Genomic DNA, 57,671 nt, shown 5'->3' on the forward strand with positions numbered 1-57,671 from the left:
ACCCAGGTGGGTATCACCGTTGGTCGCCAGAACTTCAAAGGTTTTTTCGCCATCAACTTCGTCGATTTCGATAACGGAAATATCGAAGGTACCACCACCGAGGTCGTATACCGCGATAGTACGGTTGCCGACTTCTTTATCCAGACCGTAAGCCAGCGCAGCAGCGGTTGGTTCGTTGATGATACGTTTGACTTCCAGACCTGCGATACGGCCAGCATCTTTGGTTGCCTGACGCTGAGCATCGTTGAAGTATGCAGGTACGGTGATAACAGCTTCAGTTACCGGCTCACCCAGGTAATCTTCAGCGGTTTTCTTCATTTTCTTCAGCACTTCAGCAGAGATCTGCGGTGGTGCAGTTTTGGTGCCTTTCACATCAAGCCATGCGTCGCCATTATCTGCGGCAACAATTTTGTAAGGCATGATAGAAACGTCACGCTGAACTTCTTCGTCCTGGAAGCGGCGGCCAATCAGGCGTTTAATCGCAAACAGGGTGTTTTGCGGGTTTGTCACTGCCTGACGTTTAGCCGGCTGACCAACCAGAGTTTCACCATCCTGGGTATAAGCAATGATAGAAGGCGTGGTGCGGTCGCCTTCGGCGTTCTCCAGAACGCGAGCGGTAGTGCCATCCATAATCGCTACACAAGAGTTGGTAGTACCCAGGTCGATACCAATAATTTTACCCATCTAAACGTCTCCACTAAAAATTCAGTCAACATGTGGTTGTGAATCTGTAATAAGGGCGAAACCTGCGGTTTCAACTGCCCTGAATCGTTTTTTTTCAGACTCACTCACTGCGGTTGACTACAAGATGGGGTCGCAACGTCATCCATCAAGGGGCAGCCGTAAAATTTTTTCATTCAGTGCGGTTTCATTGCGGCCAAAACGAGGTTCACCCGGCAAGACTCATTCACATTGAATATATAAAAACATCAATATATTCAGTTAATTATTGTCATAAGTTGAAATGATTGAGCGCTGAAAGCCATATCGGAGAGGGATAAAATCCGCCGCTGTATTTGAGGTTGTTAAAAGGTCTATCCGGTAAGGAATAAAATGAAAACAGTATTAAACGTCTCTGCCAGCCTGGCTTTCGGCCTGATGCTGGCCTCTTCCGCCTACGCGAACGATCACAAAACCCTGGGCGTCATCGCTTTGCCTCGTAATGAAACCAACGATCTGACGCTAAAGCTGCCGGTTTGCCGCATCGTCAAACGTATCAAGTTGACCGTCGACCGCGGTGACGCTGAACTTAGCGGCGCCTCCGTTTATTTCAAAGCCGCCCGCAGCAGCAGCCAGAGCCTGAACGTACCGCCGTCGCTGAAAGAGGGTGTGACCACCGATTGGATCAATATCAACAGCGATAACGACAACAAACGCTGCGTCTCAAAAATCACCTTCTCAGGGCATACCGTGAACTCTTCCGATATGGCCTCTTTAAAAATCATCGGCGACGACTAAGCGAATTCCTGAGAAGCGACCCCCTAATGAAAGTTTCCTATCTGAATGATGAAGACCTCGTTTTTCTCCAGCACTGTAGCGAAGAGCAGCTGGCCAACTTTGCACAGCTACTGACGCACAACGAAAAAGGCAAACGCCGTCTGTCCAGCGCCCTGCTGCATAACGAACTCTATATGTCGATGGACGGACACCCGGAGCAGCATCGCCGTAACTGGCAATTGATTGCTGGTGAATTTCAGCATTTTGGTGGCGACAGCATCGCCAACCAGATTCGCGGCCACGGCAAGCTGTATCGCGAAATTCTGCGCGATGTGGCAAAGCGCCTGGGGCTCAAAACCGACAAGACGATGCCGACGCCAGCCATCGAAAAACTGCTGCTGGAGCAGTTTGTTCGCAACGCCTGGAAGCGCATGAGTGATGAGCAGAAAGTCCGTTTTCATACGGCCGTTGAGCTGAAGGTGATGGAGCTGGAAGCCTTGCTGCCGCACTTAATTGACCACCATCGCCTGGACTACGGTATTGAGCATCTGCTGGGCGATCAACTGAGCCATATTCTGCACAAGCATGCTGCCGTTAGCGTCATTGGTCACGGTCTGATGCGCGGCGCTGGCCTGGGCGGCCCGGTGGGTGCTGCGGTAAACGGGGTGAAGGCCGTCAGCGGCAGCGCCTATCGCGTCACCATTCCGGCAGTGCTGCGCATTGCCTGTTTGCGTCGAATTATTGCCAGAGCCGCACTGCAACGCGCCGGTTAATCGCCCTATCGGGGAGAAAATATTTCATTTTCACCCGTTCAGATCATAGACAGCGGGTTTACCCATGATTATGATGCCGCGCCCCCGAATTTGGGGAGAGAACTTCACCATTCAATGATGATTTGAGGAATTATGGGCAACACTAAGTTGGCTAACCCGGCACCGCTGGGCCTGATGGGCTTCGGCATGACCACCATTCTGTTGAACCTGCATAACGCGGGTTTCTTTGCTTTCGACGGTATTATTCTCGCAATGGGTATTTTTTACGGCGGTATCGCGCAGATTTTCGCGGGCCTGCTGGAATACAAAAAAGGGAATACTTTCGGTCTGACCGCATTCACTTCTTACGGTTCTTTCTGGCTGACGCTGGTCGCTATTCTGCTGCTGCCGAAGATGGGTCTGTCCGACGCACCTAACGCACAGTTCCTCGGCGCCTACCTGGGTCTGTGGGGCGTGTTCACGCTGTTCATGTTCTTCGGTACGCTGAAAGCGGCACGTATGCTGCAGTTCGTGTTCCTGAGCCTGACCGTACTGTTCGCCCTGCTGGCGATTGGCAACATCAACGGCAACGAAGCGATTATCCATGTCGCTGGCTGGATTGGCCTGATCTGCGGCGCAAGTGCCGTTTACCTGGCAATGGGTGAAGTACTGAACGAGCAGTTCGGTCGCACCGTGCTGCCGATTGGTGAAAAGCACTAATCCTCGTCTCATTCTAAAACGCCGGCCTGTCCGGCGTTTTTTTTACCTGAAAACTACTGTTCCTGGGATTATTAATTCCTCACCATATGCGCGATTCCCCGTCACTCCTATACCCCGGCGTCGGCTTACGCCTCGGCCGGGCTACGGTTTTCTGCGGGTAGCTCTTTACGCAGCCAGACGCCTAAACCGAGACCTATCAACGACAGCGCCAGTACATACCAGGCTGGCGCCATCGGCGATACGCCCATCAGCATGGTGACAGCAATTGGCGTCAGGCCGCCGAAGATGGCGTAGGAGACGTTGTAAGAGAAGGAAATTCCGGTAAAACGCACTTCCGCCGGGAAAGCGCGCACCATGACGTACGGTACCGCGCCCACCACGCCAACGCACAGCCCCACTAACCCGTAGAGCAAGAACAGCTGTTCAGGATGCGTTCCTGCGAGATGGTAGAAGAACCAGCTTGAGCAGGCGAGCAGGACGCTGCCAACCATAAAGGTTTTACTGGCCCCGACGCGGTCAATAATTAACCCTGCCAGCAGGCAACCCACGCAGAGCATAATCGTCGCCACGCTGTTGGCTTGTAAGGTCAGCGCCGGGGCAAAGCCGTACTGCTTTTGCAGCCAGACCGGCGACATCAGGATAACCACCACAATGCCCGCCGACAGCAGCCAGGTCAGCAGCATCGAAACCACCACCGCTTGTTTGTGCTTGAGGACAACAGATTTAATCGGCAGCTCTTGCGCCAGCGCTTTTCGCTGCTGCATTTCCAGGAAAATAGGCGTTTCCTGCAACCAGCGGCGCAGATACATCGCCACCAGGCCGAAGATACCCCCCAGCAGGAACGGGATACGCCAGCCGCCGTCATGAATCGCCTGCGCGGAGAGCTGGGTATTAATCAGCGTCGCCACCACAGAGCCCAGCAGGATCCCCACCGTCAGCCCCGCGGTCAGCGTACCGCAGGCAATGCCGATACGGCGTGCGGGCACATGTTCAGCCACAAACACCCAGGCCCCCGGCACTTCCCCGCCGATTGCCGCCCCCTGCAAAATACGCATCAGCAACAGCAGCAGCGGTGCGACCAGCCCTGCAGTAGCAAAGGTCGGCAGCAGGCCAATCGCCAGCGTTGGCACCGCCATCAGCAGAATGCTAAGGGTGAACATCTTTTTGCGCCCGACCAGATCGCCGAAGTGCGCCATGATAATGCCGCCCAGCGGACGAGCAAGGTAGCCTGCGGCAAAGATGCCAAAGGTCTGCACCTGGCGCAGCCACTCGGGGATATCAGACGGGAAGAAGAGTTCTCCGACGACAGCGGCGAAGAAGACGAAAATGATGAAGTCATAAAACTCCAGCGCGCCGCCTAATGCCGCCAGCGTCAGTGTTTTATAATCTTGTCGATTCAGAGGTCGGGTGTAATGTGACATAACAAACCATTCGCAAAGTCGAGCTGTTGATATAAGTTTACGATTTGTGTAAAGCAAAAATGACTATACCGTAAACCCTATCGCACTCCAGAGGAATGATAGGTTATGTCAGAAAAGCATCACATTCAGGATAAAGTCTCGCGACGCGCGCTCTTAGGGCGAAAAGCTGCTACCACATCGCTGTTCGTCTCAATGTATGGCCCTTCCAGCAACTGTACACAATACGGTACACTCGCAAAGATACCGTTCACCAGTACCTTACCGTCAGCGTCTTTCACCCCTTCCAGCGTCTCCTGAATCGCCTTTGGCTGACCCGGCAGGTTGAGGATCAGCGCCTGCTTGCGGATAACGCCCACCTGACGGGAAAGAATGGCTGTCGGGACAAAGTGCAGGCTCACCTGACGCATCTGCTCGCCAAAGCCCGGCATCACGCGGTCGGCAATCGCCAGCGTCGCATCCGGAGTCACATCGCGCCGCGCCGGACCAGTACCGCCGGTAGTCAGCACCAGGTGGCAGCTCATCTCATCCACCAGCTCACACAGGGTTTGCTCAATAATGGTTTGCTCATCAGGGATCAGGCGGGTTTCCACCTTAAAAGGGGTCGTCAGCGCCGATGCCAGCCACTCTTCCAGTGCCGGAATGCCTTTGTCCTGATAAACGCCGCTGGAAGCGCGGTCAGAGATAGAAACTAAGCCAATGCGTAAAGTGTTCATGATTATTCCGTTAAAACCGTAGCGTTAAGCAGAATAATACACGCGAATGGGCGGCAATACTAAGACCCCAAACAGGTTATCCGTCGGGTTTCCCGAGGCGCGCCGCAAAATGAAAAAGCCAAATAACGATTCGCTATCGTATCGAGAGTGATGGTGGCAGACTCCGGCCAAATGCTTCCACGGAAGGTTGGATATGTGAAAAAACAGGACGCCTACGCCTCACGACCTCACACGGTTTCTCGACAAACTCGCCGGATTACTAACCCGGAACCACATCAGCGGACAACCGGTCATCGCGCTGGTAAACTACATGCTTCAGGCGGGAGAAGCGCAGGATGCCCGCACATTGCTGTACGAAATGGCGCAGCGCGCACCACTGTTGGAGACGAACTCATGACATTAGCAGAGCAGCTAAAGCAGGAAGGACGCATCGAAGGAATACAACAAGGTATGCAGCAAGGTCTACAGCAGGGTATCCAAACCGGGGAACGCGAAACGTCGCGTAAGATTGTACGGGCGATGCTCGAAAAAGGTATCCCAGCGGCCGATATCATCGAAATGACCGGCGTGAGCGCAGAAGAACTTCCCTCCCTCCAGCATTAATAAAAAAACAGCCCGCTCTCTTTAGAGAAGCGGGCTGTTGTCATGCTACCTGGCTGAATTACAGCAGGTCGCCGATCATTTTTTCCAGTTTTTCCTGGTCGATGGCAAACTTACGGATACCTTCCGCCAGTTTATCAACCGCCATTGGATCCTGGTTGTGCTGCCACAGGAACTCGGATTCGGTGATGCGGTCTGGACGCGCTTTCACTTCGCCGGTATAGGTCAGTTTACGTTCCAGAGCGCCTTCGCTTTCTGCCAGCTCTTTGAGCAGCGCAGGGGCGATGGTCAGGCGGTCACAGCCAGCCAGCTCCAGGATTTCACCGATGTTACGGAAGCTTGCGCCCATAACGACAGTCTCGTAACCGTGCTGCTTGTAGTACTGGTAGATTTCGCTAACCGAAACCACGCCTGGATCTTCCGCTGGTGCGTACTCTTTCTTATCAGTATTGGCTTTGTACCAATCCAGAATACGGCCCACGAACGGGGAGATCAGGAACACGCCAGCTTCAGCACAAGCACGCGCCTGAGCGAAGGAGAACAGCAGCGTCAGGTTACAGTTGATACCTTCTTTTTCCAGCTGCTCCGCTGCGCGGATACCCTGCCAGGTAGAAGCCAGTTTGATCAGGATACGATCGTTGCTGATGCCAGCATCGTTGTACATTTTGATCAGACGTTTCGCTTTAGCGATAGACGCGTTGGTGTCGTAGGACAGACGTGCGTCGACTTCGGTAGAGATACGGCCAGGGACCAGCTTCAGAATTTCCAGGCCGATATTGACGGCCAGTTTATCAGTGGCATCCACAACCTGCTGAGCACGGTCGCTGCTCTGGCTACGCGCCCACTCAATCGCATCATCAATCAGTTTGCGATATTCAGGGATCTGCGCGGCGCCCAGAATCAGGGAAGGGTTGGTTGTCGCATCCTGAGGCTGATACAGCTTCATTGCTGCGATGTCTCCGGTGTCAGCCACTACGGTTGTGTACTGACGCAGAGATGTCAATTTATCCGTCATGATAGTGTTTCTCTTTAAACAGCTGTTAGGGGGATGTAACCGGTCTGCCCCGATAATATCACGCCCCTTCCTCAGCGCAACCGCCGACATCGCCAGACCGCAGAGTATGATAAACTGAAGCATCAAACTTTGAGGGGTGAGATTCTCTACCCTTATTGTGGTAACGCTTACATTGGCTGAATTGAATCGTGCGAAGGAACGTGACCTTCCCGGGAGCAGCCGCCAGTTTCGGCATAGACAAGAGGACGTTTAATGCCTGATTTCCTGTCTTTTATTAGCGAGATACTGTGGGGTTCGGTAATGATTTACCTGCTCCTCGGGTGCGGCATCTGGTTCACCTGGAGAACCGGCTACATCCAGTTTCGCTACATCCGTCAGTTTAGCAAAAGTCTGAAAAGAAGCCTGGCTCCACGTGAAGGTGGGCTGACCTCATTTCAGGTTCTGTGTATTAGTCTCGCCGCGCGCGTAGGCAGCGGCAATCTGGCCGGGGTCGCGCTGGCGATCACCATCGGCGGCCCTGGTGCCGTGTTCTGGATGTGGGTAGCGGCGATTATCGGCATGGCAAGTAGCTTCGCAGAGTGCTCACTTGCCCAGCTCTACAAAGAGCGCGACGCCAAAGGACAGTTTCGCGGCGGCCCGGCGTGGTATATGTCTCGCGGGCTGGGAATGCGCTGGATGGGCGTGATCTTCTCACTGTTCCTGCTCGTGGCCTACGGGTTAATCTTTAATACCGTGCAGGCCAACTCCACGGCGCACGCTTTGCAATATGCCTTTAACGTCCCCGGCGGGGTGACCGGCGTGGTCATGGCCTTTATCGCTCTGCTGGTCATTGTGCGCGGGCTGAAAGGGGCCGCGCGGCTTAGTCAGTGGCTGGTGCCGTGCATGGCGCTGCTGTGGGTGGTCGCGTGTCTGCTGATTACGCTGTGGCACATTGTCGAGCTCCCTTCCATCATCAATCTGATTATCCGCAGCGCCTTTGGCTGGCAGGAAGCGGCGGCCGGGGCAGCGGGCTACACCGTGAGCCAGGCCATCACCAGCGGTTTTCAGCGCAGCATGTTCTCCAACGAAGCCGGTATGGGCTCAACGCCCAATGCCGCTGCCGCTGCCGCATCGTTCCCTCCGCACCCAGCGGCACAGGGGATTGTGCAGATGATTGGCGTGCTGATTGATACCATCGTTATCTGTAGTGCCAGCGCCATGGTGGTTCTGCTGGCTGGCCATGGCACGAAAACCACCAGCTATGACGGTATTCAGCTCATCCAGCACGCCATGAGCGTGTTAGTCGGAGAATGGGGTGCCAGCTTTGTGGCCATCGTCATGATACTGTTCGCCTTCACCTCCATTGTGGCGAACTACATTTACGCTGAGAACAACCTGATCTTTTTACGCTGGGATAAGCCGTGGGCAATCTGGCTGCTGCGCATCGCAACGCTGTCGATGGTGGTGCTGGGGAGTCTGCTGAGTCTGCCGGTGGTCTGGCAGATGGCGGATGTGATTATGGCGCTGATGGCCATCACCAACCTGACGGCCATTCTGCTGCTCTCGCCGGTGGTGCGTATTATTGCGCTGGACTATCTGCGCCAGCGTAAGCTCGGCGTAACGCCGGTGTTTGACCCTGATTATTATCCGGAAATCGCCCAGCAGCTGGCGCCGGAGAGTTGGGATCAACCGCCGCGCCAATGACAGCAATCGATCACTTTGCGCCGTTTTTTTGTTAAAGTTGCGTGAAATTTTCTGCAAGGACTGGATATGCTGATTCTGATCTCCCCGGCCAAAACGCTCGATTATCAAAGCGAGCTTGCCACCAAACGCTTTACCCAGCCCGCGCTGCTGGAGCACTCCCAGCAGCTTATCCGCGAAGCGCGTAAGCTCTCCGCACCGCAGATAAAGGCGCTGATGGGCATTAGCGACAAACTCGCTGACCTCAACGCCACCCGCTTCCACGACTGGCACCCGGATTTCACGCCTGATAACGCACGTCAGGCGATTCTGGCGTTTAAAGGCGATGTCTATACCGGGCTCCAGGCGGAGACCTTCAGCGAGGCGGACTTCGATTTTGCTCAGCAGCACCTGCGGATGCTCTCAGGCCTGTACGGCGTACTGCGCCCGCTGGATCTGATGCAGCCTTATCGTCTGGAAATGGGCATTCGTCTTGAGAACCCACGCGGCAAAGATCTCTACCAGTTCTGGGGCGATGAGATAACCAAAACGCTAAACGCTGCGCTAGAAGCACAGGGCGACGATGTGGTGATTAATCTGGCCTCGGACGAATACTTCCGCTCGGTGAAACCGAAAGCGCTTGAAGGCCGTATTATCAAACCGGTATTCCTCGACGAGAAGAACGGCAAATTCAAGGTGATCAGCTTCTACGCCAAAAAAGCGCGCGGACTGATGAGCCGATACATCATTGAAAATCGTCTGAGCAAGCCGGAGCAATTGACCGGGTTTGATAGCGAAGGGTATTTCTTCGATGCGGAAAGCTCGAGCGCTGAAGAACTCGTCTTCAAGCGCCACGAGCAGTAATAAAGTAGCCCGGCCGAGCAAAGCGACGCCGGGCTACAGGTTAGTGATGGTCATTTGGCGGCGGGCGATGATCGTTGCCATGGCCACGATCGTTGTGATCCCAACCGTCATGGCGATCGCCATGATGATCGTCGTGCCAGCGGTTATCATAGTGTGGCGGCGGTGGCGTATGAGCATGCCAGCGGTTGTCGCGCCATTCATAGTGATCCTTCCACCAGCTATGGTCACGCCAGTGTCCGCCATCCCAATAGTTGCCGTGATTATCCTGATCGCCAATGTGCAGCGTCACTGCCGGCAGCAGAGTAATCTCTGCGGCCTGTGTCATAACCGGAGCCGCCAATAGCATTGCCAGTGCTAACATCGCAGGTTTTAACATAGGTAACTCCTTTGTTCATCATTCGCCAATATGGCCGATAAACAAAGCTTACTGCGGTGAAACTCAGCTTGTTATTGTCCGCAATCCTATATTCTGAGGCCCCGCATTTATTGGGAATTCCTCCTTTTTCCCTGCCGAATCCCTGCATAATTTCTCCCTATTTCCCCCTTCGCTTAGAAAGGGGGAAACGGAGAAATTACGCTTTGCTCATCATCAGCTTACGCAGCTCAGCATAATCAGCCGGCAGGTTGTGTGATAACAGCGGCAGGTCGGCGCGGTCTGCCAGCGCTTTTGGCAGCGGCAGCGTTTCGCCCAGAATCTCTTCGACGCTCTCTTTAAACTTCGCCGGGTGCGCGGTGCCGAGGAACAGACCGTACTCGCCTGGCTGCAGTTGGTCACGCAGCGCACGATAGGCAATCGCCGCGTGTGGCTCAGAAGTGTAGCCAAGTCCTTGCAGTTCGCGCATGGTCGCTTTGGTGGTTTCGTCATCCACCGCCGCATAGCCCAGCTCGTTCAGACGCCAGATTTTACGACGGAACAGCTCTTCAACGCGCGGCCAGTTGTTAGGCTGGCTGACGTCCATAGCGTTCGACAGCGTAGCCTGAGTCGCCTTTGGCGCCCATTTGCCGTCCTGCAGGAAGCGCGGCACGGTGTCGTTGGCGTTGGTGGCTGCAATAAAGCGTTTCACCGGCAGGCCCAGGGACTTAGCCAGCAGGCCTGCGGTCAGGTCGCCAAAGTTACCGCTTGGTACGGAAACCACCAGCTGATTGCGTGCTTCCTGCGGTAGCTGCGCCACCGCTTCAAAGTAGTAGCAAATCTGCGCCAGCAGACGGCTGATGTTGATGGAGTTAGCGGAGTTAAGGCCCAGCGCGACCTTCAGCTCTTCATCGTCGAAGGCCTGTTTGACCAGCGCCTGGCAGGCATCGAAGTCACCGTCAATCGCCACGGTTTCAATGTTACCGCCCAGGGTACAGAACAGTTTTTCCTGCAGCGGGCTGATTTTGCCGCGTGGATACAGAATCACCACTTTAACGTTCGGCAAGCCGTAGAAAGCATGCGCCACGGCTGCACCGGTATCGCCTGAGGTCGCGGTCAGAATCGTCACCGGCTTGTCGCCTGCGATAAGAGTCAGCATCTGCGCCATAAAACGGCCGCCGAAGTCTTTGAACGCCAGGGTTGGGCCGTGGAACAGCTCCAGACAGCCGACGTCTTCCTGCACCTTGTTAACCGGTGCCGGGAAGGTGAACGCCTTGCCGATACGCGCGGCTAGCTCAGCCTGCGGGATTTCATCACCGATAAACGCAGAAAGGATCTTCGCGCTGCGGGTGACGAAGTTCTGGGTCAACAGGTCATCAATGTCGGTCAGGTTGAATTCCGGCAGGTCGTGCGGGAAGAACAGCCCCTGGTGTTTGCCAAGCCCTTGAGTCACAGCCTGCGCAAAGCTGACCTGCTCATTGTGATCTTTTAAGTTATAGAGTTTCATCGGTTATCCCACTACTCGTGCGCCCGCTGTGTCCAGCCGGCAAATATGAACGAAGCCTTCTTGATTCTGCAGATAATGCTGGCCGAGCCAGTCCGCCACGCGCTGCGCCGTTTCCGTTTTATCACACAGGGCAAACAGCGTTGGCCCGGAACCGGAGATACCGCAGGAAATAGCGCCAATACCGGCAACCGCCTGACGCGCTTCGTTAAAGCCCGGCAGCAGTTTGGTACGGTAAGGCTCAGCAATCACGTCTTTCATCAGTTTCGCCGCCAGCTGAGGCTGACGGGAGTAGCAGGCATGAATAAAACCTGCCAGGTGGCGACCGTGAGCAATACAGTCCTGACGGCGGTACTGCGCTGGCAGAATGGCCCGCGCCTCCGCCGTCGACACTTTAATGCCTGGATAGGCCAGCACCCAAAGCCAATCATCGAAGCACGGCACCTGCTGGCTGATGATATCGTTCTCTTCAATCATCAACTGCATACCACCCAGATAGCACGGTGCGACGTTATCGTAATGCACGCTGCCGGAGATACGCCCTTCCAGCTCGCCCATCAAGGCCAGCATGCGGGTTTCATCCAGCGGCTTACCGCAGAATTCGTTCATCGCCACCAGCGCGGCGACCACGGAACAGGCGCTGGAACCCAGACCTGAACCGATCGGCATATTTTTTTCCAGCGTCATCGCCACCGGCACGTTCTTGCCAATCTCCTGGCAGTAGCGCTCCCAGCATTGATAAACGATGTTTTCATGCGGGTCGCTCGGCAGCTTGTCCGCAAAGCGCCCCAGATTTTGCAGGCTGAAGCGGTCAGCCGCCTCAACCGATACGTTATCGCCCAGCAGACTGCCGTCAATCGGCGTCACGGCCGCACCCAGTACATCAAACCCGACGCTCATATTGGCACTGGAAGCCGGGGCATAAACCTTAACCATGTTAAACTCCTAACTTCCATGACAGCGTGCGAAGAAGGTCGGCAAATACCCCTGCCGCCGTCACATCGTTACCGGCGCCATAGCCGCGCAGTACCAGCGGAAGCGGTTGATAATAGCGGCTGTAGAACGCCAGCGCGTTCTCGCCATTTTTGATTTTATACAGCGGGTCGTTGCCATCGACGGCGGCCACTTTCACCCGGCACACGCCGTCCTCTTCGATGTTGCCAACATAGCGCAGCACTTTGCCTTCATCACGCGCTTTCGCCACGCGAGCGGAAAATTCATCGTCCAGCTGCGGCAGACGCGCCATAAAGCTTTCGGTATCACCCGAGTCATCGAAGCTGTCCGGCAGCACGGACTCGACCACAATATCACTCAGCTCGAGGTTGCGCCCGGTTTCACGTGCCAGAATCAGCAGCTTACGCGCGACGTCCATCCCGGAGAGGTCGTCACGTGGGTCCGGTTCGGTATAGCCCATTCCGCGCGCCATCGCCGTGGCTTCGGAGAGGCTCATCCCCTCGTCCAGCTTACCGAAAATAAACGACAGCGAGCCGGAAAGAATCCCGGAGAAGTGCTGCAGTTCGTCACCCGCATTGAGCAGGTTTTGCAGGTTTTCAATCACCGGCAGCCCCGCGCCAACGTTGGTGTCGTAGAGGAACTTACGGCGCGACAGCCCGGCAGCATGGCGCAGTTGATGGTAGTAATCCATCGACGAGGTGTTGGCCTTTTTGTTCGGCGTCACCACGTGGAAACCTTCACGCAGGAAGTCGGCGTACTGATCGGCCACCGCCTGGCTTGAGGTGCAGTCAACAATCACCGGGTTCAGCAGGTGATACTCTTTCACCAGGCGAATCAGACGGCCCAGGTTGAACGGCTCTTTGGCTTCCGCCAGCTCAGCTTCCCAGTTTTCAAGATTCAGGCCATGGACACTGGTCAGCAGCGCACGGGAGTTCGCTACGCCACACACGCGCAGGTCGATATGTTTTTTCTTCAACCACGCCTGCTGGCGTTTGATCTGCTCCAGCAACGCGCCACCAACACCGCCAACACCCACCAGGAACACTTCAATCACCTGATCGGTGTTAAACAGCATCTGATGGGTCACACGCACGCCGGTCGTCGCGTCGTCGTTGTTCACCACCACGGAGATAGAGCGCTCTGAAGAACCCTGAGCAATCGCCACGATATTGATATTGGCGCGGGCCAGCGCGGCAAAGAACTTCGCCGAGATGCCGCGCAGCGTACGCATACCGTCGCCAACCACGGAGATAATCGCCAGACGCTCCATGATGGCCAGCGGCTCCAGCAACTCTTCTTTCAGCTCCAGATAGAACTCGTCTTCCATCGCCTTCTTCGCCCGCGCGCAGTCGCTTTGCGGCACGCAGAAGCTGATGCTGTATTCGGAGGATGATTGGGTAATCAGCACCACCGAGATACCGGCGCGAGACATGGTCGCAAACACGCGCGCTGCCATGCCCACCATGCCTTTCATGCCAGGGCCAGAGACGTTAAACATCGCCATATTGTTGAGGTTAGAGATCCCTTTCACCGGAAGAGAATCATCATCGCTGCTGGCGCCGATAAGCGTACCGGGTGCTTGAGGATTACCGGTGTTTTTAATCAGGCAAGGGATCTGGAACTGGGCGATGGGGGCAATTGTGCGAGGGTGGAGAACTTTGGCGCCGAAGTAGGAGAGCTCCATCGCTTCCTGATACGACATGCTCTTCAGCAGGCGCGCATCCGGTACCTGGCGCGGGTCGCAGGTGTAGACCCCGTCAACATCGGTCCAGATTTCACAACAGTCGGCGCGTAAACAGGCGGCCAGCACGGCAGCAGAGTAGTCGGAGCCATTACGCCCCAGCACCACCAGCTCGCCCTTCTCGTTACCGGCGGTAAAGCCCGCCATCAGCACCATGTGGTCTGATGGAATCTGGCTTGCCACGATGCGGCGGGTGGATTCAGCAATATCGACAGTAGATTCAAGGTAGTGGCCAACGGCCAGCAGTTTTTCAACCGGGTTAATCACGGTGACTTTGTGGCCGCGTGCGCTCAGCAGGCCAGCCATGATGGCAATCGACAGCTTCTCGCCGCGGCAGATAAGCCCTGCGTTGACGCTGTCCGGGCACTGACCCAGCAGGCTGATACCGTGCAGGATGTGCTTAATCTGGGAGAATTCCAGCTCGACGGCGGCTTTCAGGTCGGCGAGCGGAAAACCGGGCTGGGCGTTAGCGAGTCCCTGAAGCAGTTCAGCAAAAATGCGTTCGGCATCGGCGATATTGGTCAGCGCATCCTGGCCACCAATGGTTTTTTCAATCATCGCCACGAGGTGGTTAGTGATTTTTGCCGGGGCAGAGAGCACGGTTGCTACCTGCCCCTGCCTGGCGTTGCTTTCCAGGATATCGGCAACACGCAGAAACCGTTCCGCATTTGCCACTGATGTACCGCCGAACTTCAAGACTCGCATGGTTTTTACCCCTTGATCACTAGTCGAAAAAAAAGCCCGCACTGTTTAGGTGCGGGCTTTTTTTTGTGTTTCCTGTACGCGTCAGCCCGCACCGTTACCTGTGGTAATAGTGGTGGTGGTAATGGTCATAATGCTGCTGATGCGAATCATGGATGTTGTGTGCTCTGTTATTTCTCTGTCTGTATGCCTATATTGGTTAAAGTATCTGTCCATCTAAGTCAATGAATTTTTAACTTCGTCACGTTCCGCAATCAGTTCACATCAGCCCAAACAACCACCGATAAACCACCACAACAGCCATAAGTTAAGCAAAATGTTGGGGCATAACACCATACGTAAACATGATGACAGAGTTTTACTCTGGCATATTTTTTTCAATATCATGCAGCAAACGATGCAACATTGCCGTATCTCGATGCGTGAGTAAGCCAATACGTTGTTGCAGCCAGTCAGCCATTTTTACATCTCCGGCGACATCCAGGCGCGCCAGCAAAGCAGTGATACGTGCCCTTAACGCAATCAGCTGATTCTCGTCACCTTCCGTTGCCGTCGGGTTCGCGGTTTGTAACAGCGAGGAGAGCTGATAACAATAAACCATCACCGCCTGCCCCAGGTTCAGCGAGGGATAATCAGCGACCATTGGCACGCCGGTCAGCACATCGGCCAGCGCCAGTTCTTCGTTGGTTAACCCCGAGTCTTCGCGGCCAAAGACCAGCGCGGCGTGCCCCATCCACTGCGCTTTTTCCTCCAGCATCGGCAGCAGCTCCTGCGGCGTAGCGTAGTAGTGAAAACGGGCACGGCTGCGGGCGGTGGTGGCAACGGTAAAGTCCACGTCGTGCAGCGCTTCCGCAAGTGTTGGGTAGCAGGTGATGCCATCAATGATATCGGTCGAACCGTGAGCTACCCAGCGGGTTGCTGGCTCGAGGTGCGCAACGCTATCCACGATACGCAAATCGTGGAATCCCATGGTCTTCATTGCTCGGGCGGCAGCGCCGATATTTTCAGCTCTTGCTGGAGAAACCAGCACAATAGATAAGCGCATTTAAAGTTCTCTTAATTTCCTGTCAGCAGCAATAATGTGATGTACTTCAACATATTGCGCAGCGCGAATTTACAAAAATGCAACAAAAATCAATGAAATGATGTTTCATAACATATAAAAGAAGCTAAACTATTCAGGGCGAAATTATCAATTAGTTATGTTAACAGAAGTGATATATCTCTATGTTTATACGAACTATTTTCATTACCATAGAACAATAACAATTGGATTCACCACATTTATCAGTTAACCTGTGCAACTACTTGAGTTGTGGAAAAAATGTGATAGGCGTTATCATTCCAGAGTGATGATTTCACCAAACTGTTAACGTGCTACAATTGAACTTGATATATGTCAACGAAGCGTAGGTTTATTGGCGGTCTGGTGCCTCTTTACCTGTTATGTTGCTGTTAAAATGGTTAGGATGACAACCGTTTTTGACACTGTCGGGTCCAGAGGGAAGAGTACCCACGACCAAGCTAATGATGTTGTTGACGTTGATGGAAAGTGCATCAAGAACGCAATTACGTACTTTAGTCATGTTACGCCGATCATGTTAATTTTCGACATGCATCAGGCAGGTCAGGGACTATTGGTACTTCCTGTTTCGATTTAGTTGGCAATTTAGGTAGCAAACATGCAGACCCCGCACATTCTTATCGTTGAAGACGAGTTGGTAACACGCAACACGTTAAAAAGTATTTTCGAAGCAGAAGGCTACGATGTGTTCGAAGCGACCGATGGCGCGGAAATGCATCAGATCCTGTCTGAAAATGACATCAACCTGGTGATCATGGATATCAACCTGCCAGGTAAAAACGGCCTTCTGCTGGCGCGCGAACTGCGTGAACAAGCGAACGTCGCTCTGATGTTCCTGACCGGCCGCGACAATGAAGTCGACAAGATCCTCGGTCTGGAAATTGGTGCAGATGATTACATCACCAAACCGTTTAACCCACGCGAACTGACTATCCGTGCGCGTAACCTGCTGTCCCGTACCATGAACCTGGGTACCGTCAGCGAAGAACGTCGTAGCGTAGAAAGCTACAAGTTCAACGGTTGGGAACTGGATATCAACAGCCGCTCTCTGGTGAGCCCGAACGGTGAGCAGTACAAGCTGCCGCGTAGCGAATTCCGCGCGATGCTGCACTTCTGCGAAAACCCAGGCAAAATTCAGTCTCGTGCTGAACTGCTGAAGAAAATGACCGGCCGTGAGCTTAAGCCACACGACCGTACGGTTGACGTGACCATTCGTCGCATCCGTAAGCATTTCGAGTCTACGCCGGATACCCCGGAAATCATCGCCACAATCCACGGCGAAGGTTACCGCTTCTGCGGCGAGCTGCAGGAATAAGAGAACAAAACGGCGCATTCAGCGCCGTTTTTTTTGTCTCTATTTTACCTCGGAAGGCGCGGCAGCCCACGGTATGATAGGGACTGCGCTAATGGCATTTTTCGGCGACCCGTCAACCACCTTGTCGGAATAGGCAAGGTAGGCCAATGAGTTACGTTTCGCATCGTAGAAACGAACGACCTGCAGTGATTTAAACACCAGCGATGTACGCTTCTTAAAGACCACATCACCCTGCGCTTTGCCGTTCTTAATTTTATCGCTCAGCTCCACCGGCCCAACCTGCTGGCAGGAGATAGCGGCATCGGAAGTATCTTCCGCCAGCCCCAACCCACCTTTGATGCCACCGGTCTTGGCACGGCTCACATAGCAGGTCACGTTTTTGACGTCCGGATCGTCAAAAGCTTCCACCACGATTTTATGATCGGGGCCAAACATTTTGAAAACCGTATCAACAGAACCAATCTGCTCAGCGTGAGCGCCCAGGCTAGAGAGACTTAATAACAGACCAGCCATTAATTTCTTGTATTTCATATTGTTACCATTTTCGTCGATTGCATTGAAGAATTATTCAACATCAGCCAGGAAAGTATTTAAAGATCACAGCTTTACAAAAATCAGCCTGATTTTTCATGTAAAAACGCACTTATGCATAAAAAAAACACTGAATGCTAAAACAGCAAAAGATGCTATTATCCGCTACTTTGGTAACAGGCACCTACGAAATTAAGGATGAGGGCATTTTATGGATCAGGCTGGAATTATTCGCGATCTCCTCGTTTGGCTGGAAGGGCATTTAGATCAGCCTTTATCGCTGGATAATGTGGCGGCAAAAGCGGGTTATTCCAAGTGGCACCTGCAACGTATGTTCAAGGACGTTACCGGCCATGCTATCGGCGCTTATATCCGCGCTCGCCGTCTGTCTAAATCTGCCGTTGCGCTGCGTTTAACCGCGCGCCCTATCCTGGATATTGCCCTGCAATACCGTTTTGACTCCCAGCAAACCTTTACCCGCGCGTTTAAGAAACAGTTTGCGTTAACGCCAGCACTATACCGCCGTTCTCCGGACTGGAGCTCGTTCGGTATGCGTCCGCCGCTGCGCCTGGGTGAGTTTGCGATGCCGCAATACGAGTTCATCACGCTGCCAACCACCCATCTGGTGGGGATCACCCAAAGCTACACCTGCAAACTGGAAGAGATTTCCGATTTCCGTCAGCAGATGCGCGTTCAATTCTGGACCGACTTCCTCGGCAACTCGCCGTCTATTCCGCCAATTCTGTACGGCCTGCATGAGCCGCGCCCGAGCCTGGAAAAAGATGATGAGCAAGAGGTGTTCTACACCACGGCGCTGTCGCCAGAGCTGGCAAACGGCCATATCAACAATGCGCATCCGGTGACCCTTGAGGGCGGCGAATACGTGATGTTTACCTATGAAGGGCTGGGAACGGGTCTGCAGGAGTTTATCCTGACCCTGTACGGCACATGCATGCCGATGCTGAATCTGACACGTCGTAAGGGCCAGGATATCGAGCGCTTCTTCCCGCAGGATGAAGCCCGGAATCAGGAACCGCCTATTCAGCTGCGCTGCGAGTACCTGATCCCGATTCGTCGTTAACGCTGTAGCTCATCCAACGCAGGGGTGTCCAGATGCGAGACGTCCCCTGCCGTTTCTACCACCCATCCCGGCGCCAGCCACAGGCTTTCCTGATAATCCACCCTTGAGATAGAGCAGTTACGCAGACGTAAGCGGCGTTCCGCATGGGCCGGCAGCCCCAGAATCGTACCGACCAGGCAGCCAAGCGCAATACCGTGGCTCACCAGCAGCGGCCGGCTACCCGCAGGCAGATCGAGGCAAGCGTCCAACGCAGCGCGCATGCGTACGCTCAACTCCTGCATCGACTCACCTTCAGGGATGCGTCCGTCCGGCGTACCGTTGACCACCAGCCGACGCCACGCTTCTTCTTCCGCGCTTAGCGAATCGAGATGGCGCTGCTCCAGCACGCCCATATCAAGCTCGCGCAGACGCGCATCGAACGTCACACCACAGCCGCAGGCATCCGCAATGATCTCGGCGGTACGGCGCGTACGGCCCAGATCGCTGGCAATGACGTGCGTAATGCCGTAGGTGCGTACGCGGTCGCCGACCTGTACAGCTTGCTGTTCTCCTTTAGCCGTCAGCGGGCTATCGGACTGGCCTTGAATACGCCGTTCGGCGTTCCACTGCGTTTCGCCATGGCGAACAAGATATACCTGTAACATGTTTTTTATCCGTTATACTGCGATGACATTTTATTAGCTGAGTTGTGTAGATTATGCATCAAGTTGTCGCTGCTACCACCAATCCTGCCAAAATTCAGGCGATTCTTGCCGCATTTGACCAGATTTTTGGTGAAGGATCCTGCCAAATCACTCCTGTTTCCGTCGATACCGGTGTACCCGAGCAGCCGTTCGGTAGCAGTGAGACACGTGCCGGTGCACGCAACCGCGTCGCCAACGCGCGCGAAGCCCATCCGCACGCGGATTTTTGGGTCGCCATTGAGGCAGGGATCGATGAAGGCGCCACCTTTAGCTGGGTAGTCATTGAGGATGGCAAACAGCGTGGGGAAGCCCGCTCCGCCACCCTACCGCTGCCAGAAGCTATTCTTGAGCAGGTTCGCGCCGGGGAAGCGCTGGGGCCGGTGATGTCGAAGTACACCGGCATTGATAAGATTGGCAATAAAGAAGGCGCTATCGGCGTATTTACCGCGGGCGTACTGACGCGCAGCAGCGTCTATCACCAGGCGGTGGTGCTGGCACTTAGCCCCTTCCATAACGACCTGTATCGTCGGTAACCTGCCGGAGAGCTGATTAGGTTTTTGGCAGGGTTTGTTCCAGCCACTGGCGCAATTCCACCGGCGCTGATTTCAGGCTGTTCGATCCACGGGTGATCGTCGCGATCCCCGCGCCTAGCTCATTTTTCAGCTCGCGCTGGCTCATCTCACCGCGTAGCAGCTCTTCAATAATGCGCACGCGGGTTCCCAGCGCTTCACGCTCGTCCGGGGTCATCATCAGATTGAGTAACGGCAGCGCAAGCTCATCGGTATACGCCAGACGCAGAAGCTCCACAAAGCGAAGCCACTCCTGGTTGCGCTGCTCAGCCACCGTGGCTGAATAAGGGGATTGTTGGGTCATGTCGGGCCACCATGTTATGCTTGTACTCTTAAACGAGTACAAGCATAACACAGGTCTTACGCATCAGTAACGTCGTTGCCACTCATTGCTACTCAGCACATCCTCTTTCTGCCCCATAAAGTGACGATAGTAAGCGTCATAGGCCAGCACGTTCTTCACGTAGCCGCGAGTCTCAGAGAACGGGATACTTTCGATAAACGCCACCGCATCAATGCGCCCGGCGCTGTTGCCAAGCCAGGTTCGTACTCGTCCAGGCCCAGCGTTATAGGCCGCGGAGGCGAAAATACGGTTATTTTCGAACTGCTGATAGACGTACTGCAGATAGCTAGTACCAATATTGATGTTGGTTTCCGGGTCCAGCAGTTGCACGGGATTACTGTAGCCTGGCAGGTTAAACATCTTCACCGTATGGGTCGCGGTGCCTGGCATAATCTGCATCAGGCCGCTCGCCCCGACCGGTGACTTCACCTTCGGATTCCATGCGCTCTCCTGGCGAGCAATCGCCATCGCATAGCTTTGGGGCACGTCTTTCCCCGTGGTATAGCGCACAAACAGGTCGTTATAGGCTAGCGGGAAACGCTCCTGCAGGTTGTCCCACAGCTTACCGGCAATCGTGGCCTGTACGCTGAGATCCCACCAGCGCTGATCGAACGCATAGCGCGCCAGTTGGGCCTGCTCCGTCTGGCTACGGCTGCTCACCAGGTTGGCCCATTCGCTACGGGCGGTGTTGTCCTGATTCCAGTACATCAGTTCGCGCACTCGCGCCATTTCCGCACCGCCGGTCAGCGACGACGAGATAGTACCCGGCGCTTTCTCAACTCGTAACGGGTAAGGTTCACCCAGACGCTGCGCGGCAACCATCGGATAAAAACCGCGCTGCTGCATTAAGGCCAGCAGGATCGATCGCGCTTCATCATCGCGCCCGCGCTCCATCAGTAGATCGGCCTGCCAGTAGCGCCACTCATCCTTATCTTTAGCTTCCATCGGCAACCGCGCCAGCCAGGTGTTGAGCCCTGTGCGATCACCCGTGCCTAACGCCATGCGCACGCGGCGCTCAATCAGCGACGTTGACTGCGAACGCATGATGGCATCATCACGCCAGCGCGCCTGCTCGTCGGTCACGTCATTACCCATCAAGCGCCAGGCGACGATATCGCGCAATTCCTGCGTCTGCTCGTCATTCAGCTGCTGCGCCTGCACCAGCGCAGGGATCATCAGGCGCGCATTTTCAACATCCTGACGAGCCACGCTGCTGAAGGCGACCGCCGCCAGCTGGCGGGTAAAATCGGTCGCACCAGTGCTGCGAGCAAAGGTCAGTACGTTGTTCGGGTTATTGGCGAGATCGGTAATCGCCGCCGCAATGGTCTGGTACTGCGACGGCATCTGCGACGCCAGCACTTTCACCAGACCGGTATTGCCCGCCTTCATCGCCAGTCGAATACGTTCAAGGTAAGCCAGTGGATCCTGAGTACCGGAAGCACGCCAGGCGCCAAACAGTTTATCGCAGGCGTTCGGTCGGTTTTGCCCCGTCAGCCACAGCGTTTTTGCCCCATCCCAGGCCCCCTGAGTATCCCCCACGGAGTACTGGGCATAGTAGTAGTTACACTGCGCTTCCACCGTACCCGGCTTCTCCGGACTGAATGCCAGCAGACCGCGCCAGTCTTCGCGGCGGGCCAGTTCATTCACAAAGCGGTTTCTTAAGGTGCGAGCAGGCGGAAGCGTAGGATTAGCCTGCACGAAGTTGGTCACCGCCAGCGCCGGCGTATTCATCAAGTCGCCCGACAGCTGCCGATACTCCAGATAGGGGTACAGCGGGTAATCACGCAGGGTCGGCATCAGCTGATCGACCACATCCATCTGGTTGTTATCCCAGGCCTGTTTGATTTGCGCATAGCGGCTACGCTGCTGATCCAAGGTATCTGCGCGGGCTACGCTGCTCACCGTCAGCAAACAGACCCCTGCAGCCAGCAGACGCCACGTTATTTGTTTGGCTTTTTGCACAAGCTCTTCCTCGTTGTCACGTTACGTCAGTACAGCATCATGCCGCGTAATAAATTGATGCTAACGACTGATCGGCTAATACGCCACGCCATGAACACTTTTTTACGTTTTATATGCGACGTAGCACACCTGAATTTGCCTGCTGGGATTGAACGTTGAAAACAGCTACACTTCGCCTTTGAAAAACTCTATTCACTATAAAAGAGGCGAAGTCCACGTGGCTCAATTCGTTTATACCATGCATCGTGTCGGCAAAGTGGTTCCGCCGAAACGTCATATTCTTAAAAACATCTCGCTGAGCTTCTTCCCTGGCGCAAAAATCGGTGTTCTGGGCCTGAACGGTGCCGGTAAATCCACCCTGCTGCGCATCATGGCCGGTATCGATACCGATATCGAAGGCGAAGCTCGCCCACAGCCGGGTCTCAAAATTGGTTACCTGCCGCAGGAACCAAAGCTGAACCCTGAACATACCGTTCGTGAATCGGTTGAAGAAGCCGTTGCCGAAGTGGTTAACGCGCTGAAAGGCCTGGACGAAGTGTACGCGAAGTACGCTGAGCCAGACGCTGACTTCGACAAGCTGGCCGCCCAGCAGGGTAAGTTCGAAGAAATTATCCAGGCGCACGACGGTCACAACCTGAACGTGCAGCTGGAGCGCGCCGCTGATGCGCTGCGTCTGCCGGACTGGGACGCGAAAATCGAAAAACTCTCCGGTGGTGAACGCCGCCGCGTCGCACTGTGCCGTCTGCTGCTCGAAAAGCCAGATATGCTGCTGCTCGACGAACCAACTAACCACCTGGATGCAGAATCTGTGGCCTGGCTGGAACGCTTCCTGCACGACTTCGAAGGCACCGTTGTGGCGATTACCCACGACCGTTACTTCCTCGATAACGTTGCCGGTTGGATCCTCGAACTTGACCGCGGTGAAGGTATTCCGTGGGAAGGTAACTACTCCTCCTGGCTGGAGCAGAAAGATCAGCGTCTGGCTCAGGAAGCCTCTCAGGAAGCGGCTCGCCGTAAATCCATTGAGAAAGAGCTGGAGTGGGTACGTCAGGGCGCTAAAGGCCGTCAGTCTAAGGGCAAGGCCCGTCTGGCACGCTTTGAAGAGCTGAACAATACCGAATACCAGAAGCGTAACGAAACCAACGAACTGTTTATTCCACCTGGCGCACGCCTGGGCGATAAAGTCGTTGAAGTGAGCAATCTGCGTAAATCCTACGGCGATCGCGTACTGATTGACGACCTGAGCTTCTCCGTGCCGAAAGGCGCTATCGTCGGCATCATCGGCCCGAACGGCGCGGGTAAATCTACCCTGTTCCGCATGATGTCCGGTCAGGAACAGCCTGATAGCGGCACCATCACCCTGGGTGAAACCGTGAAGCTGGCGTCCGTTGACCAGTTCCGTGACGCAATGGATAACAGCAAAACCGTATGGGAAGAAGTGTCCGGCGGGCTGGATATCATGAAGGTTGGCAACATTGAGATGCCAAGCCGTGCATACGTTGGCCGCTTTAACTTCAAAGGCGTCGACCAGGGCAAACGCGTAGGCGAGCTGTCCGGCGGTGAGCGCGGTCGTCTGCACCTGGCGAAGCTGCTGCAGGTTGGCGGCAACATGCTGCTGCTCGATGAACCAACAAACGACCTGGATATCGAAACCCTGCGTGCGCTGGAAAACGCCCTGCTGGAGTTCCCGGGCTGCGCGATGGTTATCTCCCACGACCGCTGGTTCCTCGACCGTATTGCCACCCACATTCTGGACTACCAGGACGAAGGTAAGGTTGAGTTCTTCGAAGGTAACTTCACCGAATACGAAGAGTATAAGAAACGCACGCTGGGCGCTGATGCGCTGGAGCCGAAACGTATCAAGTACAAACGTATCGCCAAGTAATCTTCATCAGGCGAATAACTTCGGTTATTCGCCTTTTATTTAGTGCAGAAATAAATTCCCCACTTATATTTCCAGATCATTCAATATTATATTTAAATATGATTATTATCATTCACCGCATTTCTTTCCCATCAGGATTGAGATAGTTTAATAGCTGTGTTAAAAATATCCCTTCGAATAAAACAGACTACTTCGCCTTTAATTTATTCACGAAGCAAACCCGCAATAACAATGCCATTTAAATAATAAATCAATGACATTCATAAGGAATTGACATGTCTTATTTTTTCTATCTTTATCGCTACGCGTGACGGTAAACCGATTATTCATAATAACTATTTTATATCTATTGAAAAGGTTTAAATCAGCGAAGCTATGAAAATAATTTCTCCGCGCATTTCGGCGATATTACTAACATCAACAAAAAACTATCGCAAGATAGTCAGCGAACTGCAGCACGTTGAAATACAACGTCACCTGTGGCGAGTGATGATCGCCGCCCCCATGCTACTGCTGCTCATTTATCTGTTTATCTTCAGCCAACCGCGGTTTATCAGCGAATCAAAAGTGGCCGTTAAACGCCCTGCAGATATTGATAGTGCCAGCCTGAACGTCGGCCTATTATTAGGGGGGGCAACCTCTTCATCCGCAGAAGATTCACTGTATCTTAAAGAATATATAAATTCTCCGGATATGATGCATATTCTCGATAAACAACTGGATTTCCATAAGGCGTTTGGCGAGAGCGGCTTAGATATGTTTTATCATTTATCGTCACAGACTACGAATGAACGACTGCTGGACTATTATCGCCAGCGCATTTCGGTGAACTATGATGAAAAAAATGGCTTGCTGACCATCCAGACGCAGGGGTTTAGCCCTGAATTTGCCCTTCAATTTAACCGCGCTGTGCTCAACGAGTCGGAACGCTTTATCAATGAACTGTCTCACCAGATATCTCGTGAGCAGATGGCGTTTGCGGAAGAGCAGCTACAACAGGCCAGATCCCGATTAAACACCAGCAAACAAGCGTTAATCACCTATCAGAACAACCACAATATTCTGGATCCGCTGGCCTCTGCGGAAGCGGCCACCACGCTGGTGAATACGCTACTGGCGAAAAAAATTGAAATGGAGGCAGACCTGCGCAACCTACAGACCTACCTGCGTAGCGATGCGCCGCAGGTAGTCAGCGCCAGGAACGCCATCACCTCTTTGCAATCTCAAATCGATCAAGAACAAAGCAAGATCACCGCCCCCGAAGGCAAAAAGCTCAACAGCATGGCGGCCGATTTTGAAGAGATAAAGTCGCAGGCCGTTTTTGAAGGCGATCTGTACGCGCTCGCGCTCAAAGCCTTTGAAAAAACGCGAGTAGAAAGCGCCAGAAAGTTAAAAACACTCGCCACCATCAGCACCCCGCAACTGGCACAAGAGTCGACGTTTCCCAATGTCCCTTACCTGCTGATGAGTTGGCTGCTGGTCTGCTGCCTGTTGTACGGGGTAGCCCGATTACTGCTGACCATTATTGAAGATCATCGCGACTGACGCTAACGCCAATACTGAAACGGATTCTCTATGAAACGAGCCACACTCATTTTCTTATTTCTGTTACTGCAATCGAGCACCTCTTTTGCCGTTGGCGTAACCGCAGACCCTGAATTGACCGGCGCGGCCCAACTCCCTTCTGTGCTAACGCCGCAAAACGGTAGCACCGCCGACACCAGCGGTTTTGATAACACGCCGCCTCCGCCGCTGTTGCCCTCCAATAGCCGGATGTTCGGCGCCCAACTCTTTACCGGCACGTCAGCAGATAGCGGAGCCAGTATCGGCTTTAACCCTAACTACGTGATTGGACTCGGCGATACCGTACAGGTTCGCCTCTGGGGGGCATTTGCTTTCGACGGCGCGCTGACGGTCGATCCTAAAGGCAATATTTTTGTGCCGAATATTGGTCCGCTAAAAGTCACCGGCGTCGCCAACAGCCAACTCAATAGCCTGGTCACCGCCAAGGTAAAAGAGGTGTACCAGTCTAACGTCAACGTATATGCCTCATTGCTGCAGGCTCAGCCGGTGAAAGTCTTTGTCACCGGGTATGTCAAAAATCCTGGACTTTACGGCGGTGTGGCGTCTGATTCACTACTCTCCTATCTGAGCAAAGCCGGAGGCGTGGACAGCGAACGTGGCAGCTACATCGATATCGCGATAAAACGCGGAAAATCAACGCGTACCCGCGTCAATTTGTACGATTTTCTGCTTAACGGCACGCTGGCGCTCTCACAGTTTTCCGATGGCGATACCATTGTGGTTGGCGCCAGAAAACAGACTTTTAGCGTTGAGGGCGACGTTTATAACGGCTACGACTTCGAGTTTTCTGAAGGTTCAATTCCCGTTCAGGAGGCCCTGAACTGGGCGCGGCCGAAGCCTGGCTCAACGCACTTCACCATCGTGCGCCAGCAGGGTACGGTCAAGCGGACAGAATACTACCCGCTGGGTAGCGCGGCCGGGAGAAACCTGCAGGATGGCGACAAGCTGATTATCAGCTCCGACCGTTACGCGGGCACCATCCAGGTGCGCATTGAAGGCGCGCATTCCGGCGAGCACGCGCTGGTTTTGCCTTACGGCAGCACGATGAAACAGGTGCTCTCGCAGATAAGGACCAACAGCATGTCGCGGATGGACAGCATTCAGTTGTATCGCCAATCCGTCGCCCTGCGGCAAAAAGAGATGCTCGATCTCTCCTTACAGAAGCTGGAAGAGGCTTCCCTCTCCTCCCAGTCCGCCACCCAGGAAGAAGCGCGTCTACGCGTCCAGGAAGCACAGCTGGTGAGCCGATTTGTGGCTAAAGCCCGCAGCGTCGTTCCCAAAGGCCAGGTCGTTCTCAATGAAAGCAATCTCGATTCGGTACTGCTGGAGGATGGAGACGTCGTCACCATCCCAGAGAAAACGTCACTCGTGATGGTGCACGGTTCGGTGCTGTTTCCCAATGCAGTCAGCTGGCAAGAGAAGCTTGATGTTGATGATTATATTAAAAAATGTGGCGGCCTGACGCAAAAGTCCGGGCAGTCGAAAATCATCGTTATTCGCCAGGATGGCGAAGCGCTAAACGCCGACGATGTTAATGCCATCAAAGCGGGCGATGAAATTATGGTTCTGCCGAAATATGAATCGAAGAACATCGAGGTCACGCGCGGCATTTCTACCATCCTTTACCAGTTGGCCGTTGCGGCAAAAGTGATTTTGGATCTGTAAAACCCGATAAGAGCGGCGGGTTATTCCGCCGCGACCTCATCATAGCGATAGAGAATGTAATCAGGATGATTGGCATTTATTCATCAGGCATCTGGAAGACGCCGCACCTTGAGGCGTTTCTCGGTGAACCCGGCATCAAGCTGACGCCCCACAGCAACCTCGCGTCAATCCGCCTTCGCGCCGTCGCGGTATGGGGAGAGCGTCCTTCGGCGCAGCGTCCCATCAAGCTGGCCCGGCAGGCCGGTATTCCCATCCTACGACTGGAAGATGGTTTTACCCGCTCGCTAGGGCTAGGCGTAAATGGCGCACCGCCGCTGGCAATGGTGGTAGATGATTTGGGCATTTACTACGATGCCCGCACGCCCAGTCGGCTGGAAAAACTGATTCAGATAGCCGCCGCCGATCCCTATCAGGAAAGCGACGCGCTGCGCGCTATCGCCATGATGGTTAACTACGATCTCTCAAAATATAACCATGCTCCGCCCTTTTCAGAGCGCGCTACGGACAAAGAGATCGTATTGGTTATCGACCAGACCTATGGCGATATCTCCGTGCAACTGGGCGGAGCAAACGAACACCAGTTTGCCGCCATGCTTTCCAGCGCCTGTCGCGAGCATCCGCAGGCTGAAATCTGGGTTAAAACGCATCCCGACGTGCTGTGTGGTAAAAAACGCGGCTATTTCAACGCTCTGCCAGCCAACCCACGAATTCGGCTGTTTGTCGAAGACGTCAGCCCGCAGTCTTTGCTGCAACACGTCAGCACGGTCTACACCGCAACATCGCAGTACGGTATCGAAGCGCTGATGGTCGGTAAAAGTGTTGTCTGTTTCGGGCTGCCCTGGTATGCCGGATGGGGGCTAACGGACGATCGGCACCCTGATGCGCCAGGGCTTGCTGCACGACGTGGTTCTGCACCGCTAACGGCGCTGGTCAGCGCCGCCTGGCTCCGCTACACCCGCTATATTGACCCCTACACCGGCGAACGGGCCACGCTTTTCGACGTGCTGGACTATCTGCATCTGAATCGAACCCACCAACTCGCCCGGCGAGGACATTTATGGGCACCGGGTATGACGCTTTGGAAAAGCAGCGTCGTGAAGCCCTTTTTACGCACGACGGATAATCAGGTGAGTTTCTCCCGCCGTAGCAAAGAGGCGACGGCGTGCATCGTCTGGGGAATTCAAGGCGAGGCGCGTTGGAAAGATAAGGCGACTGAAGGTAACCTCCCTATCTGGAGAATGGAAGATGGCTTTCTACGTTCATCAGGCCTTGGTTCAGACCTGTTACCTCCGCTTTCGCTGGTGCTCGACAAGACAGGAATTTACTACGACGCCACTCGCCCTAGCGATCTGGAGAAGCTGCTCAGCCACTCTCTGCTGACCGTCGAGCAGCAGCAGCGAGCATCGCAACTTCATCAGCATCTGGTGGAGAATAAGCTCAGCAAGTACAACCTCGGTAAACGCTGGCAGCGCCCGGAGACCGGGGATAAACGGGTGTTGCTGGTTCCAGGGCAGGTAGAAAACGATGCCTCTATCGCGACGGGAACGCTCAGCATCAATACCAACCTGGCGCTCCTGCGTACCGTACGTGAGCGTCATCCAGATGCATTTATTATTTATAAACCGCACCCCGACGTGCTCACCGGCAACCGTCCCGGCCACATTGCTGAAGAAGAGATGACGCGCCTCGCCGACTGCGTGGCGCTTGATGCCGATATTATCGAGTGCATTCAGCAGGCCGATGAACTCCACACCATGACCTCGCTGTCCGGGTTTGAAGCGCTGCTGCACGGTAAGCAGGTGCACTGCTACGGTCAGCCGTTCTACGCCGGATGGGGGCTTACCGTGGATGAACACCCCAATGCTCGTCGCCAGCGATCGCTAACGCTGCAGGATCTCATCTACCAGACCCTCATTGCCTACCCAACCTACATCCATCCGCATGACCAGCGCATCATCACGGCCGAAGCAGCTGCGGCGTGGCTGATGACGCAAACCCGCCCCGAAATGGCGGCAAAGAAAAAAGCTAATCGGTTAGTTCGTCTGAGTCGCAAGGCCATCAATTTTTATCGCGTAAAATTCAAATAAAATCAGGAGGGTGCATGGAAAGCACCGCAATGAACAACCTGCTGGCAGGTAAGCGCTATTTGCTTTTACAAGGCCCAATGGGCCCCTTCTTTTCTGAACTGGCCGGCTGGCTGGAGGGTAAGGGACGCGAGGCCGTCAACGTTGTGTTTAACGGCGGTGACCATTTTTATTGCCGTCAGCGCTCAGTGCTGCACTACACCCAAACGCCAGCGCAGTTTGCCCACTGGCTTAAAGAAGTCTGGCAAACCTATCCCTTTGACACGCTGGTCTGTTTTGGTGATTGCCGACCTTTGCACCAGGCGGCACGCCAGTGGGCTAACGCAAAGGGACTGCGGTTTCTGGCGTTCGAAGAAGGCTATTTGCGTCCTCACTTCATCACGCTCGAGGTGGGTGGCGTTAACGCCTACTCTTCCCTCCCTCAGGAACCCGACTTTTATCGCCAGTTGCCGGAGATGCCGCCGCGCGTTATTCAATCGCTGAAACCCTCAACGCGCCTGCGATATTGGCATGCGACCTGGTATTACCTGATTGGCTGGTTTCACCAAAAACAGTACCCGCACTACCGGCACCACAAGTCATTCTCTCCGTGGTATGAGATGCGATGCTGGATCCGAGCGTGGAGGCGTAAGCATTGGTATGCCTTCAGCGAGCGACACGTGCTCCCTCGTTTACAAAACCAACTGGATAATCGTTTTTACCTGGCCATTTTGCAGGTCTACAACGACAGCCAGATTCGGCAACACAGCCCATATAACGACGTTCGTGAATATATTAATGATGTGATTTACTCTTTTGCGACCAAAGCACCAGCGACAAAGTTCCTCGTGTTTAAACACCACCCGATGGATCGCGGCCACCGTTTATATTCTCCCTTGATTAAGCATCTGAGTAAAAAATATGGGGTGCAGAATCGTGTGCTCTACGTGCACGACCTACCGATGCCGGAAATGCTGAAGCATGCAAAAGCGGTGGTGACGATTAACAGCACGGCGGGGCTGTCTGCGCTGATACACAATAAATCGCTGAAGGTGATGGGCGATGCCCTGTACGACATAAAAGGGTTGACGTATCAGGGACATCTGCATCAGTTCTGGACGGCGGGCTTTCGCCCGGATATGAAGTTGTTGGGTAAGTTTCGGGGGTATTTGTTGGAAACGACGCAGATAAATGAAGTATTTTACGGAAAACATAATGCCAGTGTGGAACAACCTAATCGGGTAAATGCCCATGCCTTTATCGCTGATAAGGCCGTCTCCACACATAGGAAAATCACTAAACAAAACTGACCTGAAGAAGGCGAAACTAGTACCGATTTACGTTTACTAACTCACTTAACTTTTTCAAATCATAAAGTTTTGCCATAGCCTCGGTTGTCACCTGTAACGGGGCTGATGATAAATAGCGACGCCAGCTTTGATAAGCATCCTGCCAGTCATCATTCAACTGTGCAAGCTCAGTCCTTAAGGCCCACCCCGAGGGCTCCAGAATCTCTTCTTTTGTTTTTAAATTCAACAATGCCGGTATTAAATGCCCGCTGAATCTTAACGCATTTGATAGGTCCTCGACGGCCTGCGAATTAGACAAGCTGTTTTTTGACAGATAACTCACAGCTAAATCCCATTTATCCAGCAACATACATATTTTCGAATAAAAATATTCACTACTTTCATCATAATGGTCAGGATTCAATTGCTCAAACTGTTCTCTGGCTACATCCATTTTGTCAAGATGACAGAGCGATGACATATAGTAGAACACATAAACAATGGGCAGAGATGCTATATCATGAGAAATAATCGAGAACTGCTCACACACGAGTTCCCACTCCTGTAATTCATAAAGCAAGGCTATTTTTTTGTAGACAATAAAGATATCGATACCTCGTAAAGACTCAGCCTTATTAATACAGTTCATTGCTTCTTCATACCGTTTCAACCCTGCATAAGCGTCGGACAAAACTAACAAGCAATAATACCTTTCACTCGACTGAATAGACTCTGGGTCAAGTAACTCAATAATATCTTTATACTGACAATTTGATAAAAGTGAAAATGCATTTAACAAATCATTGTTACCGCACTCCAACATTGAGTTAATCGGTAACTCATTATACCTCCCAGAATATAACAAACAGCAGAGATAATAATAAAAATCACCTGACTCTGATTTAACTCCTGATATTTTAAAGTAGTTAATTGCGGAGTTCCAATCCTGCCTTGCAAACATCAGCAATGCTTTTGATAAATACCATGAGGAATCGGCATTATCGCCACAAGAGGAAAATAGCATCTCAAGATATTTAGATGCAGCGTTTAATTTACCAGATTCTCGCAATACCGTTACATATAAAAGGCTGTCACTTAGAGAAACATTCGTATTTCTGGAAATATACTGTTCCCACCAACGTTCAGAGAGTGTGATCTGATGTGCATTTAATGACTGAATGGCATAGTCTCGCAAAATATTATCATCAACATAGTTATCAGGCATAGGTGCATCAAGTTTGATAATTTCGTCATAAACTCTCTGGCAGCAGTGTCCGTCGCGATAGGGGAACGTGGCATCAATACGTGACTGGATAATCGCATCGGGTTTTGCATCATTCTCTAACAACACCTCAAGGCTTGATAACAACGCCTCTTCAGTAGTGGCAACATCGCCAAAGCCGTGCTCCCGATAATCAAAATACCCTTTCGTGTAGGCATGACCACCGGAGAAGAAATCAACTTCATCAAATTGATAGTACAATGTAGGTTTGTTGATAACCGCCATTTCGAATGCGACCGATGAATAGTCGGTTATCATCATTGCTGCTTTCCCAAACAGGTTCTGAATACTACCGTCCTGGTGGGTAATTACCTCAATGTATTCCGGAACTTCAAACTTCTGAAGATATGGTTGTATATTTGCATGAGGGAAAAACACAACCTTATATTGATAACGTTCAACAAGCTCTTTTAATTTATCAGAATGTATAAAACTATACCAATGCAGCGCAAACTCTGTCTGCATAAATTTAGGATTATATGCTCTTTCATTACCCAAGGTAACAGCGTCACCAACGATGTTTTTACGCCATGTCGGCATAACTAAGATTAATTTCTCTGTATTATTAAATTTAATCAGTGAATCATGCCTTGGAAAACCAGTAAGAACAACTTCTTTTTCATTGTAAATATATCGAGAACCATCATTTACTATCGAGTTATATTCATATGGAGATACAGTCACTAAACAATCAATATTATCTTTATTATTAATCCATGTAGAAAGATCATCTTTTGTGACGCCATGTTGAAGGAATATACAATGCCTACCTTTTAACATATCATTACCAAGGTAGTTAGCCACATAAATATCTATATGCGAACTGATCACTTTCCTACAAGATTTCAGTGCATTAACATGTTCATCAGAGCCATATTCCAAGAGATGGAAACCTTCGTTCTTTAACCTATCCCAGTCATGTGAATCCTTTCTTAAAACAAAGAAAATATTTTTTTCAGGATGATTGTTCATCACATAGCGATAAAGATGCTCAGCATTATCATCAGCCTGCGAATCTCTATCAAGAAATACCCACGAAGATAAATATTTGCTTTGATTACCATAGAATGGAATCTTATTTTGAAAACAACTGACAACATCAACCATATTAACTGGTGTAGTATAATGCTTCCCTGACAGCGATATCCTTGTAGGAACATCAGATATTTGAATAAGCAGTTCCTTTGCCTCACCAACATTAACCCATAGTCTTCTTTCGAGAATAAATTCAAATCCAAGGAAATCATGACTAACAGTCTTAGTATACGCGGGAAGCACACTTACACCATCAAGTTGTATATTTTCAAAATCTTCACTTTTGCAAAAATATTTCAATTGCACCATATTTTTATATTTATCGTAGCGCTCCACATATACAATCTGGAAATCAGGATTTAGTTCTTTAAAACAAGAAAGCATGCCTATCTTTTGGTAAAACCAGCAACCAGCAAGATCAAAACGGTTAATTACATCAGGATCTATGAATTTGAAAACAGAAAATATATTTTGAATATATTCATTTTTCTCTTCATTTGATAAAAATGAAACCCGCTCTGCATGGTTAATGAGTCTTTTAAGATGCCAAATAATCAAGTAAAGAATTGTATTCTGAATAAAAACAGGCACATAGCCAAATTTTTCATAATATTCTTTTAGTAATGCCAGATAACCATTTCTGGTTACCATTGTAAACTGCCCAACCTGGTCCCAGGATAAATCTAAAGTAGAAGTGCCATCACTTCTCTTTCTATAGAGATATGTTGCTGTACTAACAAATGCCACTTTACCTGCTTGTTGATACATTAAATAGTCAGCAACAAATTTCCCATCCTCAAAATTAGGCTTGATCTCTGAATTATATTTCAGCCCATAATCATTTATAATTTTAGTTTTAAAGAAAGCAGAATTACAAAATAATTGAATGTGCTTATTGAGATTGCTTACATTTAATGAAAGATTTCCTTTAGAGTATTTAAAATTTAACGGATGAGAATCTTTTATTGATTTATTATTATCATGATAAAACACAACATTACATGAAACCATGCAGTATTGATCATCTCCTGCACTGACAAAAGAATCAACCTCATAGAAATAATTAATATCAACAAAATCATCGGGATCGATAAACGTCACCCACTCTGTTTTTACATGCTCAAGGCCCAGATTTCGCGCTGAAGCTTGCCCTCCATTCTCCTTTCGAAGATAGAGTATATTATCGGGGTACTTGCTCTGCCACTTCTTAATAATCTCCGCCGAATCATCGACAGAGCCGTCATCGACCATAATTAAATAAATATTTTTCTTGAAGTTTAGCTTCTGGTTAACTAAGCTTTTAAAGTAATCATCAAGGTATCGCCCAACATTATAAACGGCAGAAACGACAGTATATTCATAGTTGCCATCGACTTTCTTAGAATAGAGACCGCTGACCTTTTTTTTCTTTTTTGCGAGCATATCGCGAAAAAACAAACCTGGATTTTTCATTAATTTTTTTAACTTTTTATTTAACATCCATATTACCCTTTCTAAAATACTTTATTAACATATTTATTAGTGAGTCTTGATAATTCTCTACATTTTTTCTCGTCGATGTGAAATCATTAGCGCAAAATGAATGAGGGGCGCTGATGATTTTATATTTAAGCAACGCTAAATAACATCCCCTGGCAACAGGGGAGCGAATATTAAAATAATAACAGATATCTCTGGCAGGAATTGACTGCTGTTTAAAATACGAAAACCATGGGACTAAAAACGTTGCTAAATTCAGATCAAAATCAGTTCTGAATCTATTACATAAAAACCCATCAATTTCATTATAATATCCCCTCCAAACTTCTTCGAACATACTTTTCTTTAGTGGCACATAAGTATGGACCAACGGCGTCAACACTTCATAACCAAAGGTACATTTTAATAACTCACTAGCATGTATAGACGCGCTTAGCGTTGGGGTAGTCACGCCTCTATTTTTCATCTCTACAATATTTTTCCGTGATAAGAAAATAGAGGCTATTCCGTTACTTTTAAAAAAATGTCCCTTTGGCAATTCACGGGCAACAAAGACATCATCATTAAAATAGATAAAATGCTCTGACAGAGAGTCTATTTTATGAAGATGGGCTTCAATTACATGAGAGTTAAATGTTGGTAGATATTTTTCTGGAATAATATCTTTATGATCGACAACGATAACATTATCATATTTACCAACCCATTCAGGATATTGCTCATCAGTAACGATATAGATGTTATTAACCCAAGAGAGGTAAGTCAGCACACTTTTAACAGAAAAATAGAGTTCATTGTGATTGCTAAAACGAGCTTCATCTGTCGCGTATTGGCCATGAGAATCAACATTAACCGTTTTAAATCGTTTATATTTCTCTTGCCATTTAGGGTCTTTGTCATTCACCCATGTAAACACGACATCAATAGGAAAATCAGCATGCAGGATATTTTCCAATTGAAGATCGTGCCTGATTAGAATTGACTCTTCAACTTCCGGACATAATATTTCATTACGAATCACTGGATATTTTTTGTTAAAATAGTCCCGAAAAAATATGCCTGGAGAATGAATGAGCTTTGTCATCCTTTTCATCAATGATGATTGTTTCCTCATGCTTTAATCCTTTTAACTATCTGAATATTTCCTACTATGCTGATAAACCCTCGTCATCTCTATACCGATTAATAACATCATCGATGCTATTGCAATATTCAATCTCATTATCACGACCAACAAAAATTGCCGCATCACAATACTCTTTCAAACTATTCAAACTATGCGACACCATTAAAAAACTCGACTCTTTATGCCGCGAATTAAACATGTCCGCGCACTTCTGCTTAAATCTGGCATCACCCACTGCGGTAACCTCATCAACCAGATAATAATCAAACTTAAACGCCATACTTAAACCAAAACCCAGTCGCGAGCGCATCCCTGACGAGTAGGTTCTAATCGGCATATCGAAGTATTTCCCCAGTTCAGCAAACTCTTCGACAAAAGCGACCTTCTCTTTCAGTTCGCCTTTTTGTGCATACAACCGGGCGACAAACTTCACATTTTCACGTCCAGTCAGGCTTCCCTGAAAACCGCCGGAAAGGCCCACAGGCCACGAGATGGTACTGTTGGTGACGATCCTGCCGCTATCTGGTCGGTCTATACCGCCAATCATACGTAGTAGCGTCGATTTCCCCGCGCCATTGCGGCCAATAAGCGCCACGCTTTTTCCACTCGGCAGTTCAATATTGAGATTTTTAAAGACATAGTGCCGCCCCTGGGGCGTACGATAGGATTTGGTGAGATTCTCGATGCGGATCATGATGTCAACATAGCCTCTTCGCGCAGGCGATACAGCGCAAGCCCGATAAACAACATAAGCAAAGTGCAGAAGGCCAGATAAGGTAGACTCACCCCTTGGCTCACGTAACCCGCCACCACGCATTCGCGGCTCAGTTCAACGATATGCACAATGGGGTTCCAGAGGAGATAGGGCCAATAGTCACGCGGTACGGCGTGCAGCGGGAACATAATGCAGGAGACGAAATAGAGCGGTTTTATCAGGATAGGCAGAAACTTCTCCATTTCAGGAAACGTCTTCCCTATGACCATAAACACCATCCCTAGCCCACAGGAAAAGAGAATCAATAGCAACCACGTCACTACTAAGGTAATGAGTTGCGTGACGCTAAACACCTCACCGGCAATTCCGACCACGAGCATGAGGACAATATAGACGCAGGTGTAGATAAGGCTTTCGAGCAGCGCCCTTGCCAGGATTGTGTCGATCGGTTTTACCGGCCGATAATTAAATAGCCCCTGGTTCGCATCAATTGCGCTGATAGAGCGGGTGGCGATATGGCTAAAAAGAAAATAGGGGATAATGCCGTTTATCAAAAAAACGGGAAATGAAATATCCGGCATCGTGCGGTGCATAACAAAACCAAACACCGCAAGCATGACCAGCATATGCGCGGCAGGCTCAAGAATAGCCCAGCAGTAGCCTAACCGGTACTTGCCGAAACGCGTTTTGATCTCACGTAGAAATAGCGCGCAAACTGCTGCACGCTGGACATCGATACCGCTTCTGGCCATAAGATGTTGCTTCCATTCAGGCATGCTACCGCCCTGGCCTTATGCGACCGTAGCGAAGAGCAAAAATCATTGGGGATGGACATCTTCAGGGAGTGAATAATAGAGAGTGAAACACTAATTAAAGTGAATTATAAAAACCATAAATAAATACAACTACATCATTCCCTTGATGTATTCCAATGTGATAAATTGGAAAGTGGAATTTATCTTTTAATTGCCATCATGACCAGTAGTATCTTATTTAATTAAACTTAAATCATCATTAAGCGCATATTAAATAAAATACTTCATCTACAAATCAAGAGGTTGCTGGGGAATAGGCAACAATGAGAAATACGATTTTATAAAGTTATCATTCAATAATAACAACGGTAAAATAAAAACAAAGCCACTTATTATATTTTTAACTTGATGATAGCCATGATGAAATATTAACAGGGAATATAAAAACGGCACGGTACCGCGATGACACCGTGCCGGAAGGCTAATCGCCCATCAATCCTTTCACCAGTTCAACACAGCGCAGGAACCGAGAGTCATAGTCCGACTCTTCAACATGTACAAATTCGATATTGTTCTTTTCGAGCATCGAGACCAGCAAAGTCTGGAACTCCTTGCGATCAACCGAACTGCCAAGGCTGCGCAAACCATCGGCAACCCACGGCGTGTTGTTTTCCAGCAGGATAACCAGGTCGAAGCGATACTCATCGATCAGTGCCTGCACAAATGGATGCTCACGGCCTTCATACTTCTTACAAAATGCCTGAGTGCTGACAAAATCGGTGTCGATAAACGCGACCTTGTTAGCGTACTTCACCGCGAAGTCGATGTACTGAGCGTGCCCCAGGGCGATTTTGTCGTAGTCGGAATACTGTAGCGCCATCTCGTCACCGCCCAGGTGCGAAAAGACGTAGTCTCGCCCATATTCCCAGGCGCTGGTCGTGTTGAAAATATTCGCCAGCTTATTGACCAGCGTCGACTTACCGCTGGACTCCCCCCCGAGAATAGCGACCGTACGCACGAAGAACGGCTTCACTTCGGTTGGGATGTAATCCCAGTAGCGGAATGGGTTCTCACGAATCTGCGCCCCGCTGATGCTCATGAAAGTCCGTTTCGGGTCAATCAGCACCGTTTCAATCCCGAGATGCTCGAGGTACTGCGGCGCATCGGCCTCTTCAGAGGAATAAATCCAGTTGGGTTCGATACCCTTCTCTTCCATAAAGGTCTTTATGCCCGCACTCCATACGTCCCAGCCGTGCGGGTATGGCTCCATCCCCTCTTCATTAAAGGCGTGAATGCGGATGTTCTTCTGGTATTTAAAGGTTTGCAGTAACCAGCGCAGGCGGTCTGGTACGGTAGGCTGCTGCGACATGGCGCTATCTTCAAACAGCGCGCGGTCGCGCGTATCGTCATAGCCCATAATGATATGCAGTTCGTCCACCTGGCTACAGGCGCGTTGGATCAGATAGATATGACCGGTATGCAGCGGATAAAACTTACCAAACACCACGCCGATATTTTTCTGCTGGCGCGGAAACTCGAGCCCGAGAAAGCGGTGTAACGCTTCGAGTTTTTGCGCGCTGGGGCTCTTAATTTTGGCGTTGAGAAGCTGGCTTAAATAGCCCTTGGTCATGCCGCTGGCGTCTGCGACCTGCTGCAACGTACAGCCTTTCTGACGAATTGCGGTTTTGAGATAGTCGAACGACGACACAAGAGCCTCCTGCTGAATTGGGGTAAACCATCTACCCATTATACAAAAAACCCGGATGTACTCACGGTACTCTCCGGGGAAAGAGACCGGCGGCGCAATATGCCGCCAGGAATGAACATTAAAGTTCGTCGAAGACGTCCAGCGCGTCGGCGAGTTTCTTCACGCCAAAGACCTTCATGCCTTCCGGAATTTTCTTCGGTACGTTTGCCGCCGGAACGATAGCGCGACGGAAACCATGCTTAGCGGCTTCTGAAATGCGCTCCTGCCCACTAGGTACAGGACGAATTTCCCCGGCGAGCCCCACTTCACCAAAGACCACCAAATCCTGCGGCAGCGGCCTATCGCGCAGGCTGGAGACCATCGCCATCAGCAGCGCCAGGTCGGCGCTGGTTTCGGTGACCTTCACGCCGCCCACCACGTTCACAAACACATCCTGGTCCGCCATCTGCAGGCCGCCGTGACGGTGCAGTACCGCTAACAGAATCGCCAGACGGTTCTGCTCAAGGCCAACGGCTACGCGGCGAGGATTGCCCATCATGGAGTGATCCACCAGCGCCTGAATTTCTACCAGCAGCGGACGCGTGCCTTCCCATACCACCATTACCGAACTGCCGGAGGTGACTTCATCACCACGACTCAGGAAGATGGCGGAAGGGTTACTTACTTCGCGTAGGCCCTGTTCGGTCATCGCGAACACACCCAATTCATTCACCGCACCGAAACGGTTCTTATGGCTGCGCAGCGTACGGAAGCGCGAGTCGGCATCGCCGTCGAGCAGTACCGAGCAGTCGATACAGTGCTCAAGAACCTTTGGCCCTGCCAGCGAGCCATCTTTGGTCACGTGGCCGACCATCACAATCGCCACACCGCGCGTTTTCGCAAAACGAGTCAGATAGGCCGCGGTTTCACGCACCTGCGCCACGCTGCCTGGCGAGGACTGAATATCCGCCATGTGCATCACCTGGATAGAGTCGATAACCATCAGCTTCGGCTGCTCTTCTTCCGCTATCTGGCAAATCTGTTCGATGCTGGTTTCCGAAAGCATATTCAGGTTAGCAGTGGGAAGCCCCAGACGGTGCGCACGCATCGCCACCTGCTGTAATGACTCTTCACCGGTGACGTACAGCGTTTTCATCTGTTCGGCCAGCTTACACAGCGTTTGCAGCAACAGAGTTGATTTCCCCGCCCCAGGGTTACCGCCAATCAGGATGGCGCTACCGGGCACGACACCGCCGCCCAGCACGCGGTCGAACTCTTTAAAGCCAGTGGAAAAGCGCGGCAACTCTTCCAGGCTGATATCCGACAGTTTTTGCACCTTTGCGACGCCAGCATTACCCGCATAGCCGCTCAGGCGCTCGTTACGTGCGACCGTAGGGGAAGCCGCAACGCGCACTTCGGTGATGGTATTCCAGGCATGGCAGGCACTGCATTGCCCCTGCCAGCGCGGGTAATCCGCACCGCACTCATTACACACAAATGCGCGTTTAGGAGCTTTCGCCACGTTAACCTCTTTATTTCTGATTCATGCTGCCGGAGAGAATGCAGAACACCCCCATCAAATCGGCATGACGGATAGTGACTTCCGTCTGTTCATTCACTTTTGGTTTGGCATGATACGCAATCCCCAGCCCGGCTTTTTTGATCATCGGCAGGTCATTGGCACCGTCGCCAATCGCCACCGTCTGGGCATGCGGAATTTCATGTTTCTCAGCCAGTTGCAGCAGGGTTTTCGCTTTATACTGCGCATCGACGATGTCGCCAACCACTTCGCCGGTCAGCTTGCCGTCGCGAATACCCAGTTCGTTGGCAACCGCAGCGGTTAAACGCAGCTTATCGCGCAGGTGATCGGCGAAGAAGGTAAAGCCGCCTGAGGCAATCGCCACCTTCCATCCCAGCGTTTCAAGCTTGAGCACCAGTTGGGTCAGCCCCGGCATCAGCGGTAGCGTTTCGCGTACCTGACGCAGAATATCGGCATCAGCATCTTTCAGCGTAGCAACACGCTGGCGCAGGCTGGCGCTGAAATCGAGCTCACCGCGCATCGCGCGTTCGGTCACTTCCGACACCAGTTCACCGGTACCGGCCAGTTTGGCGATTTCGTCGATGCACTCAATCTGAATCGCCGTAGAGTCCATATCCATCACCAGCAGACCCGGCGTACGCAGGTGAGGGATTTTACCCAGTGGGGCAACGTCCAGACCAGCGTCGTGCGCCAGGCGCGTGGCGCGCGGCGTTAATGACCCTGCCAGGCGAATAACCTGATAGTCTTCAACACACCAGGCCGCCACAATCACCATCGCCGCCCCCAGCTTGCGCTGATAGGTGGTGAGGCTCGCTTTATTCAACCCGCGGCCGTACAGCAGCCAACCGCTGCGACCGGCGTGATAATCCAGCGGCATAACTTCATCGCCACTCAGGGACAGCGGCAATCCAGGCCACAGGGAGACATCTTCTGACAGATCGCACCAGGTCAAACTATTTGGCATTGCAGCTCCACTCTTCTCTACACTTCATCCTTCAAGCTGCCTCTGCGTGGCTGCACTCGCTTGCCGCGTTACTCGGCTTACAGCCTCGCCCCTTCGGGGCCAGCGCAAGCGCTGTTCAATATGCTAAAGCATGTTGTGATGCAACTTGAATGATTTTGTGTATCTATTAAGCCCAGGAAAATAACGCATGAGGCTACCTTGTAACCAGCGCTTCTGGCAACATTAAGCTGTAAATTTTCAAAGGTGGAATATGGTTCGCGCAAAACTGAAATTTCGACTGCATCGCACCGCGATTGTCCTGATCTGTCTCGCTCTGTTGGTGGCATTGATGCAGGGTGCCTCCTGGTTCAGTCAACAAAGCCAGAAACAACGAAATCCGCAGCTGGAAGAACTGGCCAGGACCCTGGCGTTTCAGGTCTCGCTGAACCTTGCGCCGATGATGAAAAGCGAAACGCCGGACGAGAAAAAGATCGGCCAGTTACTGAAACAGCTCACCGACAAAAGCCGTATTCTGGACGCTGGGGTCTATGATGAGCAGGGTGACCTGATCGCCCGCGCCGGGGAACAGGTCGATCTCCGCGACCGTCTGGCGCTGGATGGCAAAAAAGCGGGCAGCTATTTTAATCAGCAAATCGTTGAGCCTATCCAGGGGAAAAACGGCCCCCTCGGCTACCTGCGCCTGACGCTGGATACCCACACCATTGCCACCGAATCCCGTCAGGTAGATAACACCACCAACATTCTTCGCCTGATGCTGCTGCTGTCGCTGGCTATCGGCGTAGTGCTCGCCCGCACGCTGCTGCGTGGCAAACGTACCCGCTGGCAGCAGTCGCCGTTCCTGCTTACCGCTAACAAGCCGGTGCAGGACGAAGATAAAGATTAATCAGAAAAGGAAATCGCTATGTCAACGCTGCGCCTGCTGCTTTCAGACTCCCACGATCCGTGGTTTAACCTCGCCGTGGAGGAGTGTATTTTTCGCCAGATGCCCGCCACACAGCGGGTGCTGTTCCTGTGGCGCAACGCAGATACGGTCGTCATTGGCCGTGCGCAGAACCCGTGGAAAGAGTGCAACACCCGGCGCATGGAAGAGGACAACGTTCGTCTGGCTCGCCGCAGCAGCGGCGGCGGCGCGGTGTTCCACGACCTCGGCAACACCTGCTTCACCTTTATGGCCGGTAAACCGGAGTACGATAAAACTATCTCCACGGCCATTGTGCTCGAGGCGCTCAATTCGCTGGGCATTACGGCCGAGGCTTCCGGGCGTAACGATCTGATTGTGAAAACCGAGGAAGGCGACCGTAAAGTCTCCGGCTCCGCCTACCGGGAGACCATCGACCGTGGCTTCCACCACGGTACGCTGCTGCTCAATGCCGATCTTAGTCGTCTGGCTAACTACCTGAACCCTGATAAAAAAAAGCTTCAGGCTAAGGGTATTACTTCGGTGCGTGGACGCGTGGCGAATCTGGTTGAGCTGCTGCCCGATATCACCCATGAACAAATCTGCGAAGCCGTCACTGAGGCGTTTTTCCGCCACTACGGCGAGCGAGTCGAAGCTGAAATAATCTCCCCGGATAAAACACCGGATCTGCCGAATTTTGCCGAGACGTTTGCGCGTCAAAGCAGCTGGGAGTGGAATTTCGGCCAGGCCCCGGCGTTCAGCCATCTGCTGGACGAGCGTTTTACCTGGGGCGGCGTAGAGCTGCATTTCGACGTAGAGAAAGGCGTCATCACCCGCGCGCAGGTGTTTACCGATAGCCTGAACCCCGCACCGCTGGAAGCGCTGGCCGCGCGTTTACAGGGCCGTCAGTATCGTGCAGACGTGCTGCAGCAAGCCTGTGAAGCACTGGTTGTGGAGTTTCCGGAACAGGAGAGTGAGCTGAGGGAGCTGGCGAATTGGCTAGTAGGAGCGGTACGCTAAGAACATTGCCGGATGGCGGCTACGCCTTATCCGGCCTACAACAGATTGTCGGCCCGGTAGGCGAAGCGCTACCGGGCACAGCACAATCTTAAGCTTTATCGCCCAGCAGAACAGATTCCAGCGCGATTTTGATCATGTCGTTGAAGGTCGTCTGACGTTCAGCGGCAGTGGTCTGCTCGTGAGTACGGATATGGTCGGATACGGTGCAGATGGTCAGCGCTTTCGCACCGAATTCTGCTGCCACGCCGTAGATACCCGCCGCTTCCATTTCCACGCCCAGGATGCCGTATTTTTCCATCACGTCGAACATGGTTGGATCTGGGGTGTAGAACAGGTCAGCGGAGAAGATGTTACCTACGCGAGCATCAACGCCCAGCGCTTTAGCTGCATCAACCGCATCACGCACCATGCCGAAATCAGCGATAGCCGCGAAGTCGTGATCTTTGAAGCGCAGACGGTTCACTTTGGAGTCAGTGCATGCGCCCATGCCGATAACCACGTCACGCAGTTTCACATCAGCACGTACTGCGCCGCAGGAACCCACGCGAATGATTTTTTTCACGCCGAAGTCGGTGATCAGCTCTTTGGTGTAGATGGAGCAGGATGGGATGCCCATACCGTGACCCATGACGGAGATCTTACGGCCTTTGTAAGTCCCGGTGAAACCTAACATGCCGCGAACGTTGTTTACTTCGCGCACATCTTCGAGGAAAGTCTCAGCAATGTGCTTCGCACGCAGCGGGTCGCCCGGCATCAGCACAACATCAGCGAAATCGCCCATTTCAGCGTTAATATGTGGGGTAGCCATCGTAATTTCCTTTATTTTTCAAATAGACGAAGGGCGGGAATCCTCCCGCCCAAAGAATCACAGCATGTTTTTACCGTACGCCATTGGGGACGTACCGAAGTAAGTCGCCAGCGTCTGGCCAATATCCGCGAAGGTTTCACGGTGACCCAGCGAACCCGGTTTGACTTTCGGGCCGTAGATCAGCACCGGAATGTGCTCGCGGGTGTGGTCAGTACCGGTCCAGCTTGGGTCGCAGCCGTGGTCAGCGGTGAGGATCAGAATGTCATCTTCACCTACCAGCTCCATCAGCTCCGGCAGACGACGGTCGAACAGTTCCAGACCCGCAGCGTAGCCCGCGATATCGCGACGGTGGCCCCATGAAGAGTCGAAGTCAACGAAGTTGGTGAAGACGATAGTCTCATCACCCGCTTCCTTCATCTCTTTGATGGTGGCGTCAAACAGCGCATCCAGGCCAGTGGCTTTCACTTTTTTGGTGATACCGCAGTTGGCATAGATATCTGCAATCTTACCGACGGAAACCACGTGACCGTGCTTTTCATCAACCAGTTTCTGCAGAACGGTCGCCGCCGGTGGCTCAACGGCCAGGTCGTGACGGTTACCGGTACGCTGGAAGTTACCCGCTTTGTCACCCACAAATGGACGCGCGATAACACGACCAATGTTGTAGCCGCCTTCGGTCAACTCTTCACGCGCGATTTCGCACAGCTCGTAAAGTTTATCCAGGCCGAAAGTCTCTTCGTGGCAGGCGATCTGGAACACGGAGTCAGCAGAGGTATAGAAAATCGGCTTGCCGGTTTTCATATGCTCTTCACCCAGTTGATCGAGGATCACGGTACCGGAAGAGTGGCAGTTGCCGAGGTAACCCGGCAGGTTGGCACGCTTAACCAGTTTATCCAGCAGTTCCTGCGGGAAGCTGTTTTCGTGGTCGCTGAAGTAGCCCCAGTCGAACAGAACCGGCACGCCGGCGATTTCCCAGTGACCAGACGGCGTATCTTTACCGGAAGAGAGCTCATGCGCCCAAGCGTATGCACCCACCACTTCCGCGTTGCCGTCCATGCCGGCAGCAATTTTGCCGGTTGAACCTTCATGTGCTTTCACCAGACCCAGACGAGTCAGGTTAGGCAAATTCAGCGGGCCCTTACGGCCATTGTCAGCTTCGCCTTTGGCACAGGCTTCTGCAATGTGGCCCATCGTATCTGCGCCGACATCGCCAAAGCGGTCCGCGTCTTCCGTTGCACCAATCCCAAAGGAGTCCAGCACCATAATAAATGCACGTTTCATCTTGTTCTCCATACATCTTGCGCTGCAAAAAAGCGATCAGATCAGTATATAACTATTCGGTGATGCGACGATAGACGGTTGGCGTAATTTCAGGCGCTTTATCGTCCAGTTTAATTGCCGCTTTCACGGCTTTCGCCGCGTCCTGCCAGCTTGCTTCATCTTTCGCGTGGATCACCGCCAGCGGACGCTGTCCGTCAACGCTGTCGCCCAGACGGGCCATGTCAGTGAAGCCAACGCTGTAATCAATGGTGTCAGAAGCCTGGCGACGACCGCCGCCCATAGAAACCACCGCCATACCCAGCGCGCGGGTGTCCATCGCGCTGACAAAACCTTCGGTATCAGCATAGACGGCTTTGCTCAGCATCGCCGTCGGCAGATATTTCGCGTAGTTTTCAACGAAATCAGTCGGGCCTTTCTGTGCCGCCACCATGCGGCCAAAGATCTCAGCCGCTTTGCCATTGTCGAGCACGGCCTGCAGTTTGGCGCGCGCTTCGGCATCGTCTTTAGCCAGCTTGCCGGAGATAAGCATCTCAACGCACAGGGCCATGGTGACATCGAACAGGCGCGGGTTGCGGTATTCACCGGTCAGGAACTGCACCGCTTCGCGCACTTCCACGGCGTTACCTGCACTGGAGGCCAGCACCTGGTTCATGTCGGTCAGCAGCGCCGTGGTTTTCACACCTGCGCCGTTAGAAACGCCCACAATGGCTTCCGCCAGCGCCGCAGAGAGTTCATAGGTTGGCATAAACGCGCCGCTGCCTACTTTCACGTCCATCACCAGCGCATCAAGACCTTCCGCCAGCTTTTTGGCGAGAATAGAAGCGGTGATCAGCGGGATGGAGTCCACCGTTGCGGTAATATCGCGGGTGGCATAAAAACGTTTGTCCGCCGGTGCGAGCGAGCTGGTCTGCCCAATAATCGCCACACCCACGTCTTTAATAATTTCACGGAAACGGTTGTCGTCCGGGAAGATGTCGAAGCCCGGAATGGCTTCCAGTTTGTCGAGCGTACCGCCGGTATGGCCGAGGCCGCGACCGGAGATCATCGGAATATAGCCACCGCAGGCCGCAACCATTGGGCCAAGCATCAGCGAGGTTACGTCACCCACGCCGCCGGTAGAGTGCTTATCGACAATCGGGCCGTTGAGGTTGAGGCTCTTCCAATCCAGGACGGTGCCTGAATCTCGCATCGCCATGGTCAGCGAGACACGCTCCGGCATGCTCATATCATGGAAGAAAATGGTCATCGCCAGCGCGGCAATCTGCCCTTCAGAGATGGTGTTGTCACGAATTCCGTTGATAAAGAAACGAATTTCTTCATCACTCAGCGTATGGCCATCACGTTTTTTGCGAATAATTTCTTGAGCGAGAAACAAGGTACCCTCCTTTGGAGTTAATAGCGAGGCTGCGGGGATAACCCCTCACCCTAGCCCTCTCCCCCGAGGGGAGAGGGAACCGTATGACATCGTTTATACGTCATCACGTTACCCGGTTTTCTCCCCCTCCCTTCCAGGGAGAGGGTCGGGGTGAGGGTACACCCGTCGAGCATGCAAACTTAGTAGCTGCTAGCGCTCTTACCGTCGCCGTGGCCCAGCGCCTTCAGCAGGCTAGCCAGCAGAGAGGAAGCGCCGAAGCGGTAGTGACGGGAGTCAGCCCAGTCCGCACCGAACATTTCGTCAGCGATAGACAGGAACAGCTGCGCGTCTTCTGCGCTACGAACGCCGCCCGCTGGCTTGAAGCCCACGGTTTTCTGCACGCCCATATCACGGATCACTTCCATCATGATGCGCGCGCTTTCTGGGGTCGCGTTCACCGGCACTTTACCGGTAGAGGTTTTGATGAAATCAGCACCGGCTTTGATGGCGATTTCAGACGCTTTACGAATCAGCGCTTCTTCTTTCAGCTCACCGGTTTCGATGATCACTTTCAGCAGCACGTTTGCCGCCGCACAGGCGTCTTTACAAGCTTTCACCAGATCAAAACCAACCTGCTCGTTGCCAGCAATCAGCGCGCGGTATGGGAAGACCACGTCAACTTCGTCAGCACCGTAGGCGATAGCCGCGCGGGTTTCCGCCAGTGCAATATCGATGTCGTCGTTACCGTGCGGGAAGTTAGTGACGGTGGCGATGCGGATGTCCGGGGTTCCCTGCTCTTTCAGCGTTTTACGCGCAATCGGAATGAAACGCGGATAGATGCAGACAGCGGCGGTGTTGCCCACCGGCGTTTTCGCCTGATGACACAGCGCGATCACTTTCGCGTCGGTATCGTCTTCGTTCAGGGTAGTTAAGTCCATCAACTGCAGCGCACGCAGGCTGCTTGCCTTTAAATCAGTCATTTTTCTCTCCGACGGCATACTGCCGTGTAAATCGTTACCTTGCGGGTCTGTGACTATTGTAACACTGCCCCGCGTTCACACTTCGACTTTCATCACACTTAGTGAAAACTTCGTACAAAATTGCATAACAATAACGAGACATACATCAAATTTTGGAACCAGAAACGGTAATTAAAGCACCCGTTCGGCCGCTGGGATCAAAAGACGGCCTCATCGTTTTTCATACACTTCGCCTATCGCTCGTCTGAGGAACTGAACATGCCAACATCGAATGATTCATCACTGCTGCAACACTGCCAGCAAATTGTGACAAGCTCCGTGTTAACCCCAGAACAGAAACGTCATTTTCTGGCGCTGGAGGCCGAAAACGCCCTGCCATACCCAGAACTCTCTGAGGAAGCGCGGGCGGCGCTGGCCGACGGCGTCATTTGCGATATGTATGAAGGGCATGCGCCATATAAACCGCGCTACGTCTTACCGGACTACGCGCGTTTTCTGGCTAACGGGTCTGAATGGCTGGAGCTGGAGGGAGCCAAAGATCTGGATGATGCCCTTTCGCTGCTAACCATTTTGTACCACCACGTCCCTTCCGTGACGGCGATGCCGGTTTACCTCGGTCATCTTGATGCACTGTTATCGCCTTATGTTAGAATTCTAACACAAGATGAAATTGATATTCGAATAAAACGTTTCTGGCGCTATCTCGACCGCACGCTGCCGGACGCCTTCACTCACGTTAACATCGGCCCGCACGATACGCCTGTCACACGCGCCATTTTACGCGCAGACGCTGAGTTAAAGCAGGTTGCACCAAACCTTACCTTTATCTACGACCCAGCGATTACACCAGATGATTTGCTGTTACAGGTGGCACAAAATATCTGCGAGTGCAGTAAACCGCACATCGCCAACGGGCCGTTAAATGATAAAATATTCACAAATGGTCAATATGGCATCGTAAGCTGTTACAACTCGCTGCCGCTTGCCGGCGGTGGCAGTACGCTAGTGCGCCTGAACCTCCAGCAGGTGGCACAGCGCAGTGAATCGCTCGATGATTTCTTTGCCAACGCGTTACCGCGCTTCTGCCAGCTGCAAATCGAGATCATTGATGCGCGCTGTCGCTTCCTCTACGAGGAGTCGCACTTCTTTGAGAATAGCTTCCTGGTGAGTGAAGGGTTGATCGACCCGGATCGTTTTGTGCCGATGTTCGGCATCTATGCGCTCGCCGAAGCGGTCAACACCTTATGCGAGCGCGAAGGGATTAGCGGGCGCTACGGTAAAGACGAGCAGGCGAATCAGCTGGCCTACCGCATCAGCGCTGAGCTTGCCGCCGTTGTCGCCCGTACGCCGGTACAGTACGGTTGGCAGCAGCGCGCGCTGCTCCATGCGCAGTCCGGCATCAGCTCAGACATTGGCACCACGCCGGGCGCGCGTCTGCCGTATGGCGACGAGCCGGATCCGATTAACCACCTGCTCACCGTCGCGCCACATCACGCCCATTACACCGCGGGGATCAGCGATATTCTGACCCTGGACGAAACCGTGAAGCGCAATCCGCAGGCGGTTATGCAACTCTGCCTCGGCGCGTTCAAAGTGGGGATGCGTGAGTTCAGCGCCAACGTCAGCGGCAACGATCTGGTGCGCGTCACCGGCTATATGGTGCGCCTGTCCGACCTGCAAAAATATCGTGATGAAGGCTCCCGCACCAACACCACGTGGCTGGGCGAAGAAGCCGCACGCAACACGCGTATCCTGGAACGTCAACCTCGTGTCGTGAGCCATGAACAGCAGATGCGCTTTAGTCAGTAAAATCATCCCGTTCTCCTGCGTCGATGGGCCCGGCAGTCGCCTGGCCCTGTTTCTGCAGGGCTGCAACCTGCGCTGCAAAAACTGCCATAACCCGTGGACGATGGGGCGCTGCAACGACTGCGGTGAGTGCGTGCCGCAGTGTCCGCACCAGGCGTTAAGCGTGCACGACGGGAAAGTCAGCTGGCAGGCGGAGGTTTGCCAGCAGTGCGATACCTGTCTGCATATGTGCCCGCAGCAGGCCACGCCGATGGCGCAAACCATGAGCGTAGAACAGGTGATTCAGCAAATAGCGCAGGTCGCGCCGTTTATTGAGGGTATTACCGTCAGCGGCGGCGAAGCCACCACGCAGCTGCCGTTCATCATCGCCCTCTTCCAGGCGCTGAAGTCTACGCCTTCACTGGCGCACCTGACCTGCCTTGTCGACAGCAACGGCGAGCTGCCGATAAGCGGTTGGCAGAAGCTGCAATCGATGTGTGACGGGGTGATGGTCGATTTAAAATCCTGGGATAGCGACCGCCATCTGGCCCTGACCGGGCGCGGTAACGCACGGATCAAACAGAGCATTCAGTGGCTTGCCCAACGCAGCATGCTGGCGGAGCTACGGTTGCTGGTCATTCCGGGGCACAGTGATTATCTGGAGGAAGCGGAGCCGCTAGGCGCGTTTATCGCCGGGCTGGGGGATATTCCCGTGCGTCTGAACGCATTTCACGTGCACGGCGTTTACGGTGAGGCAAAGGCGTGGGGTAGCGCCGGGCCGACGGATATTGATGCCGTCAGCCAGGCGCTACAGGCCAGAGGAATAACGAGGCTTATCCCTCCGGCGCTGTACTTATAGGGCGAGGAACAAGCCCGCGATGGTGGCGCTCATCAGGTTGGAGAGCGTCCCGGCGGCAACGGCTTTCAGGCCGAGCTGCGCAATATCCTGACGACGGTTTGGCGCCATGCTGCCCAGACCGCCAATCAGAATGGCAATCGAGGAGAGGTTCGCGAATCCGCACAGGGCGAAGGAGATAATTGCTTTGGTGTGGTTGGAGATCACCTGCAGACCGGCCGCAGCCACTTCAGCATCCGCCTTCAGGTATTCACCGAAGTTCATGTAGGCCACGAATTCGTTGATCACCAGCTTCTGCCCGATAAACGAGCCCGCCACCGTTGCTTCGCCCCACGGCACACCAATCACCCACGCCAGCGGTGCGAACAGCCAGCCAAGAATCAGCTGCAGCGACAATTCCGGATGGTTGAACCAACCGCCAATGCCGGAGAGCATCCCGTTCAGCAGTGCAATCAGCGCGATAAACGCCAGCAGCATCGCGCCTACGTTCAATGCCAGCTGCATACCGGATGCCGCGCCCGATGCCGCAGCATCCAGTACGTTTGCCGGTGCGTCCGGGTTCTTCGTATCTTTTTCAAGCGTTGGAGAGTCGTGCGGCGTTTCCGTTTCCGGCACGATAATTTTGGCAAACAGCAGGCCGCCAGGCGCCGCCATAAACGAGGCTGCAATCAGGTATTCCAGCGGTACGCCCATCTGTGCATAGCCCGCCAGTACGGAACCCGCCACCGAGGCCAGGCCGCCGCACATCACGGCAAACAGCTCGGAACGGGTCATGGTGGCGATATACGGACGCACCACCAGCGGTGCTTCGGTCTGACCGACAAAGATATTTGCCGTAGCAGAGAGCGATTCCGTGCGTGAGGTTTTCAGCACTTTACGCAACGCGCCGCCCAGAATACGGATCACGAACTGCATGATACCGATGTAGTACAGCACCGCAATCAGCGAGGAGAAGAAGACGATAACTGGCAGTACGCGCAGCGCAAACACAAAGCCGCCGCCGCCAAAGACTTCAAACATCTTATCGGAGACCAGGCCGCCGAACAGGAAGCCGATACCTTCATTGCCGTAGGCAATCACGTTGGCCACGCCTTCGGACATCGCCAGCAGGACTTTACGCCCGGCAGGTACATAGAGGATGAGTGCACCAATGCCTATCTGCAAAAGCCAGGCACCCAGTACGGTTCGGTAGTTAATCGCTTTACGATTGCTGGAGAGAAGTAAGGCAATGGCGAGCAACACCACCATGCCGATGAGTCCCATGAGGATTTGCATACAGAGTCCCTGTGTATTGAAAAACATAATAATTACGGCAAACCAATCGCGGCGATTATAACGCTACGTAATTATATTTTTTGCAAAACGTCACAGGTTTTACGCAACAGTAACAGATGAATAACCAGTAATGAGATCTACGTCACTTCATGAGAGCGAAAAAAGGGCGTGCGTATTTGCCAGCAGCGCTGAAGCAATCTCTTCCGGAGGTTCGCTGCGCAGCGAACAGAGGTGCGTGAACACATCAGCAATCCGCTCCGGGCGGTTCGGTTGCCCCTGATAGCCGTTGAGCGGCATATCCGGGGCATCAGTCTCCAGAATCAGCGATGAAAGCGGCAACTGCGCCATCACGTCGCGGGTTTTACTGGCGCGAGGATAGGAGATCGTACCGCCTACGCCGATTTTATAGCCCAGCTGAACGAAGCGTTCCGCCTGCTGGAGGCTACCGGCAAAACCGTGTACCACACCGGTTCGCGGCAGGTTATGTCGTTTCAGGTGAAGCGCCAGCTTGTCATGGGTGCGTCGTGAATGGAGGATCACCGGCAAATCGTAACGCTTTGCCAACCGCAACTGTTCATCCAGCAGGTACTGCTGGCGTTCAAACTGCGGGTTCTCCCGGTAGAGATCGAGCCCAATCTCCCCCACCGCCACCAATTTTTCTGGCCTTAGGGCGATTGCCGCTTCCAGTTGCGCCAGGCTCTCATCGCCATGATGCTCGACCACAATAGGGTGAAGCCCAATGGCGGCATACAGCTGAGAAAACCGTTCGGCCAGCGCCAGTACGCGAGGGAAATTGTCGGCCTCGGTGGCCGGAATGATTATCTTGCTAACGCCAGCGGCGGCCGCACGCTGAATACTCGCCTCTTCATCGTCGGTAAATGGAGGAAAATCGAAGTGGCAATGGGTATCAATAAAACGGCCGTTCACGCCAGATCCTTATCATCAAAGAGTGTTTCGTTTACGGAGGGTACGTCGTTCATCGCGACGTTGGGCATATCTTCCACCACGGGCACCGGGGGAATAGATAGGCCTTGTTTGAGGTGGCGCACTAGCGGTGGAGTCGAAGCCAACAGTTTACCAATGGTCGCCAGAAAGTAACGGCCACATAAGCGCCCTGTCTTGTAGTCCTGACGCAGTGCGGGGATGCGGCTGCCTAGCGCCATACTCAGTAACGGTTTCGGCGGGTAGATTTCAATAATACGCAGCTTACCCGGCGGGTTCTCAATAAATTGCTGGGTTTCACTGTAGGTCGTTTCATGGTGCTGCACCAGATTCATCAGCGGCTGCAGGCTACTTTCACCCAGCCAGCGCTCCATACGTTTAAACCACTGCGGCGTGTAGTACATCTGCGATGGAACGGTACGGATCACCACCAGCGTTTTAGCCCCCTGTTTTGCCGCCTCGCGCACCGGGATCGCATCGCTCACGCCACCATCCAGGTAACTGACGCCATCCAGTGCGACGCCGGGGCGATAGAAGCCAGGAATCGCGCTGGACGCCCGAATAATATCGAGCCAGTTCTGCCTGGTGGGCGAAAAATAGCTGGGCGTATAGTCATCGCTTCGACAGGCACAGATATAAAAGGATTTTCCCGACTCAAACAGGCGTTCGGCGTTTTCCATCGCCAGCGGCATCTGTCCTGCGGTAGACCCAACCAGCCAATCGAGGTCGATAAGATTACCGCCACGGACAAAACGTACCGGGTCGAAAAACTCCCGCCGGGTGGTGTAGCGCATGATGACTTTACGCCCGTATCCCGGTTGGTTACACAGATAGGCGGAAAGATTTTGCGCGCCCGCAGAGGTGCCATAGTAGAGATCGAAAGGGTTGAACTGCGCGCGCATAAACTCATCAAGCACCCCAGCGGTGAAAATTCCTCGCTGTCCTCCCCCTTCACAAACCAGTGCCGTGCGGCCAGGTTTGAAACGACTCAGCGATAATGGCGCAATATTGCCAAGCGTGACGGGTATACGCTGCCCCATCTCTGCCTACCTGTTTTTTATTCACCAGACTGACAAAGTAGCCTAATTTCCGCTCGGCTAAAACTAATAAAGCCAGTCCGCTGGACTGGCTTTGGTGTCATGCTAGTTAACGCGTAGCGTTCTAGGGCCGTTTACGCCCGGTAAACAGGCTCACCAGGAAGATAATAATCCCGACAACGAACACGATTTTTGCTGCCCACGCAGCCGTACCTGCCAGTCCACCAAATCCTAATGCGGCGGCAATTAACGCGATAACCAGAAATATAATGCCCCAACGAAACATAAGCTTCTCCTTTACCATAGTTAATGTCGACCGCTTGCTATGAGCCTTCAAACCGCTCATATGCACTATTTTTAGTGTGGTGCACATTTTGTCTCCTGCCAAATAGCAGCAGACAAAATCACCACTTATTACTGCGTTTTCAGATCATTTTTGACGCTTTTCACGCCTTTAACTGCTTTGGCGATACTTTCAGCACGATCGCTTTGTGCCTGAGATTTCACGGTACCCGACAGCTGTACAACCCCATCGGTGGTCTCAACTTTCACATCACGCGAGGGAACGATATCATCAGTCAGCAGTTTTGCTTTGACTTCACTGGTCGTTGCCGCATCGCCGGCGTAGCCTTTCATAGAGCTTTCTTTACTGTCGCGAACATGGAGTTTGTCACTCACAGAAGCGACGCCCTCAACCGCTTTCGCCGCCGCAACGGCCGCTTCGGCCTGAGCCTGGCTGTGCACAAAGCCACTCAACGTCACGACTTTTTTGTCCGTTTTCACCGAGATGTCGGAACTCTTCACACTCTCGTTATCTACCAGCGCGGCTTTTACTTTCGCCGTGATGGTGCTGTCATCCATAAAGCTACCCACTTTACTTCCTGCGCTTTCAGCACTCGCCTGAGCCTTATCCATTGTCGTGGTTTCGGCATAGGCAGCGCCGGTGGCGACAACGGAGGTCAGCATCACGGCAAGCAGCGTTTTAGAGATCGTCAGTTTTTTCATCGTCATCAATATATTCCTGTATGTTTTGCTCATCATCCGAGCACTAGCAACACGCAGGTTGCATTGCTGAATAGGGTCAAGAATCCCTGCTCGCATACTTCTCACGGCTCCCCGAGTCCACCAGGGCCATCAAACACCGCGAAATTGCGCTCTGAGCCAGTTATTAATATTGCGACAGAAATAAACGTTAGCTTTAAGCGCTTAACAAGGACGCATTATCAGCATTTAAAGCCAACGTAGATGTCATCGCTTTGTTAAATATAGATCACAATTTTGAAATCGCCCGCTTCACTGGTCAAAAAACAGACAGTTAGCGGAAAAAGAGGGGGAATTAAGAACTTTCCGTAAGCGGCTAATTAGGAAGGAAAAGCGTCAGGGTGCAGCGGATGCCGCACCCTGAAGGGTTTTTTAGTGCTCGCGAGTTTTACGGAACTCAACTTCAGGATAACGTTCCTGCGTCAGGTTCAGGTTCACCATGGTTGGGGCGATATAGGTCAGGTTATCACCGCCATCCAGCGCCAGCTGAACTTCGTTTTTACGTTTGAACTCTTCGAATTTCTTCACGTCCTTGCTCTCAACCCAACGGGCCGTAGCGACGTTCACCGATTCGTAGATAGCTTCCACGTTGTATTCGCTTTTCAGACGCGCAACGACCACGTCAAACTGCAGCACGCCCACCGCGCCCACGATCAGATCGTTGTTGGCGATTGGACGGAAGACCTGTACCGCGCCCTCTTCAGACAGCTGAACCAGCCCTTTCAGCAGCTGTTTCTGCTTCAGCGGATCCTTCAGGCGAATACGACGGAACAGCTCCGGCGCGAAGTTCGGAATACCGGTGAACTTCATCATTTCGCCCTGGGTGAAGGTGTCACCAATCTGGATGGTACCGTGGTTGTGCAGACCAATGATGTCGCCTGGATAGGCTTCTTCAACGTGAGAACGGTCGCCTGCCATAAAGGTCAGTGCGTCAGAGATCACCACGTCTTTACCGATACGAACCTGACGCAGCTTCATGCCCTTCTCATATTTCCCGGACACTACGCGCATAAACGCGACGCGGTCGCGGTGTTTCGGGTCCATGTTGGCCTGAATTTTGAAGACGAAGCCGGTGAATTTCTCATCCTGCGCTTCCACCAGACGGGTGTCGGTTTTACGCGGCATTGGCGCCGGCGCCCACTCCACCAGACCGTCCAGCATATGGTCAACGCCGAAGTTACCCAGCGCGGTACCGAAGAATACCGGCGTAATTTCGCCTGCCAGGAACAGCTCTTTATCAAACTCGTTGGAAGCGCCCTGAACCAGCTCCAGCTCATCACGCAGCTGCTGCGCCAGGTCTTCACCGACGGCGGCATCCAGTTCCGGGTTGTTTAAGCCCTTAACGATACGCACTTCCTGAATGGTGTGGCCTTTACCAGTCTGATACAGATAGGTTTCATCTTTATAGAGATGGTAAACGCCTTTGAACAGCTTGCCGCAGCCAATTGGCCAGGTGATTGGCGCACAGCCAATTTTCAGCTCGCGCTCAACTTCATCCAGCACTTCCATCGGATCGCGGATGTCACGGTCGAGTTTGTTCATAAAGGTCAGGATCGGCGTATCGCGCAGACGGGTCACTTCCATCAGCTTACGGGTACGATCCTCAACGCCTTTCGCGGCATCGATAACCATCAGACAGCAGTCCACCGCCGTCAGGGTACGGTAGGTATCTTCGGAGAAGTCTTCGTGCCCCGGGGTGTCCAGCAGGTTCACCAGGCAATCGTGATACGGGAACTGCATCACGGAGGTGGTAATGGAGATACCACGCTGCTTTTCCATTTCCATCCAGTCAGATTTTGCATGCTGGCTGGAGCCACGGCCTTTTACCGTACCGGCGGTCTGAATAGCCTGTCCGAATAACAGTACTTTTTCAGTGATTGTCGTTTTACCGGCATCCGGGTGGGAAATAATGGCAAAAGTGCGGCGTTTGGCCACCTCTTGCAAATAAGGAGACAACGTCATAATTCAATCTTCTTGAGTAAGCACGGCTTCGCACCGCGCATGTTGAATACGAAAAAATTGCGGCTATTTTACCCATCAAAGGGGGGCTGGCAATCACTGTTTACACAGGAGTAACTCCAGTTCATGCAATGAGGTCACCGTCCAGTCAGGCGTAATGCCTTCTGGCAGTGGACGCTGATGCGCGTTCAGCCAGCAGGTTGCCCACTCAGCGTTCATCCCACCGCGAATATCAGACTCGGCGGTATCGCCGACCATCAGCACGCGGGAACGGTCCGGATTGCCGGCTTGTTCCAGGGCATAGTCAAAGATCCGACGATCCGGTTTTGCCACACCCACTTCTTCAGAAATAATCAGCAGATCAAAGTGTTCGCGAAGCCCGGTGCGCTCCAGGCGAATTTGCTGCAGCGACGTAAAGCCGTTGGTGATGATACCCATCTTCACGTTGCCTTTCAGGGCATTCAGCAGGGATACCGCGCCCGGCAGCGGGGCGCAGATTTCCGCCATCGCGTTCATAAAGGCATCGTTCAGGTCGCCTGGTTTCACGTTCAGACGCTCCGCCCAGCTGGTAAAACGTTGGTGCTGAAGCTGCAGCGAGGTGATCGCGCCATTCTGGTAGTCCACCCACAGCGGCTGATTGACCGCCTGGTAGTCCTGGAAATCTTCCGCGGTAAAGGTCACGCTATAGTCGAGAAACATCCGCTGTAAGCCGCTAAACGAGTCAAACGTAAACAGCGTTTCATCGGCATCGAAGAAAATCCAGTCCCACTTCTTCATCTTTTCACCTTGTCTTACATACTGAGTGGCAGCGCCATAATGATGGCGTCCTCACGGCCTTCTGCCGTGGGGTAATAGTTGCGACGGATCGTCGCCTCATTGAAGCCTAAGCTTTCATACAGCGCGATGGCCGCGTGGTTTGAGGCTCGCACTTCCAGCCATAGCGTCACCACGCCCTGCGCGTCTAGCGCATCAATGAGATGCTCCAGCAGTTCACGCCCCAGACCACGGCGCTGATACGCAGGATCGACGGCAATGTTGAACAGCGTGGCTTCGTCCAGCACGACCTGAGTAATGGCAAACGCGGCCATTTCCCCATCGACGGACAGTTGGAGGTTCAGATAGCGCTCGCCCTGATTGCTGACGAAGGTTTTTTCACTCCAGGGAAACGCATGCGCGCGCGTTTCAATGTGAAAGGCGCGGGATAAATCAGTCGTGCTGAGGGTAGAAATCGTGTTCATGGGCGCAAATTTGTTGCCACAGCGCGGCGCGAGCTTGCGCGCTAGCCTGTAGTTCATTAAACGGAGGCGTCGAAATCATCGCCCCTTCCAGCGTCACCGGCGTATCGTTGCCAAGACGCCAGCAGT

The 57,671-nt window shown here is 52.7% G+C and carries 52 protein-coding genes, 1 pseudogene and 1 other annotated feature (2 of these 54 running past the window's edge); of the genes and pseudogenes, 18 read left to right on the forward strand and 35 right to left on the reverse strand.

Features of this window, described 5'->3' with window-relative positions; translation table 11 throughout:
- On the reverse strand, nucleotides 1-684 hold the start of the coding sequence (gene dnaK, locus V6940_RS12245; protein WP_035896220.1) for a molecular chaperone DnaK. The gene continues 1,239 nt to the left of window position 1, outside the view; only the first 684 of its 1,923 coding nucleotides appear in the window; it begins with the start codon at nucleotides 682-684; the stop codon falls past the left edge of the window.
- 369 nt (nucleotides 685-1,053) lie between these two features.
- Between dnaK and V6940_RS12250 the strand changes: the two genes are divergently transcribed.
- From V6940_RS12250 to satP, 3 genes are all read left to right on the forward strand, one after another.
- Entirely contained in the window at nucleotides 1,054-1,458 is a 405-nt protein-coding gene (locus V6940_RS12250) for a DUF2541 family protein (protein WP_333496041.1), read from the forward strand.
- 26 nt (nucleotides 1,459-1,484) lie between these two features.
- Complete coding sequence (gene msyB, locus V6940_RS12255) at nucleotides 1,485-2,210, forward strand: acidic protein MsyB (RefSeq protein WP_333496042.1); 726 nt, start codon at nucleotides 1,485-1,487, stop codon at nucleotides 2,208-2,210.
- 132 nt (nucleotides 2,211-2,342) lie between these two features.
- Nucleotides 2,343-2,909: an acetate uptake transporter gene (gene satP / locus V6940_RS12260; RefSeq protein WP_333496043.1), complete on the forward strand. Its 567-nt coding sequence runs from the start codon at nucleotides 2,343-2,345 to the stop codon at nucleotides 2,907-2,909.
- A 125-nt stretch (nucleotides 2,910-3,034) separates the two neighbouring features.
- Here the strand turns inward: satP and V6940_RS12265 are convergent, their stop codons facing one another.
- Nucleotides 3,035-4,330 (reverse strand): MFS transporter, encoded by a 1,296-nt coding sequence (locus tag V6940_RS12265; protein ID WP_333496044.1) that lies wholly within the window; start codon nucleotides 4,328-4,330, stop codon nucleotides 3,035-3,037.
- Nucleotides 4,331-4,455: 125 nt separating this feature from the next.
- Nucleotides 4,456-5,043 carry a molybdopterin adenylyltransferase gene (gene mog / locus V6940_RS12270; RefSeq protein ID WP_035896213.1) on the reverse strand — a complete coding sequence of 196 codons (588 nt, stop codon included), beginning with the start codon at nucleotides 5,041-5,043 and terminating at the stop codon, nucleotides 4,456-4,458.
- A 393-nt stretch (nucleotides 5,044-5,436) separates the two neighbouring features.
- Between mog and V6940_RS12275 the strand changes: the two genes are divergently transcribed.
- Nucleotides 5,437-5,646: a hypothetical protein gene (locus V6940_RS12275; protein ID WP_333496045.1), complete on the forward strand. Its 210-nt coding sequence runs from the start codon at nucleotides 5,437-5,439 to the stop codon at nucleotides 5,644-5,646.
- Between the two features lie 58 nt (nucleotides 5,647-5,704).
- Here V6940_RS12275 and tal read toward each other — a convergent pair whose 3' ends face one another.
- Entirely contained in the window at nucleotides 5,705-6,658 is a 954-nt protein-coding gene (tal, locus tag V6940_RS12280; protein ID WP_220440344.1) for a transaldolase, read from the reverse strand.
- Between the two features lie 252 nt (nucleotides 6,659-6,910).
- Between tal and V6940_RS12285 the strand changes: the two genes are divergently transcribed.
- Both V6940_RS12285 and yaaA read left to right on the forward strand, forming a co-directional pair.
- Entirely contained in the window at nucleotides 6,911-8,341 is a 1,431-nt protein-coding gene (locus V6940_RS12285) for an alanine/glycine:cation symporter family protein (protein ID WP_333496046.1), read from the forward strand.
- 66 nt (nucleotides 8,342-8,407) lie between these two features.
- The gene (yaaA, locus tag V6940_RS12290) at nucleotides 8,408-9,181 is read left to right on the forward strand and encodes a peroxide stress protein YaaA (protein WP_333496047.1); all 774 of its coding nucleotides are present in this window, start codon (nucleotides 8,408-8,410) and stop codon (nucleotides 9,179-9,181) included.
- Between the two features lie 40 nt (nucleotides 9,182-9,221).
- Here the strand turns inward: yaaA and V6940_RS12295 are convergent, their stop codons facing one another.
- The 7 genes and pseudogenes from V6940_RS12295 to yjjY all read right to left on the reverse strand — a co-directional run bounded on the left by V6940_RS12295 (nucleotide 9,222) and on the right by yjjY (nucleotide 16,020).
- Nucleotides 9,222-9,557 carry a DUF2502 domain-containing protein gene (locus V6940_RS12295; RefSeq protein ID WP_333496048.1) on the reverse strand — a complete coding sequence of 112 codons (336 nt, stop codon included), beginning with the start codon at nucleotides 9,555-9,557 and terminating at the stop codon, nucleotides 9,222-9,224.
- 196 nt (nucleotides 9,558-9,753) lie between these two features.
- Nucleotides 9,754-11,040, reverse strand: a complete 1,287-nt coding sequence (gene thrC, locus V6940_RS12300; RefSeq protein WP_333496049.1) for a threonine synthase — start codon at nucleotides 11,038-11,040, stop codon at nucleotides 9,754-9,756.
- Between the two features lie 3 nt (nucleotides 11,041-11,043).
- A complete protein-coding gene (thrB, locus tag V6940_RS12305) occupies nucleotides 11,044-11,973 on the reverse strand; it encodes a homoserine kinase (protein ID WP_333496050.1) in 930 nt (309 codons plus the stop codon).
- Nucleotide 11,974: 1 nt separating this feature from the next.
- Nucleotides 11,975-14,437 carry a bifunctional aspartate kinase/homoserine dehydrogenase I gene (gene thrA, locus V6940_RS12310; protein ID WP_333496051.1) on the reverse strand — a complete coding sequence of 821 codons (2,463 nt, stop codon included), beginning with the start codon at nucleotides 14,435-14,437 and terminating at the stop codon, nucleotides 11,975-11,977.
- 25 nt (nucleotides 14,438-14,462) lie between these two features.
- Nucleotides 14,463-14,580, reverse strand: a sequence feature (Thr leader region).
- The gene (thrL, locus tag V6940_RS22770; RefSeq protein WP_442910814.1) at nucleotides 14,519-14,650 is read right to left on the reverse strand and encodes a thr operon leader peptide; all 132 of its coding nucleotides are present in this window, start codon (nucleotides 14,648-14,650) and stop codon (nucleotides 14,519-14,521) included. It overlaps the preceding feature by 62 nt.
- 142 nt (nucleotides 14,651-14,792) lie before the next feature.
- Nucleotides 14,793-15,479: a tRNA/rRNA methyltransferase gene (locus V6940_RS12315; RefSeq protein ID WP_333496052.1), complete on the reverse strand. Its 687-nt coding sequence runs from the start codon at nucleotides 15,477-15,479 to the stop codon at nucleotides 14,793-14,795.
- Nucleotides 15,480-15,878: 399 nt separating this feature from the next.
- A pseudogene (gene yjjY / locus V6940_RS12320) lies at nucleotides 15,879-16,020 on the reverse strand (protein YjjY).
- A gap of 96 nt (nucleotides 16,021-16,116) precedes the next feature.
- Between yjjY and arcA the strand changes: the two are divergent.
- A complete protein-coding gene (arcA, locus tag V6940_RS12325; protein WP_015966004.1) occupies nucleotides 16,117-16,833 on the forward strand; it encodes a two-component system response regulator ArcA in 717 nt (238 codons plus the stop codon).
- A gap of 39 nt (nucleotides 16,834-16,872) precedes the next feature.
- Here arcA and creA read toward each other — a convergent pair whose 3' ends face one another.
- Entirely contained in the window at nucleotides 16,873-17,364 is a 492-nt protein-coding gene (creA, locus tag V6940_RS12330) for a protein CreA (RefSeq protein WP_333496053.1), read from the reverse strand.
- A gap of 211 nt (nucleotides 17,365-17,575) precedes the next feature.
- Between creA and robA the strand changes: the two genes are divergently transcribed.
- On the forward strand, nucleotides 17,576-18,445 hold the full coding sequence (gene robA / locus V6940_RS12335; protein WP_333496054.1) for an MDR efflux pump AcrAB transcriptional activator RobA: 870 nt from the start codon (nucleotides 17,576-17,578) through the stop codon (nucleotides 18,443-18,445).
- Here the strand turns inward: robA and gpmB are convergent.
- Nucleotides 18,442-19,089, reverse strand: a complete 648-nt coding sequence (gene gpmB / locus V6940_RS12340; RefSeq protein WP_333496055.1) for a 2,3-diphosphoglycerate-dependent phosphoglycerate mutase GpmB — start codon at nucleotides 19,087-19,089, stop codon at nucleotides 18,442-18,444. The two genes, robA and gpmB, sit on opposite strands and share 4 nt — an antisense overlap.
- Before the next feature lie 53 nt (nucleotides 19,090-19,142).
- Here gpmB and yjjX point away from each other — a divergent pair, with 53 nt between their 5' ends.
- A complete protein-coding gene (yjjX, locus tag V6940_RS12345) occupies nucleotides 19,143-19,661 on the forward strand; it encodes an inosine/xanthosine triphosphatase (protein ID WP_333496056.1) in 519 nt (172 codons plus the stop codon).
- Between the two features lie 16 nt (nucleotides 19,662-19,677).
- On the opposite strand, the gene trpR is transcribed toward yjjX, so the two are convergent.
- Nucleotides 19,678-20,001 (reverse strand): trp operon repressor, encoded by a 324-nt coding sequence (gene trpR, locus V6940_RS12350; protein WP_185668268.1) that lies wholly within the window; start codon nucleotides 19,999-20,001, stop codon nucleotides 19,678-19,680.
- A 63-nt stretch (nucleotides 20,002-20,064) separates the two neighbouring features.
- The gene (sltY, locus tag V6940_RS12355) at nucleotides 20,065-22,002 is read right to left on the reverse strand and encodes a murein transglycosylase (RefSeq protein WP_333496057.1); all 1,938 of its coding nucleotides are present in this window, start codon (nucleotides 22,000-22,002) and stop codon (nucleotides 20,065-20,067) included.
- Between the two features lie 217 nt (nucleotides 22,003-22,219).
- Here sltY and ettA point away from each other — a divergent pair, with 217 nt between their 5' ends.
- The 5 genes from ettA to V6940_RS12380 all read left to right on the forward strand — a co-directional run bounded on the left by ettA (nucleotide 22,220) and on the right by V6940_RS12380 (nucleotide 30,509).
- Nucleotides 22,220-23,887, forward strand: coding sequence for an energy-dependent translational throttle protein EttA (ettA, locus tag V6940_RS12360; RefSeq protein ID WP_185668266.1), 1,668 nt, complete (start codon nucleotides 22,220-22,222; stop codon nucleotides 23,885-23,887).
- A gap of 375 nt (nucleotides 23,888-24,262) precedes the next feature.
- The gene (locus tag V6940_RS12365) at nucleotides 24,263-25,432 is read left to right on the forward strand and encodes a capsule biosynthesis protein (RefSeq protein WP_442910815.1); all 1,170 of its coding nucleotides are present in this window, start codon (nucleotides 24,263-24,265) and stop codon (nucleotides 25,430-25,432) included.
- A 30-nt stretch (nucleotides 25,433-25,462) separates the two neighbouring features.
- Nucleotides 25,463-27,136: a polysaccharide biosynthesis/export family protein gene (locus tag V6940_RS12370; protein ID WP_333496058.1), complete on the forward strand. Its 1,674-nt coding sequence runs from the start codon at nucleotides 25,463-25,465 to the stop codon at nucleotides 27,134-27,136.
- Nucleotides 27,137-27,201: 65 nt separating this feature from the next.
- On the forward strand, nucleotides 27,202-29,223 hold the full coding sequence (locus tag V6940_RS12375) for a capsular polysaccharide biosynthesis protein (protein ID WP_333496059.1): 2,022 nt from the start codon (nucleotides 27,202-27,204) through the stop codon (nucleotides 29,221-29,223).
- A 14-nt stretch (nucleotides 29,224-29,237) separates the two neighbouring features.
- The gene (locus V6940_RS12380) at nucleotides 29,238-30,509 is read left to right on the forward strand and encodes a capsule biosynthesis protein (RefSeq protein ID WP_333496060.1); all 1,272 of its coding nucleotides are present in this window, start codon (nucleotides 29,238-29,240) and stop codon (nucleotides 30,507-30,509) included.
- 16 nt (nucleotides 30,510-30,525) lie between these two features.
- On the opposite strand, the gene V6940_RS12385 is transcribed toward V6940_RS12380, so the two are convergent.
- The 7 genes from V6940_RS12385 to serB all read right to left on the reverse strand — a co-directional run bounded on the left by V6940_RS12385 (nucleotide 30,526) and on the right by serB (nucleotide 41,071).
- Entirely contained in the window at nucleotides 30,526-34,284 is a 3,759-nt protein-coding gene (locus V6940_RS12385) for a bifunctional glycosyltransferase/CDP-glycerol:glycerophosphate glycerophosphotransferase (protein ID WP_333496061.1), read from the reverse strand.
- Nucleotides 34,274-35,377, reverse strand: a complete 1,104-nt coding sequence (locus V6940_RS12390; protein WP_333496127.1) for a stealth family protein — start codon at nucleotides 35,375-35,377, stop codon at nucleotides 34,274-34,276. The genes V6940_RS12385 and V6940_RS12390 overlap by 11 nt, the downstream gene beginning before the upstream one ends.
- 55 nt (nucleotides 35,378-35,432) lie before the next feature.
- A complete protein-coding gene (locus tag V6940_RS12395) occupies nucleotides 35,433-36,104 on the reverse strand; it encodes an ABC transporter ATP-binding protein (protein ID WP_333496062.1) in 672 nt (223 codons plus the stop codon).
- Nucleotides 36,101-36,877 (reverse strand): ABC transporter permease, encoded by a 777-nt coding sequence (locus V6940_RS12400; RefSeq protein ID WP_333496128.1) that lies wholly within the window; start codon nucleotides 36,875-36,877, stop codon nucleotides 36,101-36,103. Before V6940_RS12400 ends, V6940_RS12395 begins: the two co-directional genes overlap by 4 nt.
- A gap of 484 nt (nucleotides 36,878-37,361) precedes the next feature.
- Nucleotides 37,362-38,588 carry a multifunctional transcriptional regulator/nicotinamide-nucleotide adenylyltransferase/ribosylnicotinamide kinase NadR gene (gene nadR, locus V6940_RS12405; RefSeq protein WP_185668260.1) on the reverse strand — a complete coding sequence of 409 codons (1,227 nt, stop codon included), beginning with the start codon at nucleotides 38,586-38,588 and terminating at the stop codon, nucleotides 37,362-37,364.
- 118 nt (nucleotides 38,589-38,706) lie between these two features.
- Complete coding sequence (radA, locus tag V6940_RS12410; protein ID WP_035894570.1) at nucleotides 38,707-40,089, reverse strand: DNA repair protein RadA; 1,383 nt, start codon at nucleotides 40,087-40,089, stop codon at nucleotides 38,707-38,709.
- A gap of 10 nt (nucleotides 40,090-40,099) precedes the next feature.
- Nucleotides 40,100-41,071, reverse strand: a complete 972-nt coding sequence (gene serB, locus V6940_RS12415) for a phosphoserine phosphatase (RefSeq protein WP_185668259.1) — start codon at nucleotides 41,069-41,071, stop codon at nucleotides 40,100-40,102.
- A gap of 250 nt (nucleotides 41,072-41,321) precedes the next feature.
- Between serB and V6940_RS12420 the strand changes: the two genes are divergently transcribed.
- Nucleotides 41,322-41,954 (forward strand): YtjB family periplasmic protein, encoded by a 633-nt coding sequence (locus V6940_RS12420; protein ID WP_333496063.1) that lies wholly within the window; start codon nucleotides 41,322-41,324, stop codon nucleotides 41,952-41,954.
- Between the two features lie 18 nt (nucleotides 41,955-41,972).
- A complete protein-coding gene (gene lplA / locus V6940_RS12425) occupies nucleotides 41,973-42,989 on the forward strand; it encodes a lipoate--protein ligase LplA (RefSeq protein ID WP_333496064.1) in 1,017 nt (338 codons plus the stop codon).
- A gap of 88 nt (nucleotides 42,990-43,077) precedes the next feature.
- Here the strand turns inward: lplA and deoD are convergent, their stop codons facing one another.
- The 4 genes from deoD to deoC all read right to left on the reverse strand — a co-directional run bounded on the left by deoD (nucleotide 43,078) and on the right by deoC (nucleotide 47,412).
- Complete coding sequence (gene deoD, locus V6940_RS12430; protein WP_035894565.1) at nucleotides 43,078-43,797, reverse strand: purine-nucleoside phosphorylase; 720 nt, start codon at nucleotides 43,795-43,797, stop codon at nucleotides 43,078-43,080.
- A gap of 57 nt (nucleotides 43,798-43,854) precedes the next feature.
- Nucleotides 43,855-45,078 (reverse strand): phosphopentomutase, encoded by a 1,224-nt coding sequence (gene deoB, locus V6940_RS12435; RefSeq protein WP_333496065.1) that lies wholly within the window; start codon nucleotides 45,076-45,078, stop codon nucleotides 43,855-43,857.
- Nucleotides 45,079-45,130: 52 nt separating this feature from the next.
- Nucleotides 45,131-46,453, reverse strand: coding sequence for a thymidine phosphorylase (gene deoA, locus V6940_RS12440; RefSeq protein ID WP_333496066.1), 1,323 nt, complete (start codon nucleotides 46,451-46,453; stop codon nucleotides 45,131-45,133).
- 179 nt (nucleotides 46,454-46,632) lie between these two features.
- Nucleotides 46,633-47,412: a deoxyribose-phosphate aldolase gene (gene deoC, locus V6940_RS12445; protein ID WP_333496067.1), complete on the reverse strand. Its 780-nt coding sequence runs from the start codon at nucleotides 47,410-47,412 to the stop codon at nucleotides 46,633-46,635.
- A gap of 258 nt (nucleotides 47,413-47,670) precedes the next feature.
- Here deoC and V6940_RS12450 point away from each other — a divergent pair, with 258 nt between their 5' ends.
- Together V6940_RS12450 and V6940_RS12455 are read left to right on the forward strand one after the other, a co-directional pair.
- Nucleotides 47,671-49,221 (forward strand): YjjI family glycine radical enzyme, encoded by a 1,551-nt coding sequence (locus V6940_RS12450; RefSeq protein ID WP_333496068.1) that lies wholly within the window; start codon nucleotides 47,671-47,673, stop codon nucleotides 49,219-49,221.
- Complete coding sequence (locus V6940_RS12455) at nucleotides 49,193-50,056, forward strand: YjjW family glycine radical enzyme activase (protein WP_333496069.1); 864 nt, start codon at nucleotides 49,193-49,195, stop codon at nucleotides 50,054-50,056. The genes V6940_RS12450 and V6940_RS12455 overlap by 29 nt, the downstream gene beginning before the upstream one ends.
- Here V6940_RS12455 and V6940_RS12460 read toward each other — a convergent pair.
- From V6940_RS12460 to V6940_RS12500, 9 genes are all read right to left on the reverse strand, one after another.
- Nucleotides 50,051-51,328 (reverse strand): NupC/NupG family nucleoside CNT transporter, encoded by a 1,278-nt coding sequence (locus tag V6940_RS12460; protein ID WP_185668250.1) that lies wholly within the window; start codon nucleotides 51,326-51,328, stop codon nucleotides 50,051-50,053. The genes V6940_RS12455 and V6940_RS12460 overlap by 6 nt on opposite strands.
- 147 nt (nucleotides 51,329-51,475) lie before the next feature.
- Nucleotides 51,476-52,255 carry a metal-dependent hydrolase gene (locus tag V6940_RS12465; RefSeq protein WP_333496070.1) on the reverse strand — a complete coding sequence of 260 codons (780 nt, stop codon included), beginning with the start codon at nucleotides 52,253-52,255 and terminating at the stop codon, nucleotides 51,476-51,478.
- Nucleotides 52,252-53,310: a patatin-like phospholipase family protein gene (locus V6940_RS12470; protein WP_333496071.1), complete on the reverse strand. Its 1,059-nt coding sequence runs from the start codon at nucleotides 53,308-53,310 to the stop codon at nucleotides 52,252-52,254. The genes V6940_RS12465 and V6940_RS12470 overlap by 4 nt, the downstream gene beginning before the upstream one ends.
- A gap of 121 nt (nucleotides 53,311-53,431) precedes the next feature.
- Nucleotides 53,432-53,593 (reverse strand): DUF1328 domain-containing protein, encoded by a 162-nt coding sequence (locus tag V6940_RS12475; protein WP_064547200.1) that lies wholly within the window; start codon nucleotides 53,591-53,593, stop codon nucleotides 53,432-53,434.
- Nucleotides 53,594-53,721: 128 nt separating this feature from the next.
- Nucleotides 53,722-54,318, reverse strand: a complete 597-nt coding sequence (osmY, locus tag V6940_RS12480; RefSeq protein ID WP_333496072.1) for a molecular chaperone OsmY — start codon at nucleotides 54,316-54,318, stop codon at nucleotides 53,722-53,724.
- A gap of 402 nt (nucleotides 54,319-54,720) precedes the next feature.
- Complete coding sequence (gene prfC, locus V6940_RS12485) at nucleotides 54,721-56,310, reverse strand: peptide chain release factor 3 (protein WP_333496073.1); 1,590 nt, start codon at nucleotides 56,308-56,310, stop codon at nucleotides 54,721-54,723.
- 93 nt (nucleotides 56,311-56,403) lie between these two features.
- The gene (gene yjjG / locus V6940_RS12490; RefSeq protein ID WP_333496074.1) at nucleotides 56,404-57,084 is read right to left on the reverse strand and encodes a pyrimidine 5'-nucleotidase; all 681 of its coding nucleotides are present in this window, start codon (nucleotides 57,082-57,084) and stop codon (nucleotides 56,404-56,406) included.
- Between the two features lie 14 nt (nucleotides 57,085-57,098).
- Nucleotides 57,099-57,545 (reverse strand): ribosomal protein S18-alanine N-acetyltransferase, encoded by a 447-nt coding sequence (rimI, locus tag V6940_RS12495; protein ID WP_333496075.1) that lies wholly within the window; start codon nucleotides 57,543-57,545, stop codon nucleotides 57,099-57,101.
- A protein-coding gene (locus tag V6940_RS12500) for a DNA polymerase III subunit psi (protein WP_333496076.1) crosses the window boundary here: on the reverse strand, nucleotides 57,514-57,671 show its final stretch. 256 nt of this gene lie beyond the right edge of the window; 158 of the gene's 414 nt are visible here — the last part of the coding sequence; its start codon lies off the right edge, out of view; its stop codon occupies nucleotides 57,514-57,516. The genes rimI and V6940_RS12500 overlap by 32 nt, the downstream gene beginning before the upstream one ends.

The sequence above is a fragment of the Kluyvera sp. CHPC 1.251 genome (genome assembly GCF_036759945.1).
GTDB classification, from domain to species: Bacteria; Pseudomonadota; Gammaproteobacteria; order Enterobacterales; family Enterobacteriaceae; genus Kluyvera; species Kluyvera sichuanensis.

Excerpts from the sequence above, each read along its gene's own strand:
- yaaA (WP_333496047.1), top strand. The coding sequence starts at position 8,408 with ATGCTGATTCTGATCTCCCCGGCCAAAACGCTCGATTATCAAAGCGAG.
- deoD (WP_035894565.1), bottom strand. The coding sequence starts at position 43,797 with ATGGCTACCCCACATATTAACGCTGAAATGGGCGATTTCGCTGATGTT.
- V6940_RS12395 (WP_333496062.1), bottom strand. The coding sequence starts at position 36,104 with ATGATCCGCATCGAGAATCTCACCAAATCCTATCGTACGCCCCAGGGG.
- rimI (WP_333496075.1), bottom strand. The coding sequence starts at position 57,545 with ATGAACACGATTTCTACCCTCAGCACGACTGATTTATCCCGCGCCTTT.
- yjjG (WP_333496074.1), bottom strand. The coding sequence starts at position 57,084 with ATGAAGAAGTGGGACTGGATTTTCTTCGATGCCGATGAAACGCTGTTT.
- V6940_RS12400 (WP_333496128.1), bottom strand. The coding sequence starts at position 36,877 with ATGGCCAGAAGCGGTATCGATGTCCAGCGTGCAGCAGTTTGCGCGCTA.
- V6940_RS12370 (WP_333496058.1), top strand. The coding sequence starts at position 25,463 with ATGAAACGAGCCACACTCATTTTCTTATTTCTGTTACTGCAATCGAGC.
- thrL (WP_442910814.1), bottom strand. The coding sequence starts at position 14,650 with ATGGACAGATACTTTAACCAATATAGGCATACAGACAGAGAAATAACA.
- robA (WP_333496054.1), top strand. The coding sequence starts at position 17,576 with ATGGATCAGGCTGGAATTATTCGCGATCTCCTCGTTTGGCTGGAAGGG.
- serB (WP_185668259.1), bottom strand. The coding sequence starts at position 41,071 with ATGCCAAATAGTTTGACCTGGTGCGATCTGTCAGAAGATGTCTCCCTG.
- V6940_RS12380 (WP_333496060.1), top strand. The coding sequence starts at position 29,238 with ATGGAAAGCACCGCAATGAACAACCTGCTGGCAGGTAAGCGCTATTTG.
- prfC (WP_333496073.1), bottom strand. The coding sequence starts at position 56,310 with ATGACGTTGTCTCCTTATTTGCAAGAGGTGGCCAAACGCCGCACTTTT.
- creA (WP_333496053.1), bottom strand. The coding sequence starts at position 17,364 with ATGAAATACAAGAAATTAATGGCTGGTCTGTTATTAAGTCTCTCTAGC.
- msyB (WP_333496042.1), top strand. The coding sequence starts at position 1,485 with ATGAAAGTTTCCTATCTGAATGATGAAGACCTCGTTTTTCTCCAGCAC.
- thrB (WP_333496050.1), bottom strand. The coding sequence starts at position 11,973 with ATGGTTAAGGTTTATGCCCCGGCTTCCAGTGCCAATATGAGCGTCGGG.
- V6940_RS12315 (WP_333496052.1), bottom strand. The coding sequence starts at position 15,479 with ATGCGCTTATCTATTGTGCTGGTTTCTCCAGCAAGAGCTGAAAATATC.
- lplA (WP_333496064.1), top strand. The coding sequence starts at position 41,973 with ATGTCAACGCTGCGCCTGCTGCTTTCAGACTCCCACGATCCGTGGTTT.
- V6940_RS12275 (WP_333496045.1), top strand. The coding sequence starts at position 5,437 with ATGACATTAGCAGAGCAGCTAAAGCAGGAAGGACGCATCGAAGGAATA.
- V6940_RS12450 (WP_333496068.1), top strand. The coding sequence starts at position 47,671 with ATGCCAACATCGAATGATTCATCACTGCTGCAACACTGCCAGCAAATT.
- mog (WP_035896213.1), bottom strand. The coding sequence starts at position 5,043 with ATGAACACTTTACGCATTGGCTTAGTTTCTATCTCTGACCGCGCTTCC.
- V6940_RS12470 (WP_333496071.1), bottom strand. The coding sequence starts at position 53,310 with ATGGGGCAGCGTATACCCGTCACGCTTGGCAATATTGCGCCATTATCG.
- V6940_RS12365 (WP_442910815.1), top strand. The coding sequence starts at position 24,263 with ATGAAAATAATTTCTCCGCGCATTTCGGCGATATTACTAACATCAACA.
- V6940_RS12375 (WP_333496059.1), top strand. The coding sequence starts at position 27,202 with ATGATTGGCATTTATTCATCAGGCATCTGGAAGACGCCGCACCTTGAG.
- yjjX (WP_333496056.1), top strand. The coding sequence starts at position 19,143 with ATGCATCAAGTTGTCGCTGCTACCACCAATCCTGCCAAAATTCAGGCG.
- V6940_RS12460 (WP_185668250.1), bottom strand. The coding sequence starts at position 51,328 with ATGCAAATCCTCATGGGACTCATCGGCATGGTGGTGTTGCTCGCCATT.
- V6940_RS12250 (WP_333496041.1), top strand. The coding sequence starts at position 1,054 with ATGAAAACAGTATTAAACGTCTCTGCCAGCCTGGCTTTCGGCCTGATG.
- V6940_RS12285 (WP_333496046.1), top strand. The coding sequence starts at position 6,911 with ATGCCTGATTTCCTGTCTTTTATTAGCGAGATACTGTGGGGTTCGGTA.
- deoC (WP_333496067.1), bottom strand. The coding sequence starts at position 47,412 with ATGACTGATTTAAAGGCAAGCAGCCTGCGTGCGCTGCAGTTGATGGAC.
- V6940_RS12475 (WP_064547200.1), bottom strand. The coding sequence starts at position 53,593 with ATGTTTCGTTGGGGCATTATATTTCTGGTTATCGCGTTAATTGCCGCC.
- thrA (WP_333496051.1), bottom strand. The coding sequence starts at position 14,437 with ATGCGAGTCTTGAAGTTCGGCGGTACATCAGTGGCAAATGCGGAACGG.
- satP (WP_333496043.1), top strand. The coding sequence starts at position 2,343 with ATGGGCAACACTAAGTTGGCTAACCCGGCACCGCTGGGCCTGATGGGC.
- V6940_RS12455 (WP_333496069.1), top strand. The coding sequence starts at position 49,193 with ATGAACAGCAGATGCGCTTTAGTCAGTAAAATCATCCCGTTCTCCTGC.
- tal (WP_220440344.1), bottom strand. The coding sequence starts at position 6,658 with ATGACGGATAAATTGACATCTCTGCGTCAGTACACAACCGTAGTGGCT.
- osmY (WP_333496072.1), bottom strand. The coding sequence starts at position 54,318 with ATGACGATGAAAAAACTGACGATCTCTAAAACGCTGCTTGCCGTGATG.
- V6940_RS12295 (WP_333496048.1), bottom strand. The coding sequence starts at position 9,557 with ATGTTAAAACCTGCGATGTTAGCACTGGCAATGCTATTGGCGGCTCCG.
- trpR (WP_185668268.1), bottom strand. The coding sequence starts at position 20,001 with ATGACCCAACAATCCCCTTATTCAGCCACGGTGGCTGAGCAGCGCAAC.
- gpmB (WP_333496055.1), bottom strand. The coding sequence starts at position 19,089 with ATGTTACAGGTATATCTTGTTCGCCATGGCGAAACGCAGTGGAACGCC.
- thrC (WP_333496049.1), bottom strand. The coding sequence starts at position 11,040 with ATGAAACTCTATAACTTAAAAGATCACAATGAGCAGGTCAGCTTTGCG.
- V6940_RS12385 (WP_333496061.1), bottom strand. The coding sequence starts at position 34,284 with ATGTTAAATAAAAAGTTAAAAAAATTAATGAAAAATCCAGGTTTGTTT.
- V6940_RS12420 (WP_333496063.1), top strand. The coding sequence starts at position 41,322 with ATGGTTCGCGCAAAACTGAAATTTCGACTGCATCGCACCGCGATTGTC.
- V6940_RS12390 (WP_333496127.1), bottom strand. The coding sequence starts at position 35,377 with ATGAAAAGGATGACAAAGCTCATTCATTCTCCAGGCATATTTTTTCGG.
- V6940_RS12265 (WP_333496044.1), bottom strand. The coding sequence starts at position 4,330 with ATGTCACATTACACCCGACCTCTGAATCGACAAGATTATAAAACACTG.
- arcA (WP_015966004.1), top strand. The coding sequence starts at position 16,117 with ATGCAGACCCCGCACATTCTTATCGTTGAAGACGAGTTGGTAACACGC.
- deoB (WP_333496065.1), bottom strand. The coding sequence starts at position 45,078 with ATGAAACGTGCATTTATTATGGTGCTGGACTCCTTTGGGATTGGTGCA.